Source organism: Agrobacterium sp. 33MFTa1.1 (assembly GCF_004328495.1).
In the GTDB taxonomy this organism is placed as follows: domain Bacteria; phylum Pseudomonadota; class Alphaproteobacteria; order Rhizobiales; family Rhizobiaceae; genus Agrobacterium; species Agrobacterium pusense.
The window spans coordinates 1787884-1845554 of sequence record NZ_CP036359.1 but is presented as its reverse complement, the minus strand read 5'-3'; the positions used below and the strand labels follow the sequence as shown (position 1 = coordinate 1845554).

Annotated in this window: 46 protein-coding genes and 12 pseudogenes; 22 read left to right on the top strand and 36 right to left on the bottom strand. The window is 55.2% G+C overall.

All coding sequences use genetic code 11. The features are described 5' to 3' along the window. Positions 1 to 176: 176 nt before the first annotated feature. Positions 177 to 1349 carry an acyltransferase family protein gene (locus EYD00_RS22215; protein WP_193604423.1) on the bottom strand — a complete coding sequence of 391 codons (1173 nt, stop codon included), beginning with the start codon at positions 1347 to 1349 and terminating at the stop codon, positions 177 to 179. Between the two features lie 207 nt (positions 1350 to 1556). Here EYD00_RS22215 and istA (EYD00_RS22210) point away from each other — a divergent pair. Beyond that, positions 1557 to 2489, top strand: a pseudogene (gene istA / locus EYD00_RS22210) (IS21 family transposase); the annotation flags it as partial. Between the two features lie 127 nt (positions 2490 to 2616). Here the strand turns inward: istA (EYD00_RS22210) and EYD00_RS26385 are convergent. Both EYD00_RS26385 and EYD00_RS22205 read right to left on the bottom strand, forming a co-directional pair. After that, positions 2617 to 2760, bottom strand: a complete 144-nt coding sequence (locus EYD00_RS26385; RefSeq protein WP_353619145.1) for a hypothetical protein — start codon at positions 2758 to 2760, stop codon at positions 2617 to 2619. Between the two features lie 32 nt (positions 2761 to 2792). After that, positions 2793 to 3362: pseudogene (locus EYD00_RS22205) on the bottom strand (IS3 family transposase); the annotation flags it as partial. A 181-nt stretch (positions 3363 to 3543) separates the two neighbouring features. On the opposite strand from EYD00_RS22205, the gene istA (EYD00_RS22200) reads away from it, so the two are divergent. Together istA (EYD00_RS22200) and istB are read left to right on the top strand one after the other, a co-directional pair. Continuing rightward, on the top strand, positions 3544 to 5049 hold the full coding sequence (gene istA, locus EYD00_RS22200) for an IS21 family transposase (RefSeq protein WP_034498027.1): 1506 nt from the start codon (positions 3544 to 3546) through the stop codon (positions 5047 to 5049). Further along, the gene (gene istB, locus EYD00_RS22195; RefSeq protein WP_034498029.1) at positions 5046 to 5939 is read left to right on the top strand and encodes an IS21-like element ISRel5 family helper ATPase IstB; all 894 of its coding nucleotides are present in this window, start codon (positions 5046 to 5048) and stop codon (positions 5937 to 5939) included. Before istA (EYD00_RS22200) ends, istB begins: the two co-directional genes overlap by 4 nt. Positions 5940 to 6112: 173 nt before the next feature. On the opposite strand, the gene EYD00_RS22190 is transcribed toward istB, so the two are convergent. After that, entirely contained in the window at positions 6113 to 6535 is a 423-nt protein-coding gene (locus tag EYD00_RS22190) for a helix-turn-helix domain-containing protein (RefSeq protein WP_034498031.1), read from the bottom strand. Between the two features lie 106 nt (positions 6536 to 6641). On the opposite strand from EYD00_RS22190, the pseudogene EYD00_RS22185 reads away from it, so the two are divergent. The 8 genes and pseudogenes from EYD00_RS22185 to tnpC (EYD00_RS22150) all read left to right on the top strand — a co-directional run. Continuing rightward, positions 6642 to 7262 (top strand): annotated as a pseudogene (locus tag EYD00_RS22185) (Mu transposase domain-containing protein); the annotation flags it as partial. Beyond that, positions 7252 to 7806: pseudogene (locus EYD00_RS22180) on the top strand (ATP-binding protein); the annotation flags it as partial. The pseudogenes EYD00_RS22185 and EYD00_RS22180, both read left to right, overlap by 11 nt. 76 nt (positions 7807 to 7882) lie before the next feature. Continuing rightward, positions 7883 to 8266, top strand: coding sequence for a transposase (locus EYD00_RS22175; protein ID WP_034498033.1), 384 nt, complete (start codon positions 7883 to 7885; stop codon positions 8264 to 8266). Beyond that, complete coding sequence (gene tnpB / locus EYD00_RS22170; RefSeq protein WP_034498035.1) at positions 8263 to 8607, top strand: IS66 family insertion sequence element accessory protein TnpB; 345 nt, start codon at positions 8263 to 8265, stop codon at positions 8605 to 8607. The genes EYD00_RS22175 and tnpB (EYD00_RS22170) overlap by 4 nt, the downstream gene beginning before the upstream one ends. A 75-nt stretch (positions 8608 to 8682) precedes the next feature. Further along, positions 8683 to 10301, top strand: a pseudogene (gene tnpC / locus EYD00_RS22165) (IS66 family transposase). Between the two features lie 222 nt (positions 10302 to 10523). Then, entirely contained in the window at positions 10524 to 10913 is a 390-nt protein-coding gene (tnpA, locus tag EYD00_RS22160) for an IS66-like element accessory protein TnpA (RefSeq protein WP_034498037.1), read from the top strand. Then, a complete protein-coding gene (tnpB, locus tag EYD00_RS22155; protein WP_034498040.1) occupies positions 10910 to 11263 on the top strand; it encodes an IS66 family insertion sequence element accessory protein TnpB in 354 nt (117 codons plus the stop codon). Before tnpA (EYD00_RS22160) ends, tnpB (EYD00_RS22155) begins: the two co-directional genes overlap by 4 nt. Before the next feature lie 69 nt (positions 11264 to 11332). After that, a pseudogene (tnpC, locus tag EYD00_RS22150) lies at positions 11333 to 12697 on the top strand (IS66 family transposase); the annotation flags it as partial. A gap of 9 nt (positions 12698 to 12706) precedes the next feature. Here the strand turns inward: tnpC (EYD00_RS22150) and EYD00_RS22145 are convergent. After that, positions 12707 to 13887 (bottom strand): annotated as a pseudogene (locus tag EYD00_RS22145) (IS110 family RNA-guided transposase); the annotation flags it as partial. A 256-nt stretch (positions 13888 to 14143) separates the two neighbouring features. Between EYD00_RS22145 and EYD00_RS22140 the strand changes: the two are divergent. From EYD00_RS22140 to EYD00_RS22130, 3 genes and pseudogenes are all read left to right on the top strand, one after another. Next, positions 14144 to 14398 (top strand): annotated as a pseudogene (locus EYD00_RS22140) (transposase domain-containing protein); the annotation flags it as partial. Positions 14399 to 14454: 56 nt separating this feature from the next. Further along, complete coding sequence (locus tag EYD00_RS22135; protein WP_034498049.1) at positions 14455 to 14727, top strand: hypothetical protein; 273 nt, start codon at positions 14455 to 14457, stop codon at positions 14725 to 14727. Between the two features lie 104 nt (positions 14728 to 14831). Then, positions 14832 to 15851 carry an IS110 family RNA-guided transposase gene (locus EYD00_RS22130; RefSeq protein ID WP_034498051.1) on the top strand — a complete coding sequence of 340 codons (1020 nt, stop codon included), beginning with the start codon at positions 14832 to 14834 and terminating at the stop codon, positions 15849 to 15851. On the opposite strand, the gene tnpC (EYD00_RS22125) is transcribed toward EYD00_RS22130, so the two are convergent. From tnpC (EYD00_RS22125) to EYD00_RS22085, 10 genes and pseudogenes are all read right to left on the bottom strand, one after another. Next, on the bottom strand, positions 15839 to 17494 hold the full coding sequence (gene tnpC / locus EYD00_RS22125; RefSeq protein ID WP_034498053.1) for an IS66 family transposase: 1656 nt from the start codon (positions 17492 to 17494) through the stop codon (positions 15839 to 15841). The two genes, EYD00_RS22130 and tnpC (EYD00_RS22125), sit on opposite strands and share 13 nt — an antisense overlap. 45 nt (positions 17495 to 17539) lie before the next feature. After that, complete coding sequence (tnpB, locus tag EYD00_RS22120) at positions 17540 to 17887, bottom strand: IS66 family insertion sequence element accessory protein TnpB (protein WP_034495582.1); 348 nt, start codon at positions 17885 to 17887, stop codon at positions 17540 to 17542. Beyond that, positions 17884 to 18291, bottom strand: coding sequence for an IS66-like element accessory protein TnpA (gene tnpA, locus EYD00_RS22115; RefSeq protein ID WP_081859328.1), 408 nt, complete (start codon positions 18289 to 18291; stop codon positions 17884 to 17886). The genes tnpB (EYD00_RS22120) and tnpA (EYD00_RS22115) overlap by 4 nt, the downstream gene beginning before the upstream one ends. 332 nt (positions 18292 to 18623) lie before the next feature. Continuing rightward, positions 18624 to 18740 (bottom strand): annotated as a pseudogene (locus EYD00_RS26010) (transposase); the annotation flags it as partial. A gap of 299 nt (positions 18741 to 19039) precedes the next feature. Then, positions 19040 to 20152 carry a glycosyltransferase family 9 protein gene (locus EYD00_RS22110; protein ID WP_131258919.1) on the bottom strand — a complete coding sequence of 371 codons (1113 nt, stop codon included), beginning with the start codon at positions 20150 to 20152 and terminating at the stop codon, positions 19040 to 19042. A 54-nt stretch (positions 20153 to 20206) separates the two neighbouring features. Next, entirely contained in the window at positions 20207 to 22288 is a 2082-nt protein-coding gene (locus EYD00_RS22105) for a glycosyltransferase family 9 protein (protein WP_034495590.1), read from the bottom strand. Between the two features lie 40 nt (positions 22289 to 22328). Next, positions 22329 to 24008 (bottom strand): HAD-IIIA family hydrolase, encoded by a 1680-nt coding sequence (locus EYD00_RS22100; RefSeq protein WP_034495593.1) that lies wholly within the window; start codon positions 24006 to 24008, stop codon positions 22329 to 22331. Between the two features lie 143 nt (positions 24009 to 24151). Next, complete coding sequence (gene rfaD / locus EYD00_RS22095) at positions 24152 to 25138, bottom strand: ADP-glyceromanno-heptose 6-epimerase (RefSeq protein ID WP_034495596.1); 987 nt, start codon at positions 25136 to 25138, stop codon at positions 24152 to 24154. Further along, complete coding sequence (rfaE1, locus tag EYD00_RS22090; RefSeq protein ID WP_051674122.1) at positions 25138 to 26598, bottom strand: D-glycero-beta-D-manno-heptose-7-phosphate kinase; 1461 nt, start codon at positions 26596 to 26598, stop codon at positions 25138 to 25140. The genes rfaD and rfaE1 overlap by 1 nt, the downstream gene beginning before the upstream one ends. Before the next feature lie 356 nt (positions 26599 to 26954). Further along, a complete protein-coding gene (locus EYD00_RS22085; protein WP_034495601.1) occupies positions 26955 to 28232 on the bottom strand; it encodes a glycosyltransferase family 4 protein in 1278 nt (425 codons plus the stop codon). 508 nt (positions 28233 to 28740) lie between these two features. Here EYD00_RS22085 and EYD00_RS22080 point away from each other — a divergent pair. The 3 genes from EYD00_RS22080 (at position 28741) to EYD00_RS22070 (ending at position 33299) form a co-directional block, all read left to right on the top strand. Then, a complete protein-coding gene (locus EYD00_RS22080; protein ID WP_051674124.1) occupies positions 28741 to 30048 on the top strand; it encodes a polysaccharide pyruvyl transferase family protein in 1308 nt (435 codons plus the stop codon). A 373-nt stretch (positions 30049 to 30421) separates the two neighbouring features. Beyond that, positions 30422 to 32185, top strand: a complete 1764-nt coding sequence (locus EYD00_RS22075; protein ID WP_034495639.1) for an ABC transporter ATP-binding protein — start codon at positions 30422 to 30424, stop codon at positions 32183 to 32185. A gap of 328 nt (positions 32186 to 32513) precedes the next feature. Then, the gene (locus EYD00_RS22070; protein ID WP_034495642.1) at positions 32514 to 33299 is read left to right on the top strand and encodes a 2-keto-4-pentenoate hydratase; all 786 of its coding nucleotides are present in this window, start codon (positions 32514 to 32516) and stop codon (positions 33297 to 33299) included. 80 nt (positions 33300 to 33379) lie between these two features. Here EYD00_RS22070 and EYD00_RS22065 read toward each other — a convergent pair whose 3' ends face one another. Further along, complete coding sequence (locus EYD00_RS22065) at positions 33380 to 34285, bottom strand: LysR family transcriptional regulator (protein WP_034495604.1); 906 nt, start codon at positions 34283 to 34285, stop codon at positions 33380 to 33382. Positions 34286 to 34469: 184 nt separating this feature from the next. On the opposite strand from EYD00_RS22065, the gene EYD00_RS22060 reads away from it, so the two are divergent. Continuing rightward, a complete protein-coding gene (locus EYD00_RS22060; RefSeq protein WP_034495607.1) occupies positions 34470 to 35525 on the top strand; it encodes an aldo/keto reductase in 1056 nt (351 codons plus the stop codon). Positions 35526 to 35574: 49 nt separating this feature from the next. Here EYD00_RS22060 and EYD00_RS22055 read toward each other — a convergent pair whose 3' ends face one another. The 3 genes and pseudogenes from EYD00_RS22055 to EYD00_RS22045 all read right to left on the bottom strand — a co-directional run bounded on the left by EYD00_RS22055 (position 35575) and on the right by EYD00_RS22045 (position 37118). After that, on the bottom strand, positions 35575 to 36525 hold the full coding sequence (locus EYD00_RS22055) for a bile acid:sodium symporter family protein (RefSeq protein WP_034495611.1): 951 nt from the start codon (positions 36523 to 36525) through the stop codon (positions 35575 to 35577). 69 nt (positions 36526 to 36594) lie between these two features. Next, positions 36595 to 36888 (bottom strand): annotated as a pseudogene (locus EYD00_RS26115) (type II toxin-antitoxin system VapC family toxin); the annotation flags it as partial. Beyond that, entirely contained in the window at positions 36885 to 37118 is a 234-nt protein-coding gene (locus tag EYD00_RS22045; RefSeq protein WP_131258930.1) for an AbrB/MazE/SpoVT family DNA-binding domain-containing protein, read from the bottom strand. The gene EYD00_RS22045 and the pseudogene EYD00_RS26115, both read right to left, overlap by 4 nt. Positions 37119 to 37304: 186 nt before the next feature. On the opposite strand from EYD00_RS22045, the gene EYD00_RS26225 reads away from it, so the two are divergent. Further along, entirely contained in the window at positions 37305 to 37433 is a 129-nt protein-coding gene (locus tag EYD00_RS26225) for a hypothetical protein (RefSeq protein ID WP_286084895.1), read from the top strand. 102 nt (positions 37434 to 37535) lie between these two features. Here the strand turns inward: EYD00_RS26225 and EYD00_RS22040 are convergent, their stop codons facing one another. Further along, positions 37536 to 38303 carry a hypothetical protein gene (locus EYD00_RS22040; RefSeq protein WP_131258917.1) on the bottom strand — a complete coding sequence of 256 codons (768 nt, stop codon included), beginning with the start codon at positions 38301 to 38303 and terminating at the stop codon, positions 37536 to 37538. A gap of 145 nt (positions 38304 to 38448) precedes the next feature. Here EYD00_RS22040 and EYD00_RS22035 point away from each other — a divergent pair, with 145 nt between their 5' ends. Both EYD00_RS22035 and EYD00_RS22030 read left to right on the top strand, forming a co-directional pair. Then, positions 38449 to 38688: a helix-turn-helix domain-containing protein gene (locus tag EYD00_RS22035; protein WP_034495621.1), complete on the top strand. Its 240-nt coding sequence runs from the start codon at positions 38449 to 38451 to the stop codon at positions 38686 to 38688. Between the two features lie 181 nt (positions 38689 to 38869). Continuing rightward, complete coding sequence (locus EYD00_RS22030; RefSeq protein ID WP_131258915.1) at positions 38870 to 39367, top strand: P-loop nucleotide/nucleoside kinase family protein; 498 nt, start codon at positions 38870 to 38872, stop codon at positions 39365 to 39367. On the opposite strand, the pseudogene EYD00_RS22025 reads toward EYD00_RS22030, so the two are convergent. Both EYD00_RS22025 and EYD00_RS22020 read right to left on the bottom strand, forming a co-directional pair. Beyond that, positions 39281 to 40026 (bottom strand): annotated as a pseudogene (locus EYD00_RS22025) (transposase); the annotation flags it as partial. The gene EYD00_RS22030 and the pseudogene EYD00_RS22025 sit on opposite strands and share 87 nt — an antisense overlap. A gap of 216 nt (positions 40027 to 40242) precedes the next feature. Further along, positions 40243 to 41544, bottom strand: a complete 1302-nt coding sequence (locus EYD00_RS22020; RefSeq protein WP_034495574.1) for a UDP-glucose dehydrogenase family protein — start codon at positions 41542 to 41544, stop codon at positions 40243 to 40245. A gap of 193 nt (positions 41545 to 41737) precedes the next feature. On the opposite strand from EYD00_RS22020, the pseudogene EYD00_RS22015 reads away from it, so the two are divergent. After that, positions 41738 to 42727: pseudogene (locus tag EYD00_RS22015) on the top strand (IS3 family transposase); the annotation flags it as partial. A 41-nt stretch (positions 42728 to 42768) separates the two neighbouring features. Here EYD00_RS22015 and EYD00_RS22010 read toward each other — a convergent pair. From EYD00_RS22010 to EYD00_RS21940, 14 genes are all read right to left on the bottom strand, one after another. Continuing rightward, positions 42769 to 43383: a plasmid pRiA4b ORF-3 family protein gene (locus EYD00_RS22010; RefSeq protein ID WP_034495633.1), complete on the bottom strand. Its 615-nt coding sequence runs from the start codon at positions 43381 to 43383 to the stop codon at positions 42769 to 42771. Then, positions 43380 to 45038, bottom strand: a complete 1659-nt coding sequence (gene tnpC / locus EYD00_RS22005) for an IS66 family transposase (protein ID WP_034495577.1) — start codon at positions 45036 to 45038, stop codon at positions 43380 to 43382. The genes EYD00_RS22010 and tnpC (EYD00_RS22005) overlap by 4 nt, the downstream gene beginning before the upstream one ends. A gap of 45 nt (positions 45039 to 45083) precedes the next feature. Then, positions 45084 to 45431, bottom strand: a complete 348-nt coding sequence (gene tnpB, locus EYD00_RS22000; RefSeq protein WP_034498055.1) for an IS66 family insertion sequence element accessory protein TnpB — start codon at positions 45429 to 45431, stop codon at positions 45084 to 45086. Further along, positions 45428 to 45832: an IS66-like element accessory protein TnpA gene (gene tnpA, locus EYD00_RS21995; RefSeq protein WP_034498057.1), complete on the bottom strand. Its 405-nt coding sequence runs from the start codon at positions 45830 to 45832 to the stop codon at positions 45428 to 45430. The genes tnpB (EYD00_RS22000) and tnpA (EYD00_RS21995) overlap by 4 nt, the downstream gene beginning before the upstream one ends. A gap of 135 nt (positions 45833 to 45967) precedes the next feature. After that, positions 45968 to 48031 carry a recombinase family protein gene (locus tag EYD00_RS21990; RefSeq protein ID WP_034498058.1) on the bottom strand — a complete coding sequence of 688 codons (2064 nt, stop codon included), beginning with the start codon at positions 48029 to 48031 and terminating at the stop codon, positions 45968 to 45970. Beyond that, complete coding sequence (locus EYD00_RS21985; protein WP_034498060.1) at positions 48021 to 48218, bottom strand: hypothetical protein; 198 nt, start codon at positions 48216 to 48218, stop codon at positions 48021 to 48023. Before EYD00_RS21985 ends, EYD00_RS21990 begins: the two co-directional genes overlap by 11 nt. A gap of 581 nt (positions 48219 to 48799) precedes the next feature. Beyond that, entirely contained in the window at positions 48800 to 49531 is a 732-nt protein-coding gene (locus EYD00_RS21975; protein ID WP_131258912.1) for an acyltransferase, read from the bottom strand. After that, the gene (locus EYD00_RS21970; protein ID WP_081859467.1) at positions 49515 to 51077 is read right to left on the bottom strand and encodes a glycosyltransferase family 4 protein; all 1563 of its coding nucleotides are present in this window, start codon (positions 51075 to 51077) and stop codon (positions 49515 to 49517) included. The genes EYD00_RS21975 and EYD00_RS21970 overlap by 17 nt, the downstream gene beginning before the upstream one ends. Then, positions 51074 to 52276 (bottom strand): glycosyltransferase family 4 protein, encoded by a 1203-nt coding sequence (locus tag EYD00_RS21965; protein WP_081859468.1) that lies wholly within the window; start codon positions 52274 to 52276, stop codon positions 51074 to 51076. The genes EYD00_RS21970 and EYD00_RS21965 overlap by 4 nt, the downstream gene beginning before the upstream one ends. Then, positions 52273 to 53517 carry a glycosyltransferase gene (locus EYD00_RS21960; RefSeq protein WP_081859469.1) on the bottom strand — a complete coding sequence of 415 codons (1245 nt, stop codon included), beginning with the start codon at positions 53515 to 53517 and terminating at the stop codon, positions 52273 to 52275. Before EYD00_RS21960 ends, EYD00_RS21965 begins: the two co-directional genes overlap by 4 nt. Before the next feature lie 9 nt (positions 53518 to 53526). Continuing rightward, positions 53527 to 54834, bottom strand: a complete 1308-nt coding sequence (locus EYD00_RS21955; RefSeq protein WP_286084894.1) for a capsular polysaccharide export protein, LipB/KpsS family — start codon at positions 54832 to 54834, stop codon at positions 53527 to 53529. Between the two features lie 3 nt (positions 54835 to 54837). After that, positions 54838 to 56121, bottom strand: coding sequence for a KpsE/RkpR family capsule polysaccharide export protein (locus tag EYD00_RS21950; RefSeq protein ID WP_034498069.1), 1284 nt, complete (start codon positions 56119 to 56121; stop codon positions 54838 to 54840). Next, entirely contained in the window at positions 56118 to 56783 is a 666-nt protein-coding gene (locus EYD00_RS21945) for an ABC transporter ATP-binding protein (RefSeq protein WP_034498071.1), read from the bottom strand. The genes EYD00_RS21950 and EYD00_RS21945 overlap by 4 nt, the downstream gene beginning before the upstream one ends. Further along, on the bottom strand, positions 56780 to 57550 hold the full coding sequence (locus tag EYD00_RS21940) for an ABC transporter permease (RefSeq protein ID WP_034498073.1): 771 nt from the start codon (positions 57548 to 57550) through the stop codon (positions 56780 to 56782). Before EYD00_RS21940 ends, EYD00_RS21945 begins: the two co-directional genes overlap by 4 nt. Between the last annotated feature and the right edge of the window lie 121 nt (positions 57551 to 57671).

The following is a 57671-nucleotide window of genomic DNA, read 5'->3' as shown; positions in this document are numbered from 1 at the left end:
GAAGGAGACGGCGCTTACAAAGAGTGCAATAACTGTACCCTACGGCGCGATTTAGGATTTTTTTTATACGAAATCGAAATCTTAGCCGGTTCCAAAACTTCGGCAAAAATTATAATACGCTGGTCCATTGGCTAACAAACGAGTGCTGGGGACGCATTCGCGCGCCCTCAAGCGCCTCAAAAAGAAGGCACGCTCGGACACTGCGCCGGCGCTGTCGGTTGGGTAGCCGTAAGGGACTTGATCGCTGACCGCGTCCACTTCGTCCACCACTCGTCGATTTTCGTTAGCACATAAGATGCTGCGGCCAGAGACAATACGAACACGATCGTAATGATAATAAGAGCTGGGAGCTTGCCTAGTGGTGCAACGTGGATCAGCACTACGCTCACCAAAGAACTCATAATCAACATGTGGACGGCATACATGGCAAACGAGTACCGTCCCAAGGCGACCAACCAATCCGCATTCATCACTCTCCTGACGCGATCGTTGCCCGCCACGCCGAGGATAAAACTCACGCCTGCAAGGGTGTGAACCAACCACCCTTTTTGATCGTCCGTGCCCCAAGGAATGAATGTCGTGGGCCAGTAACCACTGTTAGCCGGAACGAACCCGTAAAAGAGGAAGCCAAAAACAATTAGGCCAAGGGACAAGGGGAGTTTAAGCGAAAACTGTGGGCGCTGATAGAAGAACGCTGAAAGTGCGGTTCCGACAACAAAAGGGGTCAAGCGCCAAGCGGTAAACTGAAGAACAACAAAAGCCAGCGCGGTCATGATACAGATAATTTTCATCGGTGCTTTAAACAACACCATAGCCAAACCAAAAGTGACGAAGCTGCCGTACAGCTCGTGATGCATTGTCCAAAGAGACACGTTGAACTCGCTCCTGTTTTCCAAGAGCGTTCCGAAGAGCCCTTGCCAGAGAGCGGTACCGAAACTCGGTTCAAAGTGTTCTGTTGGATGCGGGAAGCCGTAGGTAGCGAGCCAGGTTGAGCCGGATATTTGTGCCGCAGCCTTGGAATAGTTCACTCCGAAAACAGTGATTAGGTAGGAACCCATCACGGTCAAAAACACTAAGAGCATCAGCCGAGGGAAGCGGTTTAACGCAGCCACCGTGATCGTGCTTGTCTTGCCTCCGGATCGAAAGAAGGAGAGAGGGAGTACAACGCCGGAAAGGACGAAAAACACTACAACAGCCGCCGAGCCGTTTGTAAGTGCGGAATAAAGACTGCGGCTGATGTCGGGCAACTTATCCGGCTGAGCGAAGCAACCAAAAAAATGACCGCCCACTACAGAGCAGGCTGCGAGACCCCGGATGGCCTCCAATTCGCCACGCTTCTCGCGTTTCAATTCACTTCCCATAATGCTCCCGGACAGTGTCTTGCGTTAGCGTCTTCGACTGAGCCATATATCCCGCTGTGTCAACAGCAATGTAAGCGATAACTGTTGGTTTCCGCGCAGAAGTGAGCCGGTTAGGCGGATAGTTTCCATTGAGAATTGAGCCATGTGAACCTTCCCCCCAACGCGGAGAGCGACGGGGGCAACGGAGTGATCCACATGGGACTTTTAAACATCATCCGTCGGATGGCGCTGCGAGAGAAGCAGTCGATCCGCGAGATCAGCCGGCGCACCGGGCTGTCGCGGAACACGATCGCGAAGTATTTGAACGCAGGTACGATCGAACCAACGTTCACTGTACCAGAACGACCGAGCAAGCTTGATCCTTTTGCCGACAAGCTGGCGGCCTGGCTGAAGACAGAGGACGGGAAGTCGCGGAAGCAGCGGCGAACACTGAAGCAGGTTCATGCCGATCTGGTGGCGCTTGGCTTTACCGGTTCCTATGGCCGGGTTGCCGCCTTCGCCCGTGATTGGCGGGCGGATCGACAACGTGAGCAGCAGACGACGGGCCGAGGCATATTCGTTCCGCTGTCTTTCCGCCCAGGCGAAGCATTCCAGTTCGATTGGAGTGAAGACTATGCCGTCATCGGCGGCGAGCGGACGAAGCTGCAGGTAGCGCATATCAAGCTATCGCACAGTCGCGCGTTTCTGGTCAGGGCCTACCTGCTGCAGACGCACGAGATGCTTTTTGACGCCCATTGGCACGGCTTCCGTGTGTTCGGCGGCGTCCCTGCTCGCGGCATCTACGATAACATGAAGACAGCGGTCGATCGCGTTGGCCGCGGCAGGGAGCGACAGGTCAACATCCGGTTCCTTGCGATGACGAACCACTACGTCTTTGCACCTGAGTTCTGCAATCCCGCCGCGGGCTGGGAGAAGGGCCAAGTGGAGAAGAATGTCCAGGATTCTCGTCCGCGGCTGTGGCAACAGATGCCGGACTTTCCTGATTTGCCGTCTTTGAACGTCTGGCTGGAGCAGCGTTGCCAGGACCTGTGGCGGGACACCGCGCATGGTACCTTATCAGGCACGATCGCGGATGTTTGGGGTGGTGAGCAACCTGCCTTAATGGCATTACCCACCATGTTTGACGGCTGCGGATTTCGGATTAACGGGACATCGATTCCGGTAAATCCCGGACAGTCGTTTCACTAAATCGCGGACAGTCTTGGAGTGCACCCTCAGGGTGAGACAAGGAAAATCGCGGACAGTCCACCCTCTTCTATGCCGCATTTCCAATGTTGGTGCGACAAGAATGCTTCAGTTCGTATTCCTCGGGAGTAAGATAGCCGAGCGCCGAATGTAGGCGCTGTGTGTTGTAAACTGTGTCGATGAAGACGCCGATCCGCTTGCGTGCATCATCCACGTCCCTATAGGCGAGACCTTGCACCTCCTCTGCTTAAGGGTCTTCATGAAGCTCTCCGCTTTTGCGTTATCATAGGGGTTTCCGACGCGGCTCATGCTCGGCTGGATGCCGTGACGACGCAAAAGCTCCGAGTATGCCCCACAAGCGTATTGGACTCCCCGGTCGGAATGGTGAACCAGGCTGCCCAGCTCGGGTTGACGATCAGTAATTGCCATCTCGAGCGCCTCGATGGCCAGGCTTGCCCTCAGATGCGTGTCCAGTGACCACCCGACCACTTTCCGGCTGAATGCGTCTAGCACAACAGCAAGGAAAGCAAATTCCTCAGCCAGATGCAGGAACGTGATGTCGGCAACCCAGAGCTGGTCGACGCCATTCAGGATCATTCCCTTGGCAAGGTTCGGCACAACCCTCCATCCATGTTTCGAATCGGTGGTTCTCGGAACGAATGGACGAGAGCGCAAACACAGCAGATTATCCTCGCGCATAATGCGCAAAACGCATTTGTGATTGACTTGCCATCCGTCCCGCCGCAGCAACGCAGCGATCCTTCGATATCCATAATGAGCATTGCCCAGAACCAGCTTTTGAATGAGATCGCGCAATCTGCATAGCGGCAATCAAGGTGAGATTCAGCGTCAATCAGGATGAGACTTGCGCCGGGGTGTGACGAAGTGAGGGCGTAGCCCGATCGTAGTCATACCCCGGCGTGGCGCAGATTTTCGGCGTCTCAAGATCGCGGTCGGTCCGGTACATTTGCGGTTTTCTGGATTGGAGAACCAGTTTGTGCCGGGTCGCCATTTAACCGATCATCAGATGAGACTCTTTATGAAGTACCGACAAACGCATTCCGTAGAGATCGCCGCGGCAAAGGCGTCGATCAGCCGAGCCACGGCATACCGCCTCGACAAGAAGGTACACCTACCATCTCAGAGCAAAGCGCCGCGTGGACGTCGCCGCCCTGATCCCCTCGAGCCGATTTTCGAGACTGAAGTCGTCCCGCTGCTGAAGGCCGCCCCTGGCATCCGTGCCGTCGCCGTCTACAACGAGATGCTGCGCCGACATCCAGAACTCTCTGAAGGTATCCGCCGTACGCTTGAACGACGCATCCGGTCGTGGCGTGCTGTCAATGGCGAAGCGCAGGAGGTCATCTTCCGCCAGACGCACGAGCCAGGCCGACTGGGCCTTTCGGCTTTTACCGACGCCAGCGGCCTTGGTGTAACGATCGCCGGCCAGCCGCTTGATCACCTGTTCTATCACTTCCGGCTCGTCTGGTCGGGCTTCGAACACGCCCATGTCATTCTCGGCGGGGAAAGCTTCGTCGCGCTGGCCGAAGGACTTCAAAATGCCCTGTGGTCCGTGGGTGGTACGCCGCTTTATCATCGCAGCGACAGCCTGTCGGCGGCATTCCGCAACCTCGATGCCGACGCCAGGGTCGATCTCACACACCGTTACGATCAGCTTTGCTCCCATTATCGGATGACGCCGACGCGCAACAACAAAGGTGTCGCGCATGAGAGCGGCTCGATCGAAAGCTCGCATGGTCATCTCAAAAACGCTGTTCACGATGCCCTGCTGATGCGGGGTACCAAGGAATTCGACGATCTCGGTTCTTACCGCGCTTTTGTCGACGAGATCGTCAGCCGTCGCAACGCTGCCCATGGCAGGCGTATCGATGCAGAGCGGTCCCATCTGCAGTCGCTGCCTGAGCGCCGGACCACGGACTTCGAGGAGATTGTTGTCACTGTGTCCCGGACGGGCGGCTTCACCCTGCGCAAGGTCTTCTACACCGTGCCGTCCCGCCTGATCGGCCACAGGTTACGAGTTCGCCTGTTCGACGATCGGCTGGATGTCTTCGTTGGCGGTACGCATCTGATGACGTTGCGCCGGGGACGTGGCCACGCTGACGGGCGACACGACCAGGTCGTCAACTACCACCACGTCATCCATTCCCTGCGTAAAAAGCCGATGGCGCTCCGTGGCCTCGTTTATCGCGACAAGCTCTTCCCGCGAGAAGAATATCGCAAGGCCTTCGAGGCCCTGACCGAACATCTTCCCGATAAGCAGGCTTGCAAGATCACCATTGAGCTTCTGGCACTGGCGCATGACCGCGGCTGCGAACGCGAACTTGCCGAAGAATTGGCCAGGACACTCGATGCTGGTGAGTTACCCAACCTGGCTGCCATGCGAGCGCTCTTCGGTCCGGACCCGGCCAAGCTGCCGACCGTTCATGTGCAACTCGCATCGCTTAACGGTTATGAGGCCCTGATCGGGACGGGAGAAGCCGCATGAAGAACGCACACGCCATCGATGAAGCACGGCTCGGTATCATGCTCAACGAACTTCGGTTGCCGACAATTAAAACGCTTTGGCCGCAATTTGCCGAGCAGGCGGACCGGGAAGGATGGCTAGCAGCTCGATTCCTGTCGGCTATTGCCGAGCACGAGCTGGCAGAACGTGCAAATCGCAGGATTGAACGGCATCTCGCCGAAGCGCACCTGCCGCCTGGAAAGACCTTGGACAGCTTCGCCTTTGACGCTGTACCTATGATCTCGAAGGCCCAGGTCATGGCAATTACCGCCGGCGACAGTTGGCTCGCCAAGGGAGCGAACATCCTCATGTTCGGTCCGCCCGGCGGAGGAAAGAGCCATCTTGCTGCTGCCATCGGTCTCGCGCTGATTGAGAACGGATGGCGGGTCCTGTTCACCCGAACCACCGATCTTGTGCAGAAGCTTCAGGTTGCCCGTCGAGAACTCCAGCTTGAATCAGCCATCGACAAACTCAACAAATACGACCTGCTCATCCTCGATGACCTCGCCTACGTCACCAAGGACCACGCGGAAACAAGTGTGCTCTTCGAACTGATCTCGGCCCGATACGAGCACAGGTCGATCCTGATCACCGCCAATCAGCCGTTCGGAGAGTGGAACAGGGTCTTTCCCGATCCTGCCATGACACTCGCCGCAGTCGACCGGCTCGTGCACCATGCCACGATCTTCGAGATGAATGTCGAAAGCTATCGCCGCAGAGCAGCACTTGAGGAAAAGCGCCAGCGAGGCCGACCCGCTTCGTTTGCGACAATCAGGACCTCAACGCTGTCTGTCGCGGAGCGGCAATTAGAAAATGACGAAGAACTTGTCAGCGACAATCAGCATGATAATCTGACGCCGACCGCGACCTAAGAATCTCATCAAGATTGTCGCCCGCGTCTCATCCTGATCGCCGCGCTATAGCAATCCGGTCTCGGCCCTACGAGGGGCGGAATCGAGCCAATGGCGATAATAACTCGCGCGGCTGACGCCGGCGAGCCAGCACATTCTATCGATGTTAAGTTTGCCCTGCGGCATATCAGCCATCATTTTTTCGATGACTTGGAAGACGCCGTTCCGCCAGGAGCGCTGCTCCGACGACGAGCTTCCTCGAAGTGCCGCAAGGCTTCGCGAAAAAAATCGATGTCCAATTGCTGCTGGCCGATTTTCTGCTCCAATTCCCTAACCCTGCGTCTAGCCTTGGTCAGCGATTGTTCTTGAGGGGAAGGCGCGATCATAGCGGTCTGCAATGGCGAAGCACCGTCAACAATTGACACCACTCTCGGGGGTCGACCTCGCCGTCGTGAACTCAGATCGCCGTAGAGCCTGAGATGATCTCGCCACTCATAGAGCCGTTGGCGGCCAACGCCGGCCTCGTTCGCCAGCTTGCTGACATTCTCGCCGGCTTGCATGCGCTTAAGAAGCGCGAGCTTTTGGTCTTCATCAATGTTGCTTTGTCGTAGGGCCATGCACGGTTTCCTCTCGGTGTGGGGAAACTGTCCGCGATTTTCCCTGTCTCACCCTGAGGGTGCACTCCATCGCTGTCCGGGATTTACTGGAATCCCTGTCCGCGAATTGCCGAAACCCGCAGACGGCTTCGTCGAGCAAAGCAAGCGCGTTTCACCGACATGCCTGATCACCTTCGAGCGTAATCGTTACAGTGTGCCTGCATCATTTGCGAACCGGCCCGTCAGCCTGCGGATTTATCCTGAGCGGCTGGTCGTTGCAGCCGAGGGCAATATTCTCTGCGAACACCCGCGGGTGATCGAGCGCAGCCACGACAAGCCACCACGGACGATTTATGACTGGCGGCATTACCTTGCCGTCATCCAGCACAAGCCCGGTGCTTTGCGCAACGGCGCACCCTTCCTGGAATTGCCGCTGGGCTTTCGACAATTGCAAGACCAGATGCTTCGCCGCCCCGGTGGTGATCGGGAGATGGCCGACATTCTCGCTCTGGTGCTTCATCACGACGAACAGGTTGTCATCAGGGCTGTGGAGCTGGCTCTGGATCAAGGCGTCGCGACCAAGACGCATGTGCTGAACCTGCTGCATCGTCTGATCGATGGTAAGACGACTGACGGTCCTGACATCGACACGCCACAGGCGCTGACCTTGCTGCGTGAACCCAAGGCAAACGTAGAGCGCTATGTTGGCCTGCGAGTCCGGATTGTGGGAGGTCGTCATGCGTCATGATCCTGCCAGCGCCGCCGTCGTCATCATGCTGCGTAGCCTGAAGATGTACGGCATGGCCCAAGCCGTCACGGACCTGACCGAGCAAGGGGCTCCAGCCTTCGATGCGGCCGTGCCGATCCTGTCCCAGTTGCTAAAAGCCGAGGTGGCCGAGCGCGAGGTCCGCTCCATCGCCTATCATATGAAAGCAGCGCGCTTTCCTGCCTACAAGGACATCTCCGGCTACGACTTCGCCGCCAGCGAGATCAACGAGGCGACGGTGCGCCAACTGCATCGATGCGAGTTCATGGACGGAGCGCAGAACATTGTCCTCGTCGGCGGGCCGGGCACAGGCAAAACACACGTCGCGACCGCTCTCGGCGTCCAGGCTATCGAACATCACCGCCGAAAGGTCCGCTTCTTCTCGACCATCGAATTGGTCAATGCGCTCGAGCAGGAGAAGGCCAAAGGAAAGGCAGGCCAGATCGCTGAGACGCTGGTTCGCCTTGATCTGCTGATCCTTGACGAGTTGGGATACCTTCCATTCAGTGCCTCAGGTGGTGCACTGTAAGCGCGTAGGCCACCCCACGTATCTTTCGGACTGCTGATCGGCGATTTTCTGCGTGAATCATGCGGAGAATCCTATGAGCGACAGTGTGAATCACCCTCGAACCTTTGAGGTTTTGACTGCGGAGCCGGTGCGAAGACGACGCAAGCCGCGTGAGTGGTCGGACGACGAAAAGGCGCGAATCCTGGCAATGGCGCTGCAGCCTGGGGCGAACGTCTCGGCGGTCGCCCGGTCGGAAGGCTTAGATCCGTCACAGCTTTATGGATGGCGACGCACCGCACTGTCATCGGGCGTTGTTGCACCCCTGACTGAGGGAACGGGCAAGCAGAAGTTCGCGCGCGTTGAAACGATAAGCAGCGGCTCGATCGATATTGCCATTGCCGATATGGTGGTGCGCGTCGGCGGTAATTTTGATCCTGATCACCTGGTGAAGGTTCTGCAGGCGGTACGCAAGGCATGATCGCCTCGGGTGTGGTGGTCTATGTGTCGTGCCAGCCGGTCGACTTCCGCAAGGGGGCTGCGTCCTTGATGGCGCTGGTGCGGGATGGGGGACTCGACCCATTCAATGGCGCGCTTTACGCCTTCCGGTCGAAACGGGCCGATCGTATTCGCATTGTCTGGTGGGATGGCAGTGGCGTCTGCCTCTATTCGAAAACCCTGGAAGATCAGGGCTTCTGCTGGCCGAGTATCTCGGCGGCACGGATACGTCTGGACCATTCTCAGCTGATGGCGTTGCTGGCCGGAATGGATTGGAAAAAGATCCGCCCGACGAAGGTCAGGCGACCCTTGTTGACGGGCTAACAGCGCCTGCGACAAGATGAATCATGCCGCTGTAATGGTTGGGAAAACGGCTGTTTTTGTGCTCTACTCATTGCCATGGATTTGCCCCCTCAAGACCTGCCGGACGACGTTGACGCGCTGAAAGCGATGGTCCTCGCGATGGCGCGCGAGCAGGCTGCAAAAGAAGCCCGACTGAAGGCCGCTGAAGCTGAGATCGCCCGGCTGGAGGCGGTGGAGAAGAGCGCCAACGAGCGGATTGCCAACCTCACATCGATCCTGAAGGTTCTGCAGCGCACCCAACATGGCACCCGTTCCGAGCGACTGCGGCTTGGCGTCAACGACGAACAGGTGTCCTTTGCCTTCGAAGAAGTCGAGACTGGCCTTTCGGCAATCCAGAGCGAGCTTGATCATGCGGCCAAGGACAAGCCGAAACGGGCAGCACGTCCACGCAAGGGTTTTGCCGCTCATCTCGAACGCATCGAGGAAGTGATCGAGCCAGAGATCCCTGCTGAATACGTGGGCTTGGAAAAGGTCCTGATCGGTGAGGATCGCTCCGAACGGCTGGATGTCGTGCCGCCGAAGTTCCGGGTCGTCGTGACGCGCCGCCCCAAATACACCTTCCGCGGCCACGATGGCGTGCTCCAGGCTTTGGCACCGGCGCACATCATCGAAAGCGGCCTGCCGACGGAGCGGCTGCTCGCCTATATCGCCGTCTCCAAATACGCCGACGGCCTTCCGCTTTACCGGCAGGAGGCAATCTATCTACGCGACGGTGTCGAGATCAGCCGATCGTTGATGGCCCAGTGGGTGGGACATCTGGGCTTCGAACTGCAGATCTGCGCCGATTACATCCTTGAGCGCGTCAAGGAGGGCGAAAGGATCTTCGCTGACGAAACCACCTTACCCACTCTTGCCCCTGGGTCCGGGAAAACGACGAAGGCCTGGCTTTGGGCTTACGCTCGCGATGATAGACCCTATGGCGGAACCAGTCCGCCGATGGTGGCCTATCGTTTTGAGGACAGCAGGGGCGCTAATTGCGTGGCGCGTCATCTCGCCGGATTCAGCGGCATCCTGCAAGTCGACGGCTACTCGGCCTATACCAGTCTCGCCAAGACGCGTGCCAAAGACGGCAGCAATGAAACGGTCCAGCTCGCAGGCTGCTGGGCGCATCTACGCCGCAAGTTTTACGACCTTCACATTAGCGGCGTCTCGAAGGCTGCAACGGACACGATCATCGCGATGACCGAGCTCTGGCGCATCGAGGATGAGGTCCGCGGTCGCAATGCCGACAGCCGTTCCGTGCTGCGTCAGGAAAAATCAGCAACCATCGTCACCCGCCTCTTTCATCTTTGGGAAAAAGAGCTGGGCAAGGTCTCTGGCAAGTCCAAGACCGCCGAAGCGATCCGTTACGCGCTCACCCGGCGCGAAGCACTGGAGCGCTTCCTGACGGACGGACGCATCGAAATTGACTCCAATATCGTCGAGCGCGCTATCAGGCCCCAAACAATTACGGGAAAGAACAGTCTATTCGCCGGCAGCGAAGGCGGTGGACGCACGTGGGCGACTCTGGCCACCCTCTTGCAGACAGTCAAGATGAACAACGTCGATCCGCTCGACTGGCTCTCACAGACATTGACCCGCATTGCTCCAGGCTGGCCTGCTCTGAAATCGAGGCGCTTATGCCCTGGAACTTCAAGCCCCACGCCCTCGGCTAACCGCTTACCTCCAATGTAGTCTCCATGGAGAAACTCCCGTCCTTCATCCATGGAAACCTCGATCACAGATCAAGCGGCGGCTGCCAATGTGGGGGCAGAACATCGGCTACAGAAGAGAGGAGAAAAGGACAATCCATTGTAACCGCTGTCCCACCCCCACGTTGCCCGCTGTCGCCTGATCTGTGATCGAGTTTTCATGGACGAGCGATAAGGAGTTTCTCCATGGAGACTACGTTGGAGGTTCTCACGACGCGGCGGAGCCGACGTGATGCTCACCGCCAATGGCCGAATGAGGTCAAGGCACGGATCGTGTCGGAAAGTTTGCGGCCGGGTGTGACGGTGAATGAGGTCGCGGCCCGCCATGGGCTGAAGGCCAATCACCTGTCGGCCTGGCGAACGCTGGCACGAGATGGCAAGCTGGTTTTGCCTGAGCCGGAAGACGCCGTCGAATTCGCGGCTATGGTCGTTGAGACACCCCCGCCGGAGCCGCTGAGTGTCAAGACCGCCACGCGCGCCGAGATTATCGTCGGTCCAGTGGCGATCCGTCTTGAGGAAGGCGCGTCTGCTGCCAGGATCGCTGCCATCGCTCGGGCCCTGGCGGCAGCGACATGATCTTCCCCTCGAACCGCGTGCGGATCATGGTGGCGACCAAACCCGTAGACTTCCGCAAGGGGCATGACGGATTGGCGGCACTGGTGAAGAACGAACTGCACAAGGACCCGTTCACAGGAGCGGTCTTCGTGTTCCGGTCCCGCAAGGCGGATCGGCTGAAGCTGATCTACTGGGATGGCTCCGGTATCGTCATGGCCTACAAACGGCTGGAAGAGCACAGCTTTACCTGGCCGGGCATCAAGGATGGGCTGATGACGCTGACCCACGCCCAGTTCGAAGCCCTGTTTGCGGGCCTTGATTGGCGGCGGGTTCATGCCGTCAGGACGAGAACGCCGGAGACCATCGAATAGCTGCGACACGATGACTCAGCACAATAGATTCCGAGGGCAAATCGGTACAGAATTTGGTAAGTTCCAGTCATGCTGGACACCGCTGATCTTCCCGATGATGTTGCTGCGCTGAAGGCGATGCTGATCGCAGCCCAGGCACGCAAGACGGCCAAGGACGTCGTGATAGCAAGTAAGGACGAGCATATCGCCCGCAAGGATGAGCGGATCGAACGGCTTGAGAAGCTCGTCGCGGCCTTCAAGCAGGCAGCCTTCGGACCCAAATCCGAGAAGACCGATCCCGAGCAATTCGACCTAGCGCTGAAGGATCTGGAGACGGCGATGGCCGCGATCCATGCCCAGGACGAGGCGGACGCTCCTGCTGGCAACAGAGCCACCAAGCCACGGGCGATCAATCGCGGCTCCCTTCCAAAACATCTTCCCCGTGTTGAAGAGGTGATCGAGCCAAAAAGCCTGATCTGCGCCTGCGGCGGTTGCCTGCATCGCATCGGCGAGGATGTCTCCGAGCGTCTGGATGTGGTCCCTGCGCAGTTCCGCGTCATCGTCACACGTCGTCCCAAATATGCATGCCGTTCCTGCACTGATGGTGTCGTTCAGGCCCCGGCTCCGGCACGGTTGATCCAGGCAGGGCTGCCGACGGAGGCGACCGTCGCCCATGTTCTGGTCTCTAAATATGCCGATCATCTTCCGCTGTATCGGCAGGCTCAGATCATGAGCCGACAGGGCGTCGATCTCGACCGGTCCACACTTGCCGACTGGGTCGGGCGAGCAGCCTATGAGCTGCGTCCAGTCTTCAATGCACTGATTGCCGACCTGATGCGCTCGACCAAGCTGTTCATGGACGAGACCCGTGCCCCGGTTCTCGATCCTGGCTCGCGTAAGACCAAGACCGGATACTTCTGGGCGTTGGCACGGGATGATCGCCCATGGGGCGGCGGTGATCCGCCAGGTGTTGCCTTCACCTACGCGACCGGTCGCGGAGGCATTCATGCCGAACGGATATTGCAGGGCTTCTCCGGCATCCTGCAGGTCGACGGCTATGCCGGATACAACAGGCTGATCGCACCAGAGCGCGTTGGCCCGGACATTCGGCTTGCCTATTGTTGGGCACATGCTCGTCGCAAGCTGGTGGAGATCACCCGTAACGGAACAGCACCCATTGCCGAGGACGGCGTCAGACGGATTGGCGATCTGTACCGGATCGAAGCCGAATTACGCGGCCTTGATCCGGAGGCTCGTCTTGCTGGGCGGCAGGAACGGTCTACACCGCTTGTCGCCGACATGCAGGTTTGGCTCACGCATAACCGCGTCCGTATCGCGGCAAAGTCCCCGCTCGGCGAAGCCTTGGCCTACATCACCAAGTACTGGGATGGTCTCCAACTCTTCCTGACCGACGGTCGCATCGAGATCGACACGGATGTTGTTGAACAGCCCCTTTCTCAATTTTTTTTGTGGTTTAGCTGGCCGATCTCTCCAGGCTTCGACCATTGCCGCGTAGGCTGCCTCCGCCTGTGCAACGAGCTCCATCTCTCGATGTCGGATTTCCTTGATCCAGTAATCGCGGGCGGGACCAGCGGGCCCATGTGCTCTGGGAGCGCCAGCACGAAGTTCAAGCTTGCGCATCTTCATGGCGACAAAGGCGGGCCGAGCCCATCTGTAGGGAGCCTCCTTGGTCAGCAACTGCCAGATCAGATTTGCGATCTTGCGCGCCGTGGCGACCGCAGCGACGTTGAGGCCTTTGCGGTCCTTGATCCGGAGAAAGAAGGCACGCAGCGGCCCCGGAACCGACGCGGCCGACCAGGCAGCTTCAATCAGCATCGTTCTGGCAATCGCGTTTCCCTGTTTCGAGATGCGGCATGGATTGCGCCGCGATCCCCGGACTGGCGCACCCGCGGGGTCAAGCCGAAGTAGCTCGCAAGCCGATCGGGCGTCGGGAACCGAGAGATGTCGCCAATGGCAGCTATCACCGCCGTGGCGACCACAGAATTTATTCCGGCGATCGTCATCAGCTTGCGCGTGCGACTATCGTCAAGCGCAATTCGAGCCATGGAACCATCCAGCTTTTCAAGCTTGCCCTTCAGCCAGTCCAGTTCATCGAGATGGCGGGCAAGGAGGTCACGCTCTGCCTTGGGCAACGGGGCCGTCGAGAGCCAGTCTCTGCCGTCTTTTCCGAACAGATGTCCCGAGTATTTCGGCACGAGATTGGCGTGGAGAACGGCCTGCACCCGGCTCTTCACTCGTCGCACTGATCGCACGAGCGCCGCGCGCTCCGACACGAGACGACGCAGGTTCAGGGTATCATCATCCGCCGCCCAGACCTCTGGCAAGAAGCCGGCGGCATGAAGTTGCGCCAGAATCCGCGCGTCGACTTTGTCGGTCTTCACGCGCGCGTGGGCGATGGCCTTCACCTGAAGCGGGTTCGCGATCACAACCTTGGCCACGAACGGCGTCAGCAATCTTACGATGGCCGAGGTGTTCCCGGTCGCTTCCAGTATGACTTCGTCATCCTTTCGAAGCTTCTGTCCAAAGGCCACCACAGCGTCGTAATCCAGTTCCACCCGGAATTCTTCGGTGACCTTGCCCCGGTCAAGAACCGCGACCTGCGCAAAACTTCGATGCACATCCATTCCGATCGACCGCATTCCAAATCCTCCATGTTGTTGATGGGGGAGTGCGCGGGCTGTACGACATCTACGGATACGCGCTCGCAGCGCAGACGGGATAGTCGCAGGGGCGGCCAGATAACAACGCGAGCTCGCAGCTCAAAGTCAATTCGGCCTGCCCGCTTCTTCGCACTCCGACGCCCCTGTCCCGACACGACAATTCTAACATGACAGGATAGAATCCGCCGAGCGTTCGTGGGACGCCGATGGCAACATGCCCGATAACAACACCGTCGAGCGAACCATCCGGCCGATAGCCTTAAATCGCAAGAACGCACTCTTCGCAGGCCATGACGCAGGAGCCGAGAACTGGGCGGCCATCGCATCGCTCATCGAGACCTGTAAGCTCAATTCGGTCGATCCGTTAGCCTACTTGACCAGCACACTCGCCGCCATCGTGAATGGTCACAGGCAGAGCCGGATCGATGAATTGTTGCCGTGGGTGTTCAAAAGGACCATCAAGCCAGCCACTTGACGGGCTCAGCTCCACCGGCATACTCGTCGTCGTGATACAGAAGCTGGACTTGCGAAATGATCGAAGACGACGAACCCAATCTGGTGACTTCTGGCAAAAGTAAGAGGATCGTCGTTGATGGCTATCCGTTCTCCATCGACATCTTCCGACTGGAAACCGATACGACATGGACGCTTGAGGTGGTCGACCACAACAACACAAGTCACGTCTGGGACGAGCAATTCCGATCCGACGCAGAGGCACGGGACGTAGCGGTGAAAGCCATTGAGACAGAGGGTGCCCTTGCGTTCATGCGCGGAAACAACGTCATTCCATTCCGCCAAGCGTAAACCGACGTGCTCTCAAAACGGCGCTTACAATCCATTGACCAAAGCCTGATTACAAAACCATACTTAGAGGTGGCTCACTTCTCGGTGGAAAAACCGGCTCACTTCTGCGCGGAAACCAACAGCTGTTCCAGCTTCATGGCGTGGGCGCCGATGGTCAGGTTGCCCTGAGACGGCGCGTGATGCGCGATCAACTGCTGCAGGTGACCGAGGCTATGCCACCTTGCCTGATCGGCATCGAAGCTTGCACGGGTGCCTTTCACTGGCAGCGGCATTTTGAGGCTCAGGGGCACACTGTGAAGATTATCGCGCCACAGTATGTGAAGCCGTTCTTGAAGGGCCAGAAAAATGACGGCAACGATGCCCAGGCGATATGCATTGCCGTTCAACAGCCACACATGCGCTTCGTGCCGAAGAAATCGATCATCCAGCAGGACATCCAGGGCCTCCACCGTGCTCGACAGAGATTGGTCAATCATCGTGTCGCCCTAATCTCGCAGATGCGAGGCTTGCTTCTCGAGCGTGGTGTAGCGATCGCAAAGTCGGCTTCGATCGCCCAGCGCACGATACCAGAGATCATCAACAATCCAAGGATCGACATCACCGAGCTGACGCGCGATATCATCGGCACACTCCATGCCTTCCTTTTGCAGCTCAACGAAAAGATCAGATACTTCGACAAGCAGATCGAAGCCGTCTTCCGCGAGAGCGATGTTTGCCAGCGTATCGCCAAGATACGTGGCGTCGGCCCGAAGACTGCGACGGCAGTTGTCGCGGCTGTCGGTGATGGAGCAGACTTTAAGAATGGCCGACATCTGGCCGCCTGGATGGGCTTGGTGCCGCGGCAGCATTCCAGCGGCGATCGACGCGTACTGCTTGGCATCAGCAAGCGAGGTAGTCAGCATCTGCGAACACTTCTGGTCCACGGCGGAAGGTCAGTGGTGCGAACGGCGCAACGAAAATCTGACCCTGCCAGCGAATGGGTCAACGAGCTTAGGGAAAGGCGTGGTTACAACCGCGCAGCGGTTGCAGTCGCCAATAAGAATGCAAGGGTGATCTGGGCCTTGCTTCAGCACGGTGGCGAATACCGTAAGCCTCCGGTGAAGGCCGCAGGTCAGGCCGCTTGAGCGTTGACGGTCGGCGGCGTCCAATTCCACGGAAGCAACTGCTCCAGCCTGGTAATCGGCGTGTCAGCGATGCGGGCAAGAACGTCGGCCAGCCACACCTGCGGATCGATGTCGTTGAGCTTTGCCGTCATAATCAGTGTGGCCATGAAGGCCGCACGATCTGCACCGCGGTCTGATCCGGCGAAGAGCCAGGATTTTCTGCCGAGCGCAAAGCCTCTGAGCGCTCGCTCTGCCGCATTATTCGTCAGGCAAATCCGGCCGTCCTGCAGGAATGACGTGAAGCCATCCCAGCGCTTGAGCATGTAGTCGATCGCCTCCGCCACCGGAGAACTGCGTGAGAGCTTTGCCCGCTCGGTTTGAAGCCAGACCTGTAGATCAGCGACGAGTGGCAGACTGTCTTTCCGGCGACGCTCCAGGCGTTGATCGGCGTCAAGCCCGTTGATCTCGCGCTCAATATCGAACAGGCCGTCGATCCGTTTGACGGCTTCCAGCGCCATGGGCGAGATCGGCACGGCGTTCCTTCCACGCTTGGCGTTTGCGGCAATGTCGGCGAGCACGAAGAACTTGCGCCGCGAGTGTGCCCAACAGAGTGCTTGGCGCAGCGGTTCGGGATCGCGATCGACCTTGAACAGTGGATTGTAGCCGCCATAAGCGTCGGCCTGCAGAATGCCGGTGAAGGTCTTCAGGTGGCGCTCCGGATGCTCCTGCCGTCGATCTCGCGAGGCATAATAAAGGGCGGCCGGTGGTGAGAGCCCTCCAAGCGGCCGATCGTCCCGGACATAGGTCCAGATGCGGCCCGTATCGGTCTTCCCCTTCGCCAGGATTGGCACGGTCGTGTCGTCGCCGTGCAGTCGCTCGGCGGTAAGGACATGCGCTTCAATAAGGGAGTGAATGGGCTTCAACGCCGCGGCGCATGCTCCGACCTGGTCGGCCAGCGTCGATAAGCTGAGGTCGACACCTTCGCGGGCATAGCGCTCGCTCTGGCGGTTGAGCGGCTGGTGCTGGGCAAACTTCTCAAACAGGATGATCGCTAGCAGGTTCGGTCCTGCAAAACCGCGGGGCGTCACATGGAAGGGTGCCGGTGGCTGCGTGATCTTCTCACACGCGCGGCAGGTAAACTTCTCCCGCACCGTCTGGATAACCTTCCACTGACGCGGGATGACCTCCAGGGTCTCGGTGATGTCCTCGCCAAGCTTCGACAACTTGGCCGATCCGCAGCAGGCGCAATTGGCGGGAGCCGCGATAACGACGCGCACGCGCGGCAGGTGTTCAGGAAAGGGCTTACGCGACGGACGCCTGCGCTCGAAGGCTTTGACGGTTGAAGCTTTGGCAGCGATTTCCGCGACCAATTCATCTTCACCCGCGTCTGCTTCCAACTCCTCGAGCTGCAGTTCCATCTGCTCCAGGAGCCGCGCCTTGCGCTCGGACCGGCTGCCGTAGAGTTCGCGACGAACCTTGTCGATCTCCAGCTTCAGCCGTGCGATCAGCGCTTCGGAATGCGATACGAGTGCCTTTGCGCTGGCGGCTTCCGCCTTAGCGGTCGCTGCTTCTGCCTCGGCTGCAACACGCCGGGCGCGTTCCTGGGCCAGCAGTGCAAGGGCACTGGCAAGGTCGTCCGGAAGCTCTTCAGTCGTATTGCTCATGGCAGGATGGAATCATATTCGAGCCTGTCATTCCAGTGTTTTTGCTTATCCGGCCGACGTCGGCCGCCAGGTCTTTTGCGGCATCCGCCAGTCGATACCTTCCAGCAGATAACCGAGCTGCGCAGGTGTGATCACCACCGTGCCATCGGCCGCTGATGGCCAGATGAAGCGGCCACGCTCCAGCTTCTTCGTGAACAGGCAAGCGCCCTGGCCGTCATGCCAGATCACCTTGATCAGGCCACCGCCGCGGCCGCGGAATACGAACAGGTGTCCACACATCGGGTCACGCTTCAGCGCCTCCTGCACCATCAACGACAGACCGGGGAAGCCCTTGCGCATGTCCGTATAGCCCGTGGCCAGCCAGACCTTCACGCCAACAGGAACCGGGATCATCGCAGACCCAATACGCAATCGAGAATCCGGCCAAGGGCATCCGTATCGATGTCGCTATCCACGCGCACGCGCCGACCCCGTCCAAGCTCGATTGTCACATCGCTACGCTTCCGACGAGGATGGGATGTGGTGGGCGATTCCGGTTGAACGGGAGAGACTGTCGAAGCGGCCTCGGACACGATCACCGGCACCAAAGTCGCCGTATCAGCCCTTGGCTCTTCGATCCGGCAAAGCTCTTTGCGCCAACGGAACAACTGGCTGACATGGATGCCGGCCGCGCGGGCAATCTCGGAGATGACCGCGTCTGGCTCAAAGCACGCAGCGACGAGCCGCTCTTTATCTTCGCGTGACCAACGCCGACGGCGCTCCACAGACGTGATCACCTCAATTGGATGCTTCGTCATATGACTACTCCTGGTGTTACCACTAGGACTGGCAGTCAGAAGCCCTCTGTCGCAAGACGGCCTTCACCGTGGGCTTACCGAATACCGAGCCAATCCTTAGGAGCAGGCATGCGAATTGCAGGCTGAAGGTTGAAATGGAATGAACGGTCGGACCGGCACATACGGAACCTGTCTTTTATAATGGCCGACAAGGTCTCCCATTTGTTGAGGCGTATGTGCGCGGATACCCCATTTGGGCGCTTCGAAAATGATGACGCCGTATAGATGTTTGCAATCGACCCGTGTCAAACCGCTTCAACATCAAGCTTGCAACGGGGGAACAGTCCATAGATGTAAAACGTCGCGTCCGAAACCCCTGCCTTGCGGCAGACCCCGCCTATCGGCGTTGCATGATCCGCCTGCTTCAATACGAATGCGATCTGCGCTTCCGAAAACTTCGAGGCCTTCATCGAATTCTCCTCTTCTTCCCACCAGGGATCATAAGTGGAAAATTCCAGTTCTAAATGGCCTAAATTAACGGGGGCACGTCAGGAGCACGTCAGTTCAGATCACCGGGGCTGGTGGTGAAAAAGACGAAATTTTTCGTCTTATGACAAAAGCAGGATACTACGTCCATTTCGCTACGTCCGGTAACCTTATTTTTGTCGATGAAATCAGGAAATCAAAATTATGCCCGTGGCTTAGCTGAGCGGCCTGGGATTCAGCCTGGCAGTAGGGTAGACCCCGCGCCTACTACCAAGATTGTTATCTACATGGCCGTCCACCAGCGATAAATCTCCTCAGCTAGGACCCGAGGATCATAGGCCGACATGCAAGCCGGCAAAGTGTCACCTCTTGGACACGCCATCATCCAAGTCTTTTCGCTCCACCAACAATCACCGCATTGGAGAGGAGAGAAATTCAAGTTTGATCGATAACCAAAATAATCTACCGATGTCGGCCCGAAGACGACGCAGCTTTTCTTCCCAAACGCAGCCGCAGCATGTACAAATCCTCCTTCATTATCCAGATGAAATGCGGTATTCGCGAGAAGTCCCAGCGCCTGCTTTAACGAAGTCTTTCCAATCAAGTTGACATCTACACCGGCAATAGGCGCACTGGTCTTCTCTGTACCTAATTGAACAACCTTCAAGTCCTCGCCAAACTTTTCCGGCAAATAGGAAACCACATCGCCCCATCCCGGATAGGCCTTGGTGGCCCGCTGGCCGGGCAAGCCTTGCATCGCCTCATCATATCCATTGTGAATCGTTATGTATCTACCGGGGACGAGATCATGTCGGGCTAGAATCGTGTCATCGCCACTGAGAGATAATGTATCGCCCCCATATGGAATATCGGCTGCGTAATGGAGAAAGTCGTTCCGCGAGCGGCCTTTGATCGCCGCATATCTGCCTAAAGTGCCATCAAGAAACGGATGATGCATACGCACAACATGAAGCGGCTCCATCTTCTTCTCATAAGCCTCAAGTATTCTCACAAGCTCATATATTTTTGTATCAGCAAGTGTCATCGCACGATGACCCGGCCATTTCTCGACATATATAAATTGATTAATCTTCAGCCCGTAAAGATAGACATCTTTCGCATATTTGAAAAAGTGCGACGGATACGCACCGGAAAATCCCGGCACACTTTTGAAAACCATATCCGCCACCATTGGCGAACTGTAAAAAATCGAAAAGGATCCACCGCCCAAATGCCCCAGGAGATCGCGCATGAACCGCGCGATCACAATGAGGTCGCCTAAGCCACCTGTTACCAGTATGGCTCCGCCGTCATTTTCAACGATACCGGACGATGCGAGTTTGCGTCGTTTATACGCATGTCTCAGCTTTTTTTCGATTGCTTTGAAAACTGCCACCACACACTCTCTACTTTTTCAAGATATTTACGGCTGAATCAACCTGAGGTGGCTTCACTCAGTTGTAGAGATCAAGCTCTCTACCGACTTGTAGACGTGATCCACCTGAATGTCGTTCATACACGCATGACCTTGCACGCAATTCTCTAATTTCGCGATATAACACGGGGAACAAGGAATTGGTCGCCTCACGACTTCCACTCTCATGCCGACTGGTTGCCACAGGTTCACATCTGCGACGCCGCTAAACACTGCAACGGTAGGGGTGCCTAAAAGAGCCGCTAGCTGCGTCGCACCCGTATCGCTCCCAACAAATATCGTTGCACCCGCTGAGACTTTCGCCATGTCGACAAGAGGAAGACTTCCTGTCAGGTCAAATACCTGTCCTGCGGGAAGCGCTCTCGATACCGCTTCACCATATTCTTTTTCCTGGGCGCCGCCCAAGACGACAATTTTTAGATCATGATGCTGGGCTATTCGAACAGCCAGTTCGGCGAATCTTTCAGCTGGCCACTTCTTGGCCAGCGTGCCACCACCAGGTGCTAAAATTGCATATTTTTCTCCGTTCGGCAGAGGCGCCTCACGCCCAGCCAACACCAAAGCACTTCCCGCATCGAACATCAACGGCTTCACTGAGTTTACAACGTGGCTGCAAAGCAACATTAGCCTGCGGATATTATGAGGGCTTTTGTGAAGGCCGGAACGTTCGGGAATAGGAGGAAGCGAGACATCGAGTGGAACAAAGTGCTTCCCGTGCGTCTGATACCCCGCCTTAATCTTTGCATCAACAAAAGCCAATGTTGGTCGCGTATCTTGGTCATGCCTAAGATCGATCGCGATGTCGTAAACCTCACCAACAACATCCCTGATCCTAGAGAATTTAGACATGTCAGCTTTTTTCACGTCCTGCGAAAGCTGCGCAAAAAAATTATACTCTCTCACTTCATCGAAGTAACCACACGCTTTGGCCAAACCAGAGTTGGTCGGTGAACAGACAATCGTAAAATGCCCGTGCGGCCACGCGTCCTTTAGGACCCTAATGGCAGGCAAAGACAAAATGAAATCGCCTATATGATCCAGTTTCACGATAAGTATTTTAGGTTCCGAATTGCCGGCAAAATACCCAGCAAGCGGCGACGATGTTACTATCTGCCGGTCATAGATTTCTCGTTGGTCAGATGGGAGTTTTTTTTTTGGTTCAAAGCGACCTTTGCGTCTTTTATCCTTGATCCGCGCCACCAATCCGGCGGCTCCCGATATCACCAAAGATAGCGGGTAAGTCAGAGGCAGGAATATCGCGGTCTGCCAAGTCAATCGTCGTATACGGCGCTCTGCTTTTGAGAGGCGATGGGAAACACTTCCTGCTTCTAATGCAGCGCTCGATAGTTCCGCAATTACATCCGCGCTCATCTTCGACTGACTGCGCCAGTCGCGTATTGCAGACAGTAATTCTTCGCGGTGAAGCACTTCGGTCTCTTGAGAGTGGGTTGCAGCTCTTAAATCAGTATATCCGTTCATTGAATTGATTGCCCGCCCGACAACCGAGATGGGATTGTTTCCGTCAGCATATGACTTCTGCAAAATAACCGCAGCTACAAAGCTCATGTCGGACTCTCCAACTAGGCCGGTTGAAAAGTAACGTGTCTCGATTGAAGAAAAACCTAAATACCGTCCGGCTTCAGCCACGATGAATTCGGGGACAATTTCGGAAAAGGGAAAATTCCGCACGTGCGACGCAGCAACATCACCGTTCGACCGCTTTATTTCCAAAATAAGGACGCCCCCGGCAGAAAGGCGACCACGTGCTTTAGAAACAATCTGAAACGCAATCTTTGAATCAAGTGGCGCATCCATCAGTCGGCAAATCACCAGATTGGCGGTCGAACTTTTGCCGTCATCTGGGCGTTCTGCCAAAATATCAGGATTCTCGCCGGCGTCCGCTGTCCAGCCTTGAGCCGTTATCCAATCAATTTCGCTTTCTGACCACGAACCAAACAGCGCGGCGACACGCGACTCTTTCAACTCATCGGTGAGCGCACAGAAAAGCACCTTATATGTCGCTGGGCCGCTATAATCGGGACAACGCTGCTGCGACAGATAGGCCTCGAAAGCTTCATAGGAAACGCCTTCTTTCATGCCTTGGTTTTCCCGTGCGAAGACTTCAAAACATTTCCCATCATAAAATGTTTTCTTCTTCGGCGAAATGCATCAAGTTGTTGCCGCTAAAAAGACGACCGTCTATTTTAGCTGCGTTTGCCGCCTCAATATCAGATGGTTTGTCGCCAATAAGCACGCTTCGCTTTCGGTCTATGTTCCAACGGACGACAATATCCTCAATCATCCCTGGAGACGGCTTTCTCCAATAGTGATTTCCCCGATACTTTTCGACGGTGGCGCTTTCGTGAAAAGGACAAAGGCGCTCGTCATCGATATAAGCTCCCTCCTTCCGGAGCAACTTCCCAATATGCGCCTTCAAAATGATATAGTCGAGATCATCGTAATAACCGCGTCCTATGCCAGACTGATTTGTTACGACAAATACGCGGTATCCTCGCTCTCTAAAAGAGCTTATAAATTCCGCGGCTCCGGGAATCAGCCGGACACCCTCCACTTTACTCGGATATCCGGTATCTTCGATGATAACGCCGTCACGGTCCAGAAAAAGCCCGGGCACGCTCTGCGTATGAGGCTCCAGCAGTCTATGCATTTCCTCAATGGCGCAGACTATATGATATAGAGAAGACGCTGGTGCGTGTTCATCTACAACATTTCCGTTTTCGTCAAAACGGTCAATCCAGAGGCCAGGCAGAACGTCGCTGAAAAAACGTTTCAGACCAGAGGCTGCGTCCGCTACCTTCGCATAAGCATTCTCTCTGTCTTCGGGCGTGATCGCCGTTTCGGCCATCATAAGCCAAGCCTTGATCCGCTCCGTTTGCGGCCATAAACGAAAAGCTCCATCTAACGAATTTAAGCTGAAATCAAGGCCATTTCGAGCCAATGAAAGCGATTCGTCGACACCTTTCTCGCCAATCGCCACCAGTCTGCGAGCCGCGATCAGGGCGTCCTTCCGCCCAGCCATTTTACCCCACCTTGTGAGCAGCCAAGCCCACTCGAATTGGTGCCCGGGCTCGACAGGCGCCAGAGAGTTGTCACGCATCACTGACCAGTCGTGATTAAAATACTCACTAAGCGATCCATTTTCATTGGATATAAATGCAGACAGACACAAGTCTCCGATCTCATTGAGACAAGAGAGCCAGCGATCGGGATTCTTAACGAGCGGATTTTCCAACCAGGTAAGAAAAGCCTCAAAAAGATGCATATGCGGATTTGACCGAAGTGGCACGATGGGGGGAATCGCCTCTTCGAAACCCGCGATCGGATGTTTCCACCCGGAGATCATCGCCTCGAGACAATCAAGAGCGTCATCTGCGGCATTCTCTGCGCTTCTGAGAGTCTCAGCTACATAACTCAAGCCAAATAATGCAAAAGCATGGTCATAAAGATCAAACGAAGTATTCTTTGAACCGGTAGCCGCGTCCACAGTCGCAATCAGCGTTCCGTTTGCATTAAAACAGTGGCGTCGAAGAAAACTCCACCCGTGCTGAACCAGCCCTTCAGCGTCGCCTGACCAGCCCATGTTCTTCGCAGCAGAAAAACTGTAGATTTGGCGGCAGACGACTCTCGTCCTGCGAGCAGCTTCCACAGCAACTCCGTTTTTGTCGATTTTCTCAAAAAAGCCGCCATTAACATCGTCTCGCCCGACGGAAGACCATAAAGGAAGTGCCGCTTCGAAAAGCCATTTCTTAAGGTCCAGATACTCACTCTGGGCGGAATCAAAACCCGGCTGCACCATTGACGGTTTCCCTACTTACTGTCCGGCTAAATTAATTGGAAGATGGATAATCGTGCCACCGAAATTTTTGAGGTCGAACGGGCTTCCACCAAAGATAAATATCCACTTCGACTTAAAGGTTCCTCGCACACTACGTATTGAGTTTACCGATACCTGTCATCATGCCGTAGATAACTATTAATGTAGTCATTTAGCCCTTCTTCCAGCGACGACTGCGGGCCGTTATAGCCTATCGATGCCACTTTCGACATATTTGCCTCCGTGAAATACTGATATTTTCCACGAATGGCCTCGGGCATTTCAATGAAGTTTATATTCAGTTTCTTGCCTAAAATATCCCCCATGACGTGGACGATATCTGCGAACGACCTCGCCTTGCCGGATCCGCAGTTGAATATTCCACTCCGGTTTCTATTGTGCAAAAGCCAAAGAATGAAAGACGTGCAGTCTTTAACATAGACAAAGTCGCGACGTTGTTCGCCATGGGCGATGTCGGGTCGATAGGATTTGAATAGGGAGACCTCATTCGTAGTCTGCACAACGTCAAAGAGCTTGCAGGCTACGCTGCGCATGTCATCCTTGTGGTACTCGTTGGGGCCATACACATTAAAGAATTTCAGACCAACCCATTGGGGGGGAGCATTCTCACCTCGGGCGACACGTTCGACAAAAATATCATCTGTCGTTTTTTTGCTCCAGCCATACGCATTTAGCGGTGCCAGGCCCGCTCGAGCGGCGGATGACTCATTATCATCAAATCCATCCTCGATTCCGCCGTAGGTCGCAGCGGAAGATGCGTAAATGAATGGGACACCATGCTCAGCGCACCAATCCCACAACATAACTGAATAGTTAATGTTTAGATCGATCAGTCTGTCTACGTCAGCTTCAGTGGTGGCCGAGATCGCGCCCATGTGGATCACAGCCTTAACTTCCATCTTTAGGCCGCGAAGATACTCCGGCAATCCCTCAGGAGAAACATAAGCCGCGATGTTCCTCTTCGCTAGGTTGCGCCACTTGTCACCGCGCCCGAACCAGTCAACCACGGCGATTGGTCCCAGACCCGCCGCTTCCAAATCAGCGACAATGTTTGACCCAATAAATCCAGCCGCCCCAGTTACAATATACATCAAACTGCCCTTTCCTGGCTTCGCGCTATTGTCGCCGTCGTGCTTTTCCCCGGTACTATCTCGAACGTCACAACCTTGCCGCCAGCCGCCATGACGACGTCGGCACCGACAATTTTATCAACCGTGTAGTCCGCACCTTTCACCAACACGTCAGGACGTATCATTTGGATGAGTTCAAGCGGCGTGTCTTCTTCAAACACCACCACTGCGTCGACAAAAGCAAGGGCGCCCAACAATTCCGCCCTATCAAATTCGGTATTTATCGGCCGCGCCGGTCCCTTGAGGCGCTTTACCGAGCTATCTGAATTCACACCTACGACCAGCCGGTCGCAATTATCCCGTGCATATTGCAAAAGCCTGATATGTCCAACATGCAGGATATCGAAGCAGCCATTGGTGAAGCCCACTTTCAGATTATCGCTTCGCCAATCTTCTGTTAGCGCCTGAATATCGTTCCAGGCAACAAGTTTATCCGACGGACTTATCTCACCGGATGAGGTATCATGAGACAATGCATCTCGAAGCTCCGCAACAGAGACGGTCGCCGTTCCTTTTTTCCCCACTACAATACCAGCGGCAGCATTCGCGACGCGCGCCGCTTCAGCGCGCGAAATATGTGAACCAAGGCCGACTGCGAGTGCTGCAATCACCGTATCCCCCGCGCCGACAACATCGAAAACCTCTTTCGCGTCTGCGCGGATGTGGAAAGGCTGATGATCCCGCTCAATAAGCGTCATTCCTTTCTCAGCACGCGTAATGAGGACCGCCTCGACGTCAAAGCGAGACAGAATCAGTTCGCCGGCCAATTCCGCTTCCTGGTCGGTATCTGGCCACAGACCCGTCACAGCCTGCGTTTCCTTTTGATTGGGCGTTACAATCGCGGCCCCAGCATACCGAGAGAAATCGGAAGTCTTGGGGTCGATAATAATTGGCTTTCCCTCAGACCGGCAGGCCGCAATAACAGCTTTGACAACCCTCTCGCTTAAGAGCCCTTTGGCATAGTCTGAGAGAATGACAACGCTGTGCGAGCTGATCAGTGATGTTGCGGTTGAGATAACTCGATCTTCTTCTTCTGACGAAATTGGAGAGGCGTCTTCAAAATCGACGCGCAACATTTGCTGGCCATGGCCTAAAAAGCGTGTCTTGATGGTTGTCGGACGTTTATCCAGCGTGACAAACTCCGCTGACACATCATGAACGGCATTCAAGAGCTCAAGCAGCTTGCTTCCGTTGCTGTCTCTGCCAATCGCCCCCAGCAGGGTACAACTTGCGCCGAGAGATGATATATTGCGAGCAACATTCGCGGCGCCGCCTGCGAAATACTCTTCTGACCGCGCACACATGACGGGGACTGGACCTTCTGGCGAAATGCGACCCACATCACCAGAAATAAAGCAATCCAGCATGACGTCACCGATGCAGAGAACTTTAACCTCAGAAAACCTCAAATAGTCCAACATCACCAGTTACTCTTCCTGTCCATTCATTCATATGATCCAGAGAACACATAAACGACAATGCCAAAAAATCGCTCTAAATCGACAGAGCCCCACACCCCACACAACGATTCAGGCGAATCGATCTATCTCCTATTCACCAACATTGCGCCCAACATCCGACCCCACATTCAGGTTTCGAGAATATTTCGCCAACTTATCTCCAGCGAATACATCTCTGCCCACTCAATATCCCGAGAATAAATCCCAAATATACTCTCCGGAAATGAGCGATAGCCGACCCGAAAACCAGATGCAACATCCCGAAACGACTCCAACCAAAAATAATACGGAAGAAGACGATTAAATTAGTCCAATTTCTACTTAATTAGCATGCTTTTTTTTGTTGCCTCAAGCAGGTCAGCTGCAACGTCCTTCCACGTGCGCATTTGTGGTTTGGATAGTTCGATATTTTTTTTCAATGCTGCATATTCCGCTGGATTTTCAATCAGATTCTCTAGTTGGGTCGCCAGCTCCTCCGGACTCTCGGGGTCGAAGTAGCGAGCCCAATCGCCCCCCGCTTCTCTTAAAGCAGGGACATCTGCGGCTAAGGCAGGAGTTCCGCACCATAATGCCTCACTGACGGGAAGCCCCCAACCTTCCATCCGGCTGGGCAGAAGAAGAGCATAGGCTTTTTCGTAAAGCGACCGCAACTCCGCCTGATTCGGGTTGAGGACAAAGTGAAATTTCGTGAACAAAGGGGCAAATTTCTCTTTCTTTAGAAATTTCTCCACCCTCTTCCGGCGCGCACCTGCCAACACGAGCTCAGGAACAGAAACGCCTCGCCGATGCAGCAAGAGCATAGCCTCGACGACGCACTCCAGATTCTTCCGTCCGTTGTATATGCCGACGCATAGGAGATACGGCTTTTCCGGACCACGTTTCTCGACGGGCTCATTGGTAGGCCGCAATTCATGGCAGAGAGGAACAGCGATAACATTCGGTACGGGGGGCAGCGTCCCAACCTTGGAGAAATGCTTCACTTCAGCGGCCGTGAACTCGGAGTTAGTCAAGATCATCGATGCCGCACTGATCGCTACCTGATTGTCGTGGATAAAGTTTCTAGGGAATGAAAACTGGTTTCGGTGACTGAAATCATGCAGAGGTATCATGTCGTGAAGCAGTGGAATAAAAATAGGCTTAGTGCCGCTTTCTGCGAGAGCCATCAGATAGTCAGACATAATCTTCGGACGCCCTAGCGCAACCAGAATTTGCTCATGTAGATCGACATCTTTGGCGGCCCCCGCAGGAACCGTGGCCCAGCGCTTACGATTACGATATTGAACGATCTTATGCAGCAGCTTGTAAAACGTCTTTTTTACGGCGTTTGCATCATAGATATTCTGGCGAAGACGCAGCGGCGTAGCCGAAGTTGGAATATTAGGATCAAGTACGCCAGTCGGCGACGCATCACCCGCGCGAGGAAAAACTTCGAAAAACCGTCGGTGCAATGGCGAATAAATGACGTATCGAACTGATGCGTCAAGCTTCGTCAGCTCATATGCCACTTCCATCACCGTGCGAGCGATACCATAATATTTGAACTTCACGCCGGAATTCAAATATAGTTCGGATAGATCAAAAAAAACATCGGGCATTCACTGACCTGCCTGCCTTGAAGTGGCCCGACGACCGTCATCGGGGCTGCGAACAAAATTGTCCTGAATCAGCGAATGGAATAGTGCAACCTCGCCAATGCCAAAACGTGCCAGGCGATAGCCCACGCGACATTTGGCCGATATAGATTTCGGCCGGTAGGCTTGTCAATCGCGCAGCTACCAAACTGTCGAAGTGGCACGTTCCAATTGATTATCGCCCTCAGCAGGCTAAGTCCCAGAATATAGTCAATCAGTAAAGGAGCCAGCGACGCAACTGCTCCGCGACAAAAGTTATGGGTTATTTCTCGTAGTTGCCCTCCCTGGCTTGAAAATCGAAGAACGCTGAATGTGAGAGATAATTGGGAAATCCGTACTGAAGCAGCGCTTTGCGGTAGCACCGACGCAGCCCGTTGAACCGATCCGACGCCGGCGCGCAACGTTTGCTTGACGCTTAAAACGGCGATCTTGCCGTTTTGCTCCATTGGATTTGATGAGGGAGTTTATTCCAATGAAAAAGCTAAACATCATTTTTTCGACAACCCGGCAGTGGAACCCTGGCGATGAATTCATCTTGCAAGGCGTCAGAAATGTGCTGAAAGAATTAGAGGTTGACCACTGTCCTGTCATTTACAATAGAAATCCAGACATCCGCCCCTCGCATCAGGACCGCCAGCTCTTTAGAACATCGAAGCTGCCCAGCGATTTCAACTCTCAGGTGGACTTTGTTGACTTGGAAGCAAACCTCAAACTCGGATTTTTTGACAACTCTGTGAAACCGGACACGAACTGTGAGTTTGTCGACTGGGTCATTATGTCAGGCACGCCGGAATGGTGTAGCGCGAGAATGACCGATCTCTATTCCTTGATATTACGCTACAACTTGCCAGTTATGATAATCGGTGTCGGCGGCAACTGCGATATTTACCACGAAAGCTATCGTGAGGTAATCTCGAAATCAAAGCTACTGACGGTGAGAGACCACAATACCTTCAAGGCCGTGTTGAAACAAGGTTTTTCCGCCGAGGAAATCCCTTGTCCGGCCTTGCTCAGCGCCAAGGTCAACCAAGAGCTCAACATCCAGAATGTAAAGAAAATTGCGTTGATTTACCATGCCACGGCGGACGATTCAGTTATCTGGAACGGATTCTCTTCCGACGCCTTTAATTACACGAACTCACTGTACCGGCGCTTGTTATCAGACTACGCAGGTCAATATCAGTTTTCGATTGTATGTCACTATATCGACGAAATTCCGCTGGCTAGGCGCGATTTTCCTGATCTGGAAATCGAATATTCGTTCGAGTCGAAAGATTATTACCACATATATTCTCAGTTCGATCTCGTGGTTGGCCCGCGTGTGCACGGCGTCGGTGTCGCTGCATCTCTGGGTGTACCAGGAATAGCGATCTCGCATGACTCTCGCGGATCCACGACGAAGGGCTTCCTAGCAGAGGTATTGTCAGTCGGAACGCCAGAGTCTGAAGCTTTGGCCAAAATCGCGGATATGATCGCCAATATCGCATCTCGCAGTGCGATTCTAAAGAAGCATAAAAGACTGACAATGGATCGATACAAGACTTTGGTTCGCGACGCCTTGAATGATAGGGCGGTCAGCTACCAGTCGTCTTGGGATATTAGTAGCGGCCACACGTTCACTATGGAGGAGCTTCGGCCTCTCGCTTCTGCATTGGAGGCAATTAAGCTGGGCGCCGCAACGGAGAAAGATGGCGATCGAATGGGGGCTCTGGCGCCGGAAATACGTACGCGCCTCATTAATATTGAAAACAAAATAAACCACTTAATGAGCCGTCAGTAATCGTTACAGAAAAGTAGCTCCTCATAACATCAATCGGTGTACAAGGAACACCCACTTAATTCAGGCACAGCCCGAAAGCTTCTATTCACGACGCTACCCTTGGCGGGCCGGTAGTGCGTGTTTCGAGGATACCAAAGCGCAATGTTGACACGTTAGGCCCCTAGGCTTATTGGCGTGGTCTGGATGAAGCCATGTAGGTTTCCTAATTCCGCTGAGCTTTTCTGCGCATTCCACTCGAAGAGCGTGACAAAAAAACTATCGGGCGTCTCATGGCATTTATTGAAAACTGGAGAGCCATTCCTCACAAACAACAAGCGCCTGAATGTGCGATGGAAAATCTGCGCGAGCGTCGACGTCAAATAAGGATGTTTCTGTGATCGGATCGTTTTTGTCGCCAAACGACAAGAAGTTGCTGACGCGACTTTTTAAAGAAAATTTCAAAAAACACGTTGGTTGGTACTCCGCGGCAATCGTGGCTATGCTGATAGTTGCCGGCATGACATCTCTTAGTGCATGGATTATGCGCGATATCGTCAACAGTGTTTATTTGAAGCAGGGTTTCGACGTTGTTCTCGAAATTGCATTTGCCGTCGCGGTTATATTTATAGTCAAGGGACTCGCGACCTTTGTGCAGAGCTACTACCTGAGCAAAGCTGGCAACAGCATTGTGGCCGAGCAGCAGCGCAGAATTTACGACCGACTTTTGAAACAAGGGGTCTCCTTTTTTCAGAATTTGCCGTCTTCTGAATTGCTGGTCCGTGTTACCTATAATGCTCAATCAGCTCGTAGCGTCATAGACACAATTGTAACGTCGTTCGTACGCGACCTCTTTTCGCTTCTCGGGTTAATCATTGTAATGTTCGCTCAAAATTTTCTGTTGAGCGCTATTTCGATGATTATTGGACCACTCGCCATTTTTAGCGTGCGCCTGGTTCTGCGCCGCGTGCGCAAGATCATGGAAGCAGAACTTGCTTCCCTCGGTGAAATCGTCAACGTGGTTCAGGAAACGAGCATCGGCGTGCGCGTCATCAAGGCGTTCTCCTTGGAGAAGCTTATGCGCCAACGCATGAATAAGGCGGTCTCAGATGTCGAGCAGCGCGCCAACGGCATTGCGAAGCTTGAAGCAGCGACAAGTCCCATCATGGAAACTTTGTCAGGCCTTGCGATCGCGGTGGTTATCGCCGTCTCTGGATACACAGTCCTTGAGAAAGGCGGCTCGCCAGGTGATCTAATGGCATTCATCACCGCACTACTTCTCGCTTACGAACCGGCAAAACGTCTGGCTCGCATGCGCGTGCAGATCGAGGGCGGGATGATCGGAGTGCGCATGATGTTCGAAGTGCTGGACGCGCCGCTGACACTCGCAGAAAAAAAGGATGCCATGCCGCTCCCCAAGGCAAGTGGCGATGTCGAGCTCAAGAATGTCAGCTTCGAGTACGTTTCAGGTCAGCCGGTTCTCAGGGATGTCAGCGTCCTCTTCGAAGGAGGTAAAATGACTGCGCTGGTAGGCCCTTCTGGCAGCGGCAAATCTACCATCATCAACCTCATGATGCGCCTCTACGACCCGCAGAACGGCTCCGTTGAAATCAATGGTATGGATCTGCGCGACGTATCCTTTTCCAGCCTGCGCGAACATGTTTCTTACGTGGGCCAGGAAACCTTCCTGTTCTCTGGAACCATCAGGCACAACATCTCGGTCGGTCGTGACAATGCGACGGAGGAAGAGATCATCGCTGCCGCCAAGGCCGCAAATGCGCATGATTTCATCATCAAGATGCGGGATGGGTACGACACCAAGCTCGGAGAGAACGGCTCCGGCCTGTCCGGTGGCCAGAGACAGCGTGTGGCTATTGCTCGTGCAATGCTGCGGGACGCGGATATTCTGATTCTCGATGAAGCGACGAGCGCCCTGGATTCAGAGTCGGAGGCTCTTGTCCGCGACGCCTTGGAGCGTTTGACGTTTAACAAAACCTCTATCGTCATCGCTCACCGTCTTTCTACTATCAATCGCGCCGACAAGATTGTCGTGATGGACAACGGTGAAGTAGTCGAACAGGGCAGCCGGCGTGAATTGCTGGCCAATGACGGTCTCTACAAGCGCCTCCACAGCATCCAGTTCGAAGCGGACGTCGCGTAATCGAGGAAGGAAATCGAGCGGCAATACCGCTCGACTTTACTTCTCTTAAAAAAAAATGATCGGGACGCATTTGCTACGGCGCGATTTGTGGTTAGCGTGCTTCCCGCGTTAAAGCGGCGCGATCCATCGTTGTTCTGCCCCCTTAGCCCTACGAAACGATGATAGGCCGGCTGCCTCATGTCGTTGAAAAAGTCGTGACGATTCCGCAGCGATGCTGAAGAATCGTCCTCCGCAAAGTCGGAACTGTACTCAGCCTTGATGGCCTTGGCAGACCGCGCCAAATCGTGGCAGCATTTCGTGCATGAGATCATCAGGAGACATGAGCGGAGTGACGGCAATCGGAAAACTGGCGGAGAATTTTGCAGAGGCAAGCCGAGAGGGCGCGAGAATTCCTCTGGCAGAGCTTGAGGCGGAGAGCCTTGTTCCCGCCACCTTTTCAGAGGCCATGGAGATTCAGCGGGCTTTTGCTGCAAACTGGGCAACGCCGGTCGTCGGCTGGAAATTGGCTATCCGGCCGGATGGCGAAGCCGTTGGGGCACCGATTTTCGATTATGTTAGGGTCAACGACGCCAATCTCGCTTCTTTTCCTGAAGATGGCACCGAAGGTGTCGAAGTCGAGATTTGCTTCACGCTTTCCGCCGACATCCCTGCTTCAACCGCTGGGCGGATGACAAGGGCCGATCTGACGGGATTTATCGACATGGTCCATCTTGGCGCCGAACTTCTCCGCTACAGGCTGGTAGAGAAAAACCAAGTGCCGTTTCCGCTCTTTCTGGCGGATCGCCTCGCCAACCACGGCTTCGTCATCGGTCCGGAACTGGACGAAGGCATCGTGGAGGTCTTTACCGGGAACGGCGAGAACCTGCTGCAGCTCACCGTTACAGAGGGAACGGTGTCGCTGTTCGATGCCAAGGTCAAGCATCCGAATGGTGATCCGCTTGCGCCGCTTGTCGCCTTCGCCAATTCGGCATTCAACACCGGCGACATGCTGAAGGCTGGCAATGTCGTGACGACGGGTAGCCTTTGCGGTGCGATACCAAGCGCACTTGCTGGCCACACGCGCGTAAGGCTGGAATCGGCTGGTGCTTTCACACTCTCAGGTCCGAAACGATAGCCTTCGCTCCTCAGGCTGCTACCGTTTTCCGGCAGCCTGAGGCCTTAATCCCACTCACGCCTTTTGTGGCGCGCGGAACGTCACTTCACCCGCCCATACTCGCCGAGAAAATCGAGAAGGGCCCGAATACGTGCCGGAAGCGGTCCCCGTTGGCCGACATAAACGGCATGAAACATCTCGGTCTCACCCGTATCGAGATGATCGAGGACCGGGATCAGACGGCCGGCGGCGATATCCTCCCGCACGGTAAAAGCCGCAAGGCGAACCAGACCGACACCGGCAAGGGCAAGACGGCGAAGGCCTTCGCCATCGCTCACCTGCACGCGTCCCGTCGCCGGAATAACGACGGTCTTTCCGGCGTCTCGCAACGGCCAGCCGTCGATTGATCGGGCGTAGCCGAATCCAAGGCGGTTGTGATCTTCGAGATCGGCTATTGTCTGTGGAATGCCATGACGCTCCAGATAATCCCTGGAGGCCGCGATGATCATTCTCGTCTCACCGAGCTTGCGGGCAACAAGCGTTGAGCTTTTCAGTGGTCCCGCGCGCACGGCCACATCCGTGCGTTCCGCAAGCAGGTCAACCACCAGATCCGTCTGGACGATATCAAGCGTGATGCCTGGATGGAGCGCCAGAAACCGTGGCAGGATGGGTGCAAGAATATGCGCTGCATAGGATGCGCTGGTGTTGATCCGCACGCGGCCGAGAGGCCGTTCACCTTCCCCGGCAGCGCGTTCGGCCTCTTCAAGATCGGCGAGGATACGGGTGGCCCGCTCATAAAAGGCGCAGCCCTCGGGGGTGATCTGAAGCTGACGGGTGGAACGGTTGAGGAGGCGCGCACCAAGGCGGCTTTCCAGCCGTGCGATCAGCTTGCTCACGGCGGAAGGCGTCATGCTAGCCGCAGCCGCCGCGCGGGAAAAACCACCAAGCTCTATGACCCGTACGAATATCTCCATCTCCCCTGCCCGGTTGATCTCCAATCGCGCCATGATGACTTCATCTCACAAGTGATAATAGTTTCGGCATTCTATTTCATTGAAGAGCAGGCGTCTATCTTACGACAGCGATTGTAACACACCGCAGTCTTCATCAGTCAGATCACGAACGGACGGGCAGAAGGCCACGCCGCGACGCGCCGCCCACGACCATTTCGAAACAACAAAGGAAAGTTTCATGGAATATCGCCAGCTTGGCAAATCCGGTCTGAAAGTGCCGGTCTTGAGTTTCGGCACCGGAACCTTCGGCGGCTCCGGCCCGCTCTTCAGCAACTGGGGCAACTCAGATGCCGCAGAAGCCCGAAGCCTGATCGATGTTTGCATGGAGGCAGGCGTCAACCTGTTCGATACCGCCGATGTCTATTCCAATGGAGCATCGGAGGAAGTGCTCGGCGAAGCCGTCAAGGGAAGGCGCGACAGAGTTCTGATCTCTACGAAGACCAGCCTGCCGATGGGTGACGGGCCGAACGAGGCCGGGTCGTCGCGCTTCCGGCTGCTGCGCGCGGTGGATGACGCCCTGCGCCGCCTAAAGACCGACTATATCGACATACTCCAGCTCCATGCCTACGATGCCTTCACGCCGGTTGAGGAAGTGCTGTCGACGCTCGATACGCTCGTCCGGTCGGGCAAGGTGCGATATACCGGCGTCTCGAATTTTTCCGGCTGGCAGATCATGAAGTCGCTCGCGGTCGCCGATCGATATGGCTGGCCGCGTTATGTCGTCAACCAGGTCTATTACTCGCTTGTTGGCCGCGACTACGAGTGGGATCTGATGCCGCTCGGGGCGGATCAGGGCCTTGGCGCCATGGTCTGGAGCCCGCTTGGCTGGGGGCGGCTTACCGGAAAAATCCGCCGCGGCACGCCGCTGCCTGAAGGCAGCCGCCTGCACGAAACCGCCGGTTTCGGCCCGCCGGTCAATGATGAAGAGCTCTACCGCGTGATCGATGCAATCGACGCCGTTGCGACGGAGACAGGCCGGACCGTCCCTCAGGTCGCCCTCAACTGGCTACTCAGACGCCCGACTGTTTCGACTGTCATCATCGGCGCGCGCAATGAGGAACAGCTTCGCCAGAACCTTGATGCCTTGGGATGGGAACTGACGTCCGCACAGGTAGCGACGCTAGACGAGGCCAGCGAGACGACTGCTCCCTATCCACATTTCCCGTATCAGCGCCAAGAGGGCTTTGCCCGGCTTAATCCACCGGCCGTAACACGCCAGACTATGCCGTTCTAAGCCAAGTTCAGGCCGCGTGAACTACAGGCGGCCTGACAAATGCGGAGCTTCAGGCGGTTTTGTTGGCGGAGCCTGCGTCCACCCGGCCCGAAAACCAGTTCGCCAGGATTGCGCCGGAAATATTGTGCCAGACGCTGAAAATGGCGCTTGGAACCGCGGCGAGAGGCGAAAAATAGGCCGTTGCAAGTGCCGCGCCAAGGCCCGAATTCTGCATGCCGACCTCTATCGCAATGGCCTTGCGCTTGGCAAGCGACAGGCCCGTTGCCTTTGCCGCGAGGTAACCGAGCAGATAGCCAAGGCCATTGTGCAGAACCACGACGGCAAAAATCATCAGGCCGGACTGCGCGATGGACGCCTTCGATCCTCCCACCACCGCCGCGACGATGAGGACGATGCCAATGACGCTGACGAGCGGCAACGCCGGTACGGCGGTTTTGACAAGGCCGGGCAGCAGCTTTTGCAGGGCGGCACCCAGAGCCAGCGGAACCAGAACGACCTTGACGATGCTGAGGAACATCGCCCAACCGTCGACGGGCAGGAACTGGCTTGCGAACAGCCAGACGAGGAATGGCGTCACCAGCGGCGCGGCAAGCGTGGTGACCGAGGTGCAGGCGACCGACAGCGCGACATCGCCCTTAGAGAGATAAGTCATGACATTGGAAGACGTGCCGCCCGGGCAGCAACCGACCAGAATGACGCCCGCCGCGACTTCCGGCGGCATGGGAATGATGCGGGTGAGCAGCACCGCCAGAAGCGGCATGATGAGAAACTGACCGAGCACGCCGATCGTCACATCGAACGGCCTTTTCACGACCTCCCTGAAGTCATCGACCGAAATTGTGAGACCCATGCCGAACATGATGATTGACAGTAGCGTGACGATCCACGGCGCGATCTGCTTAAACGTATCCGGAAAGAAAAAACCGAGGACGGCAAACAGGATGACCCAGACGGCAAAAGTCTTGCCCACGAAAGCCGAAACGGCTGCCAGCGTTTTCATGTCTAACTCCCATAAATAACAGCACAGCCCGTCTATCCTCCAAGGAGCTCGTGTCAAGGTCAAACCGGGCGGCGTCGTACCCGCTCCCGAAACTCCGCGACCGCGGCGATATCTGGTAAAGGCCTTTCCCGCCAGAAATAACGCCGCGCGAGGGAAAGGGCTAAACTTCAGCCCCGCCTGATCAATAAAAACATCAAGTTCTTCTATCCGCTCATACCGAACAGATAGTTCCGCGTAGACAACGTCATTGATGAACAGCGGACCCGAAACGCTCGCCAGTTCGAGCTGCTCAATCGACCAGTCGGCCCAAACCGGGTCGTCCGTCACAAGATCAAGCAGGACATTTGTATCGACAAGCGTCACTCGTCACCACGGGTCAGCGCCATGATGGCGTCGGTACCCAGACCTTCACCAGCATGTCCGCGCAGCTTGGCGAAACGCGTGAGTGGCTGTTTCTTGTCTGCCCTGACGAGAACTATCCTTCCATTGGGGGCCCGAACAAAATCGACCGAGCTTCCTGGGGAAATCCCTAAAAGCTCGCGTACGCCTTTTGGAATCGTGACCCGCCCTTTGGCCGTTACCGTTGTTGCCACCTCAAACTCCCGTAATACCGGCGTAAGACGGTTTTTCTGTGCCTCTGTTTCAATCAGTCTCGCGATGAAATCAGTCACCAAGGCCCAGCCACCAAATCATACCCGACAACATTCAGTCTACCGCCGTTAGGATTGGATTAACCATACCGGGCCACCCTTCTCTCGCAGCAACGATGGAGGTCGGCTTTGGCTTACGACTGGGACCGCAATGAAAGCGACGGCCGGTTCGATGAACTGGTGACAGGACTGATATTCTTCACAATAATCACCCTGCTTCTGCTGTCGGCTTATCTGGTAACGGGCCTTGCCGCATAGGCAGGACGTGCTTCTGTCTCGCCGTCGCAGGGCGCCGAAGGCACGGCAACGATCCTGTTCACCAAAGACCGTTGCCGCGCCCTACCGAGCCCTTCACGCCGCTTACACGGCGATCCTGCCCCTTTCCTCCTGAAACGGTGTTTCGCGCGTCTTCGGCCGCAGCAGGCGGATACGCGACTGCGGCTCAATCACAGACCAGTAAGGCTGGATCAGTTCACGCAGCATGCGGCGCAGTTCCGGCCAGGGGGTCTCTTCCTTGCGAAGCTCCGGATCGTACATCACCAGCATGCAATGAAGCTTGGCGGCGATATCGTGGATGTAATAGGGCTGCAGCGAAATCAGGACGCGCCCGGCAATGCCCTCGAACCGGGCAAGATCCTGCGCCTTCGCAAGGCTTGCGCTGTAGCCGATACGACGGTCGGCCGCATTCCATCTCCGTCTCAGCCTCAGCAACTCCAGACGTGCGCTCTCTGCCGCATCGGCGCCAATCCGCGGCGCCAGTTCCCTGATCTCCTCGAAAGAGGATACGGTACCGACCGACGTCCCGCCATCGTCGACGGTAATCACGACGAAAGGACGACCACCGGTCTCTTCCAGCAGTCGCGCCTCGAGTTCCTGGCATTCGCGTTCGGCGGCAAGGCGCTGCCGATACATGTCGTACCAGTCCGGCCACAGCTCCTTGGCATGCACCGGTCCGGCAATGGTACGCGAGGGAAGATCGTTGAGCAGCATCGGCAGGATCCGTGCCGCCAGCGGCAAAAGATTGCGCCGGTTGATCACGCTTGGCAGGTTGTCGACAAACGTCTCGTTGGGGAATGCATTTGCGCACGAAATTTTAGGTAAAGTTCTGCTATTCTCAGAATCAGCCATGATCCAAGCTCCTGCTAGCTAGATTGTGGTCAGGTCGAGTTAGGCGGTAGGACGCCTCACTCGGCCGCCTGCTTAACGCAGACATCTGATAGTAACTGGAATTGATAGCGAAGCAATATTTTTCGCTAAATTATGGCGATTTTTCATGTTTTCTGTTCAAGTGAGGATGGCGCGTGCCGCTTTAGGATGGGGAATTGTCGAACTTGCGGAACATGCCGGAATATCGACAAACACCCTAGTCCGCCTAGAAAAAGGTGAGGACCTCAAGGAATCAACGATCGAGAATATACGCTTTGTTTTAGAACAAGCCGGCGTGAAGTTCGTCGACAACGACGTCACGTTTGGTGTTCTCGTCAACAAAGACGATTACATTCCGTTGTCGTAAATCGCCTACACCTATAACAGCGAGTTACGGTACCGAGCGAGCATCGTCGCTAAAGATCGAAATCGCACCTGATCCTTTCCCAAAATTGCGCAATATCAGACTTTCGAGCTCTTTATCACGCGAACAGCGAGATCGGCAGCAGGCGGTTGACGATCGATCCGGCAGCATGAACGATTGTGCCATGACCATTCATAACAACCTATCGGGCCACATACTCCTTCTCTCCGGCCATCCCGGCTCTGGCAAATCCGCAATCGCCGACGCGCTCGCGCACTTGCCTGGTGTGCCAAAGGTGCATTTCCACAGCGATGACCTATGGGGATATATCAAGCATGGCCGCATCGATCCCTGGCTGCCGCAATCCCATCAGCAGAACCAGATGATCATGCAGATTGCCGCCGACGTTGCCGGTCGCTACGCGAAGGCGGGCTACTTCGTGATCCTCGATGGCGTCGTGCGACCGGACTGGCTTCCGGCCTTTACGGCACTTGCCCGGCCGCTGCATTACATCGTCCTGCGCACGACAGCGGCAGAGGCGGTAGAACGCTGTCTAGCCCGCGGTGGTGACAGCCTCAGCGATCCTGATGTCGTCGCCGATCTTCACTCGCAGTTCGCCGATCTCGGCGGCTTCGCGGGCGCCCCGACGCTCGGAGATCGTTGTGTCGGGGATTGCCGCTAGGCATTCGCGCGTCACGTCATCGACGATGTTGAGCACGCGAAACCTCCTTCCGCAGGCGAACTGGTCGTGGACGAAATCCTGCGACCAGCGGGCATTGGCCTTCGCTTCCACCACGATCGGCGCACGGGTGCCGACGGCACGCAGTCTGGCTTTCCGGTTGCGGACCGACAGCCCTTCCTCGCGGTAGAGCCGGTAGATGCGATTGACGCCTGGCGGCTCTCCGTCCCACTTGAGCAGGACGAACAGCCGGCGATAGCCGAAACGCCGTCGCTCGTTGGCGAGCTCGCGCAGCCTCGTCCGCAGTTCAACCTCCGGCGGGCGACTGGACCGATAACGGATCATCTTGCGGCCGGCGGAAATGACCTGGCAGGCCCGCTGTTCCGAAAGACCCATCTTCAGATGCGCGAAGGCTTCGCGCTTGCCGGCATGCCCAACCATTTTTTGCCAGACGCTCGCGGAGCGCTGCTTAGCACTCTCCTCCTCGAGCAACTTCAGACGCTTCGCCTCGGAGACCTCCATACCGCCGTATTTGGCTTTCCAGTTATAAAAGCTCGCTTCCGAAATACCGTGCTTGCGGCAGAGCTCAGCCACCTTCGCGCCAGCCTCATGCTCCTTCAGCACCGCAATAATCTGCTCTTCCGTAATCTCTGCTTCTTCATACGTCCGTCCTTAATCAGGTCGGACTCTAATCCGATCTGGAGGAATTTACCCGTGGCAGGTCAGGCGAGACAAAAATCTATGTCGCAATCATCGAAAACGGACATGGGAATCAGGCAGCGGCTGATTTGCAAAGCCTCAAAGATTTATTCAGGCCCGGAAACGCTCTAGACAATCACACCCCTCTGTTCAGGCTGTCAAGTCAAATAGTGTCCAGGTTACGCTAAGCCGATTCCAGTATAAGTGAATCCATAAGCTTCGACTTCTCGCGCACGATAAACATTCCGGAGGTCAACGAAAATCGGACACTTCATCACTGCCCTCAAGCGAGTAAGATCGAGGGCGCGAAACTGGTTCCACTCGGTAATAAGGACCACAATATCCGCATCTTGCGCGGCTTCATAGGGGCCGCTAGACAACTCGATATCCATAATCTGCCTAGCGTTTTCCATGCCCTCTGGATCATAAGCAAAAATGATCGCGCCTGCATCCTGTAGGGTCTGTATAACCGCAATCGCCGGGCTTTCACGCATGTCATCGGTGTTCGGCTTGAAGGTGAGACCCAGCACGGCTATCTTTTTACCGCGAACATCACCACCAGCGGCCGCAATAACCTTACGGCCCATGGCACGCTTGCGATTGTCATTAACGGCAATCGTCGTCTCGATCAATCGGAGCGGGGCGTCATAATCCTGCGCCGTCTTGGCGAGAGCCAAGGTATCCTTCGGAAAGCAAGAGCCACCATAGCCGGGACCAGCGTGCAAGAATTTCGCGCCGATACGCCCATCAAGCCCGATGCCGCGAGAAACGTCTCGGACGTCGGCACCTACGCGCTCACAAAGGTCAGCTATCTCATTGATAAAACTGATCTTCATCGCAAGGAAGCCGTTCCCGGCGTATTTTATCAGCTCCGAGGTGCGTCGCGAGGTGAAGAGCAAAGGTAGTTGATTAAGATAAAGCGGACGATAAACCTCAGTCATGACAGGACGTGCACGTTCATCCGAGAGCCCCACAACAATGCGGTCAGGCCTCTTAAAGTCGTCGATTGCAGCGCCCTCACGCAGAAACTCAGGATTAGACACAACTGCGAAATCGGCGTTCGGATTAGTTTCCCGAATGATACGCTCAACTTCGTCGCCAGTACCCACGGGCACCGTAGACTTGGTGACAATGACGGTGAACCCCGTTATGGCGGCGCCGATCTCTCGAGAAGCTTCATAAACGTAACCAAGATCCGCATGACCGTCACCACGGCGTGATGGTGTCCCGACAGCGATGAATACTACATCGGCTTCGGCAACGACTGCCGCTAGATCTGTCGTGAAGAACAGTCGACCAGCTTTCACGCAAGTGTCTACCAACACGTCCAAGCCGGGTTCAAAGATTGGTATGGCGCCTCTTTTTAGAGCTCGGATTTTTTCTTCGTCTTTATCGACGCAAATCACATTATGGCCAAAATCCGCTAAACATGCGCCTGAAACCAAGCCTACGTAACCTGATCCAACCATTACAATACGCATAATCAATCCTCTTCATGGCCGAGCAAACATCTCGCTAGTCGGTGCTACATGTCGGACTTGACCTATACCGAAATGCAAAAGCGGGACAAGATACGAAGTCATTTCGTTTGCTTGACGTGCCCCCAATAAATTAGGCCATTTAGAACTGGAATTTTCCACTTATGATTCCTTGTGGGAAGAAGAGGAGAATTCGATGAAGGCCTCGAAGTTTTCGGAAGCGCAGATCGCGTTTGTTTTGAAGCAGGCAGAGGATGGAACGCCCATCGGCGAGGTCTGCCGCAAGGCGGGAATTTCGGACGCGACGTTTTACGATTGGCGCAAAATACGCGGGCTTGATGCCCTCGGAGATGAAGCGGCTACGACAGCTTGAGGAGGAGAATGCCAAGCTGAAGCGGATTGTTGCCGACCTGTCGCTGGACAAGGCCATGCTGCAGGATGTGCTTTCAAAAAAGCTTTGAGGCCTGCCCGCAAGCGCAAGCTTGTCGACACGATCAAGGCGGACTGGAAGGTTTCGATCCGGCGTGCATGCTCGGTGTTGAAAGTCGACCGGTCGCTCTATGTCTACAAGTCCAGGCGTGGCGAGCAGGCCGAGTTAAAGCTGAAGATCAAGGACATCTGCCAGACGCGGATACGCTACGGCTACAGGCGTGTGCATATCCTTATCAAGCGTGAAGGCTGGTCTGTGAACCCGAAGCGAATCTATCGTCTTTACAAGGAGATGGACCTCCAGCTCCGCAACAAGGTTCCCAAGCGCCGGGTCAAGGCGAAGCTGCGGGCTGACCGCACGGAGCCTAGCCATTCCAACCATGTCTGGGCGATGGATTTCGTTCATGACCAACTGGCCACTGGTCGCAAGATCAGGGTTCCGACGGTTGTTGATACCTTCTCTCGCTTCTCTCCAGTGGTGGATGCTCGCTTTAGCTACAAAGGCGAGGATGTCGTTCAGACATTGGAGCGGGTCTGCCGACAGATCGGATATCCGGCGACCATACGTGTGGATAATGGCAGCGAATTCATCTCCCGAGACCTTGACCTCTGGGCCTATCACAAAGGTGTCGTGCTTGACTTCTCGCGGCCAGGCAAACCGACCGACAACAGCTACATCGAGAGTTTTAATGGCAAGTTCCGCGCCGAGTGCCTGAACGCTCACTGGTTCATGAGCCTTGACGACGCGCGGGCAAAGAGTAAGCATCCGGCGAAGGCCGCGGCTGGATCGGTTTGCGGTCAGTGATGCTTGTTCTGGCTTTTGGCGAAACCGGCTTTTCCGAGCGTTCGGCGGCGTGCGAGTTTTGCCAACCTTTCATTGATCGTAGCAACGCTGATATCTTCCGGCTCAAAGCGTCCGCCATACCAGTCCACGACTTGACGGTATTGTTTGTGGCGAGGCTTCGTCATTGCATCGAGGAATTCCTCGAAGCCGGACAAGCCGCCGACATCTTCCGGAGGGGCGCGCCGGTCACCTTCGACGAAGCGCGGATATTCGACTGCCGGATCGGCGTCCGTGACAGCCTCGACAGTGATTGAATGTCGCCAGTCGTCACCAAAGTCATAGGTGTAGTCCAAGGTCTCGATGCCACGCTCGACAAGAGCGCCGATCCGAACATTGCGTGCGGCATAGGTCTCGCGGCCAAGGTCCCATTCGGGATCGGGAACCGCATATCGCCTGCCACCCGCATTGAACTCGAAGAGATGATAATCTTCGAAGAGCATGACGGCCTGGATGACGTCGTGAAGCCCCTTCAGGCTTGTGGTGATCGGGACCTCGACCCTGCGCCAGATGACTGGCTTGATATGATCGAGCTTGATGTGAAGCCGTGCGATGCGTTCATTCGAGATCATGATGCCAATGCCATGGGTTTCTGGGTCGGTGTCCAATTCCACGGAAGCAGTTGCTCCAGTCTGGTCATCGGCGTGTCTGCGATGCGGGCAAGAACGTCGGCCAGCCACGCCTGCGGATCGATGTCGCTGAGCTTTGCCGTCATGATCAATGTGGCCATGAAGGCGGCACGATCCGCACCGCGGTCTGATCCGGCGAAGAGCCACGATTTTCTGCCGAGAGCAAAGCCTCTAAGCGCTCGCTCGGCGGCGTTGTTCGTCAGGCAAATCCGGCCGTCGGCGAGGAATGACGTGAAGCCATCCCAGCGCTTGAGCATGTAGTCGATTGCCTCTGCGACCGGAGAGCTGCGTGACAGCTTTGCCCGCTCGGTTTGAAGCCAGGCCTGCAGATCATCGACGAGCGGCAGGCTTTCCTTGCGGCGACGTGCCAGGCGTTGATCGGCGTCAAGCCCGTTGATCTCCCGCTCGATATCGAACAGGCCGTCGATCCGTTTGACGGCTTCCAGCGCCATGGGCGAGATCGGCACGGCGTTCCTTCCACGCTTGGCGTTTGCGGCAATGTCGGCGAGCACGAAGAACTTGCGCCGCGAGTGTGCCCAACAGAGTGCTTGGCGCAGCGGTTCGGGATCGCGATCGACCTTGAACAGTGGATTGTAGCCGCCATAAGCGTCGGCCTGCAGAATGCCGGTGAAGGTCTTCAGGTGGCGCTCCGGATGCTCCTGCCGTCGATCTCGCGAGGCATAATAAAGGGCGGCCGGTGGTGAGAGCCCTCCAAGCGGCCGATCGTCCCGGACATAGGTCCAGATGCGGCCCGTATCGGTCTTCCCCTTCGCCAGGATTGGCACGGTCGTGTCGTCGCCGTGCAGTCGCTCGGCGGTAAGGACATGCGCTTCAATAAGGGAGTGAATGGGCTTCAACGCCGCGGCGCATGCTCCGACCTGGTCGGCCAGCGTCGATAAGCTGAGGTCGACACCTTCGCGGGCATAGCGCTCGCTCTGGCGGTTGAGCGGCTGGTGCTGGGCAAACTTCTCAAACAGGATGATCGCTAGCAGGTTCGGTCCTGCAAAACCGCGGGGCGTCACATGGAAGGGTGCCGGTGGCTGCGTGATCTTCTCACACGCGCGGCAGGTAAACTTCTCCCGCACCGTCTGGATAACCTTCCACTGACGCGGGATGACCTCCAGGGTCTCGGTGATGTCCTCGCCAAGCTTCGACAACTTGGCCGATCCGCAGCAGGCGCAATTGGCGGGAGCCGCGATAACGACGCGCACGCGCGGCAGGTGTTCAGGAAAGGGCTTACGCGACGGACGCCTGCGCTCGAAGGCTTTGACGGTTGAAGCTTTGGCAGCGATTTCCGCGACCAATTCATCTTCACCCGCGTCTGCTTCCAACTCCTCGAGCTGCAGTTCCATCTGCTCCAGGAGCCGCGCCTTGCGCTCGGACCGGCTGCCGTAGAGTTCGCGACGAACCTTGTCGATCTCCAGCTTCAGCCGTGCGATCAGCGCTTCGGAATGCGATACGAGTGCCTTTGCGCTGGCGGCTTCCGCCTTAGCGGTCGCTGCTTCTGCCTCGGCTGCAACACGCCGGGCGCGTTCCTGGGCCAGCAGTGCAAGGGCACTGGCAAGGTCGTCCGGAAGCTCTTCAGTCGTATTGCTCATGGCAGGATGGAATCATATTCGAGCCTGTCATTCCAGTGTTTTTGCTTATCCGGCCGACGTCGGCCGCCAGGTCTTTTGCGGCATCCGCCAGTCGATACCTTCCAGCAGATAACCGAGCTGCGCAGGTGTGATCACCACCGTGCCATCGGCCGCTGATGGCCAGATGAAGCGGCCACGCTCCAGCTTCTTCGTGAACAGGCAAGCGCCCTGGCCGTCATGCCAGATCACCTTGATCAGGCCACCGCCGCGGCCGCGGAATACGAACAGGTGTCCACACATCGGGTCACGCTTCAGCGCCTCCTGCACCATCAACGACAGACCGGGGAAGCCTTTGCGCATATCGGTATGGCCGGTCGCCAACCAGACCTTCACGCCAGCAGGAACCGGGATCATCGCAGGCCCAGCACACAATCGAGAATGCGGCCAAGCGCCTCCGTGTCGATATCGCTATCCACGCGGACGCGACGGCCCCGGCCGAGCTCGATCGTTACATCGCTGCGCTTCCGGCGTGATGTCATCGGCGGTTCCGTGGCTGCTGAATGGGCTGCAGGTGCGGCATCCGACACGATAATCGGCACCAACGTAGTGGTCGCGTGTTTTGCGGGCCCCTCAATCTGGCAAAGCTCCTTGCGCCAGCGAAAGAGTTGGCTGACATGGATTCCAGCAGCGCGGGCAACCTCCGAGATAACCGCACCCGGCTCAAAGCAGGCCGCGACAAGCCGTTCCTTATCCTCGCGTGACCAATGGCGGCGGCGCTCGACGGACGTGATCACCTCGATTGGATGCTTCGTCATGTGACTACTCCTAGTGTTACCACTAGGACTGGCAGTCAGCAGCACATCATCGCAAGACGGCCTTCACCGTGGGCTTACGGCAAAGATGGAGGATTGGCGTAGAGACTACAATCCTGTTTCATAACGCCCATCTTTCTATGTTGTTGAAGGGAATAAGCTTTCCTGATCTGGATGCGATCCTGTGGGGTGTCGGGGGTTCTGCCGGACCCGATCGAGGATCTGACGTGTTTGTGAGGTCGCGAGTTTTGAACGGCTGAAGATCCATGGGCCATCGGGTAGCGGATGAGTTCCCTCAATCTCGCCAGCCTCAGCCGCCAGACGCAGTGTCTTTGGCGTTATCCCGAGCAACTTCGCCGCACCGCCCAGATTAAGCCACGGCTCGACCCCGTCGATCTGGGGGCGGAAGACTGGAATCTTGCGATATGACCTCAGCGCAGTGACCCGCTCCCGTGTCCAGCGATTGCCATTGCCGGTCGTCAGTCCGTTGCGATTGAGGACACCGGCAATCACATCGTCATTGGCAATAAGGACGAGCTGTCGCACAGCGTCGACAATGTCGTCAGGCGTGGCGTTTCTTTGTCCTCGGCGCCGCTTCGGCAGGCGCAGTTCGGTGTGGACGCCACCAACCCAATGAATGACGAGTACGATCTCAGAGGCTCCATCATCGAGATCGGCGACCACTTCATTGATGAGCGTGCGCACGATGCGCTTCTTTAGCCTTGTATCTGTTGTCGGGGCTGTCCAGACGGTGCGAAGGTTCCCCGCAAGGTCAGTTACCTGTGAGGCGGACATGGGGAATGGCTGCGGCGTAACCGTCCGATGTTTGGCAATCCTGGCCTCGATCTCCCCGACGCGAGCGAGCGCCTTGTTCCAGCGTGCTTCGAGCTCCGAGGTCACCAGCCTGTTCTCCGGATCGGCCGCGTCATATTGCCGGAATGCCCTATCGGCGGCGTAGCGCGCCGCCTCGAGGTCACGCAGAAAGGCATCCTGAACCTGATCGCGTTGGCTGGCCATAGTACGTTCCGCCTCGACGGCGGCGGCAATAGCTCCTGGTTCCACCACGCCGAGCAGTGCCTCTTCGATCGCATCATCGACCCGCAGACCGCCGAAAGCAATGCAGCGAGGCTCACCATTATCGAGCAGACCACGCCAGCAGGAATAGCGCGGAATGTTATGCTTGTTTCCGGTGTACCGGACGGTCAGCTTTCGACCACACCTCTTGCAACGGAAAAGGCCGGCAAGCAGAGCGTCGCCGTGCTTCGGCGCCCCGTGGTGGCGGCTGGCTGGCACATTGTCGCTCAACATCTTGCGGATCTCCTCCGCCCGTTCCCAACTGACGTAACCTTCATGTGCATCCGGGATCAGCGCCAACCATTCATCACGCGCCTTGTGACGAATTCCAGATCGGCCATCGTATCGGGGCACGGAGCGACTCTTACCATAAGCGTACGCTCCGCCGTAGATCGGGTTCGCAATCATCCGGTGGATGGTGGCATAATTTGGCCTGCGCCAGATGACCTCACCATTGGTGTACCTGACCGGCAGGTCCAGCCCCTGCTCGAGGAACCATAGCAGAGCCTGCCGCGCACTGCCGAGTTCGGCAACCTTGTCGAAGACAAGTGCGATGGCTTCCTGGATGCGTCGGTCGGGATCCTTCTCGATCCTGTCACCCGCCTTCACGAAGCCGGCCGGGACGCTGACGATGAGTTCACCGCGGCGAGCCTTCTCATAGCGGGCGGAAAGGGAACGCTGACGCAAGAGATCGAGCTCATACTCGTTGAGGCTGCCCTTCAAACCCAAAAGCAGACGGTCGTTGCTCTGGCGGGGCGCATAAACCGCTTCCTGGTCGATCAGGATGGTATCGACAACGCGGCACATCTCGATAAGTTGCTGCCAGTCCCGGCTGTTGCGGGCGAAGCGCGATACCTCACGCGCGGCCACGGCGCCAACCTTGCCAAGGCAGACTTCCGCCACCATCCGGTCAAATCCAGCGCGGATCACGCCGCCGGCGGCCGAGCGACCAAGGTCGTCATCCACCGTGTCTATTTGTGACCATCCAAGCGCTGCCAGCCGGTCGCGCATGGCGTACTGGAGGGCGCTGCTTTCTCGATTGTGCAGAACCTGATGAGCTGATGACTGCCGAACATACAGGATGGCCTTCCGCTCCAGATGATGCGGCCCGATCTTCTCATGCATCATGGCCGGTCTCCTTCTGTTGGGAGACCGGCTCGCACCTTGCATGATCGACGAACAGTCGCACGATGAGAACCGTCAGTGCCTGGCGGGTTTCCTCCGGCAACTCCGGCCATTGCGGCATCCCTGCCGTCTTTCCCCGCTGCGGGGCCGAGAACAGATCGAACTGGTATGTCATGGGCTGGTGGGGCATGGACATCTCTCCGACTCGTTTCGTGAGAGACCAATGCTGCGCCCATTACCGAAGATTGCGATGAGGCATCAGCGTCCTTCAACAATCTTGCCAAAATATGCAGGCTTGCGAGATCGACGTGCGGAATCGACAGGCTGCGCCAGGTTCCACTCACAGATCGGTCGAACATCCAAGACGGGACTTCAAGAAGTCGATCAGAGGAAGCACCAGAAAGACTGCAGCGGAAAATATGCGTCCCTTTGGATAGCGCCTCATGGACGTGAACGAGCCGCCCGGACCAGGGATGCCACGGATACAAAAGCTCGCGAACCTCGGTCCCGTGGGTGTTCTGTCGTCGTGTTGTATAATGAGTTCCGGCTACACAGCGCGATCGGCAACAAAGTGCCGATTTCGCTCATGAGCGGCTCATCGGCACCACCGCCGACATGAGCCATAACCCCGGAAAATTCCAGCTCCCGTTGGCCCAAAATCGGGGAGCACTTCAACTATTCACTGGAGCGAACTCAAAACTGGATAAAACCTGGGGGCAAGGTCAAAAGCCCCTTCTAAGATCAAACTGAACCACTAGGCGTCCCCAATCACTAATTATTTGAGAGAAATCGCGGAGCATTCTTTCGTAAAAAGGATGCAGTTCGCTGGTCAATATCGAGCAAAGATCGAGACCACGAGACATTCGACCGGACCATTACAGCAGGAGCTCCAGCAACGAGCGAAAACGGCGCGACATTCTTGGTGACAACCGACATTCCTGCCACTATTGACCCTTTTTGTACAACCGTGCCCGGGCACAAAAAGCTACCGCGCCCCAACCAAACATGATCCTCTACACTGATATTCCTCTTCGTGTTCACGATTTCCATAGAACATAAATCAATAATTCCATGCTGATCACAAGATTGAAGCACAATATCGTGGGAAAACATACAGTCATTACCGATCGAAATTCGCGAAGATGAAAGAATTAAATTCGCTGAGTTACAGGTTGTTCTATCACCAACAACCAAAGAGGATTCCTCATACAGCGTCATTTCTAAGTTAAGATGGCCACAATCCCCTATTTCTACGTCACTCCTTCCCGCCATTAGGCTAACTGATATTTCGCCCGTAAATGCCCCAATAGAAACCCTACCACGTTCCAACTCTGGCCTCATCCCAATCGCAAGCTTAGAGGTCCCGTCCTGTAGCGCCTTGCGTGCCTTATCCCCAAGATAAAGCTCCAAACGCGCAGGGTCCCCCCGCTTTATTTTAATACCTTTGAACGAACCTAAGGACGACGTGTCTATAGGGATCACATTTCTAATGGGGATCGACATGCGCCATTCCTACTTGTTCAGTTTTCCCAGTGGCGATGGTGGAAATGCACGAACGACCTAGCCGATATTTCTCATCATACAGATCCCGCAGGTCTGACGGATGCACACCCAAAAAAACGTCAATGAGACGACGGCTCGTGTGGTCATCAAGATAATTCGCGACAACGTGGTTAAATGCTTCATCACCAAGCTTAAAGCGCAATCCTCCGTCGTCGAGAAGACGATCACAAGCTTGAAATAACGCATCGTAGTTACCCGGTTGAACTAAAAGTCCCGTTCGACCGTCAATGATAGTTTCACATATGCCACCAACGGCGAAACTTACGACAGCCTTTCGAGCCAAGCCAGCCTCAAGCGGAACTCGTCCGAAAGGCTCTTTCCAACGGGTTGGCAGAAGTATAACCTTCGATGACTTAATTAATTTGAATAACTCTTCACGACCAACATAATCTTTAAAGACAAAATTCTGCTTTAAGCCATTCTTATCTGCCATCGCCTGAATAGATTTTTTCGTTCTATCGCCACGCCCCGCAAATATGAACTGAACATCCTTTCTCTTACTCAACCACTTAATAGATTTATTCACCAACTCGAGCTGGCCTTTTGCTTCATTTAGCATGCCTATGACGAGAATAGTGTTTTTCTTATCCTCAGCTACACCCCTGCAAAAAGACATAACCTCCGTGTATGATCCGGCTGGATTAGGCACTCTGGTGACTTTCGAATCAGAACCAAGTAGCCGACCAATATTCCTAGCGAGATAATGGCTCGTTACAACAACCTCAGAAAAAGATCCCAATGATTTTTTCCGAATATTGTAAACCTTGGTAAGGTGCATTTTGTGGAAGAGCCTTGAAAAGAAAGAGTTTTTACTATCCTCCTTGGAACATGAAAAATCGCACACGGAACAGTGATTATTGCCAACCATCATAATTTGATTGTGCCGGGCGCAATTAAAGCGGTGATCACGCACAATCGCTACTGTTCTCACCCCCTTTTTTTTCACTCTACTCACCGCCATAATACTTCGCGTGTTATCAGCTATAAGCTGCTGACAGTCTGTATTTCGAATAATCTCATTCAGAATTTTAACTCTGTAGTCATTACTCCCGATCAGGAACTCAGTTTGAACCCCACCACGAGGTTTCGGTCCAATTTCCAAGTAATAAGCTCCTAGGCGGCTAAAAAAGCTCTCATACCTAAATGCATCTCTGATTGGTAAGGCATATTTCGCAATACGACGATAAAATCCACTCTTCAAAAGCTGACTATGTCGACCGCGCGACAATGAGTTAAAAGGCCAAGCCGCGGAGTCTGGTACAGCCAAAACAGATATTCTAGCAATACTGTAAAGGTGAGGCTCAATTATATCTGGATCAAAAAAAACAACGAGTGCATTTGAACGAAAAGCTTCATCTGCCGCACACAATGCATTGTGTAAACTAACCTCCGCCCCGCCATACGACTTCGGTAAATACCGATCGGAAACAATTATTGTTTTTTTTCCGTTTATAGCAGTCCTTATACGATCGCTGATGGTACTCATAGAAAACTACCCACTATTTTGTCCGCAACCCGCTCCCAAGTGTAGTCTTCACGTATAGAAATACGTGCGTTCTCCACTATTGAGCCCATAAGCCGCTCATCCTGTCCCACCTCCTGGATGCGGCAGTAGTCTATTTCTTTCGTTTCATTAAAAGGATTGAAAGTTGTAATCTCACTTTGGGCGAAGTCGGACATTCCGTGCGTACCCTCGGTCAAACAGACCGCACCTGCAGCACAATACTCAAGCATGGATATACCAAATCCCTCGAATCCGCCCGTTTTGGCGTCATATCCAGACATTAGATAACCAAAATCCGCTGCTTCTAGGATTTGCCATTTTCGTTCATCATCTGCGTCAGTTTCAAAAGTAACCGTTGCCCCAGTAAACCTCGCATACTCTTCTAAATCCTCCTTAAGAGGTCCATTCCCCATGATAAGGACTTGAAACCCGGTGTTGGCCCCAATGTCTATCAGTTTAAAGAGATTCTTATGCGCGACTAATCTTCCCACATACGCGATTAAAGTGCCACGGTCTAACCCAAGGCGCTCTCTTCGTCGAACTTTCAATTTCGCTTGATAGACTGGTGTCCTATTTTCCAAATGGCTAAGCATTCGCTCAGATATGCCGCAACCTATAACCTTTGAATTTATGTTGGGACGAATATGTTCAGCTATTTTTGCCGTAAAACTACTATTGGATAAAACTACATCCGAAGACCTCAAAGTATTTGATAGCCTGTCCGCCAAAGAATTACCATATCCGAGTGCACTTTGATGCACATCACCATCGATCGCACCGGGAAATTGACTGGTCAATTCAGTCCCATGTACCATCACGGCTGACGGTAAATCTAAAAATCGAGCGGACTGAACAGCAGCTGGACCGTAGTAGAACGGATGTAGAGCAACCGCGGCATGAAGGGAATAAGCATCCAAGATTTTCCTAAAAAGATCAAAAATCCGCTCGTCCTCTAAAGTGGCCCCTTCACCAGCCCGAAGTTTCGGATCTGATTCCCAATCTTCATAAACACGAAAGCGCGTAGGTCTATTGCCAAAGTGTGTGCCTCGCGGCCCGACATACACACATTCGCATCCCTTCGAACTAAGTGCCTGCGTTACCTCGTACGCCAGAGTTGAGACGCCACCCATCCGCGGAAATGAGTCAACTGATGTAATTAGGAGATTCATTTTTTTTGTCATTTTGAGTGGCCTTTTCCACAAAGCGCATTTTGTAAATCGTCGAAATGCTTGTTCCAGCTCCAAGCAAGGAATCGTCTTGTTTTCACCGTCATCTTTTCATATTCGCATGCATCAAAACACGCGGACACTACAGCAAAAAAATGCTCCAAATCCAAATCAAAGTACTCAGCAAGCCCTTGACTAGCCTCTCTGTGCGCGGCGATGTTAGTCGCGAGAACAGGAGTTCCGATGGCCAAACTCTCGGCCAAAGGCATTCCCCATCCCTCGACCTTTGATGCGGAAATGTATGCACGCGCGCTAGATAGTCTATCGGCGATGTCTAAATCGGTCGCACCAGTAACTATTTCTAAATGCCTACTCGTTTGGGTCATTTGGGAAAGCAGTTCCATGTCGTGGCGAGATAGCCACCCGACCTTCCCGAAAATCGTTAGTTTTTCATCATTAACAACTGATGCATTTCGCTCACAGAAATCCAACCAAGATCTAGCCAACCATAAATAGTTTTTACGCGGCTCTATTGTCCCTATGCTGACGAAGCCACTACGATTGGGATCAGATAGAATATTTGATCTTTGCTCCGAAAAATGAGTTCCGATTTCAAGTATAGATGCTTGTACACCGCTTATAATTCGAGACAATTCTGATAAAGTATAATCTGAGTTTACAAATAAATAATCGCAATAACGTTCAATATTTTTTATCCTTGCAAAATGCCGGTCAAACTCGCCTTCCTTAAAAAGTTCAGGATGCGTTATAGGAAGCACGTCGTGTATATAGAAAGCAATTTTCATTTCTTTTTGCTTTAATACTTCGAATAAGCGAGGGTTTTCAGCACCTAAATGTCCAACATTTAGGTACCAGTCGGCAGGAAAGACTACGTCAGCTTGATCCAACCAGATAAGATCAGTGGAGACTAAATTGAATTTCAGAAAGCTCGATAGGAAAACTGATTTCTGGGCTTTCGCTTGGCGTACAGCGTTCTTACGCCAATTACGGACAGCACTGTATACTGTCATCGCATTCGGATTACCTGCATCCCACACCTTTGACAAAGCGTCTATAATTTCAACCACCAAGGTTTGCGGAACGATTGCCAAACGATTGGCGACCTGCATCACAAACGAGCCGCCAAGAGAAGATATAAACGTAGCATACTCAAGCTCTACACGATCTATTCCACTGGGTGTATCTGTTCCCAACCGGCTCATAATGCGACTAATATCAAGAAAAATCCGCGACATCAGAATAACTTACTTACAACCCCAAGGATATATGATCCGACCGAGCCAACGCACTCGGCTATCAGATAACTCTGCAAAGAATCCAGCTGGATTACTCCGGTATTGCACTACATCCCGTTCATTTCCTAGCTTCGCCACCGCACGGGCGACAATGGGTGTCAACAAATGGCGCCAGCCAAGCAGCCCATAGGTGCCGTAAGGCTGCCACTCGACCCTTCCGGCCAATGATACGCTCGGCTGTGCCAGGGGATCTGCGAGGCAATCTATTGTTTCCTCAAACGTGGAGGTGTGCCCGGTGCCAGGATTAAAGTACATCGGGTACAAGATATAGGCTGCGGCAAACAACGCCTCCACCGAGAGCGTTCTGCCACGACGGGTCAGAGGCTGCCTGTCATCCGTCAAACCCCAGCCAGTGTAGAAAGGCGCGCCGACAGTCGTGACTTTCTTTCCCCTTATCAGAGCCTCGAAACCCGCAAGAGACGTGATGGTATAGATGTGGTCCGCGTACTCCAGCGCATCCGGCAAAGAAACCTGCCCCTTCATGATGGTGCACAGGTGCGCCACCTCATCCGGGTTCGAGACCTCCCGGCGCATCCGGCTCAACACATCTGGGTGCGGCTTGTAAACGACATCCGCATGGGGGTTTTCCTGCGCAGCCAGACGCACGAGGTCGTTATTCGTAAACGGACGATCGCATCCATAAAGAATGGAAGCATCCTCCTCCACTTGGCCGACAACCAAGACTTGAGGGCGACGGCTCTGGCCGCTATTCTTTTGAGCGACGGGCGGCGCCAGGCGGCCGTTATACTTCGTCAGCCTCTGCTGCAATATTCGCCGGATGCCCTCGCGTGCACGCTGAATCAGCGCCGGGTCACCATCAAAGTCATAATGCAGCAGAAGCTGCTCCAGATCACTGGGGCCTCGGCTATCGAAATACGGCCGCAGGCTATCCAGTGACAAAGAGAATGGGACCGAATAGCCCGCATGCGCTTCCAGCGAGCGTATGAAGCCGTCCTCCATGAAATAAACCTGAAGGCCAAGGAGTTCGATCTCATGCAGCGCGAAGGGGGGAAGATTATTGCTCCACACAAGGATTACCGGCTTCTGTGGCGCAGCCATAAGCGGCAATATCCTGCGGCGAAAATCGCGCTCCGTGATCCGGAACGGTACGAAATGAAACTGCTTGTGCGGAAAGAACTGTCGCAGGAAGGGGTGTTTCCACGCCTTCATGTGAAAGGCGATGACTGGACCCGGCTGCGTGAGCGCCTCCGCGCGCACCGCAAGCGGACTGCGCCAGTTGTTCAGTGAAGCATCCATCGGTCAGCTGCGATCGCGAATATTATAATAAGCCATGGTGATGACGCCCCACAGGAACAGGCCGCCCAAGAACACCAGTGCGACATTCATGAGGCGTGAGGGATATTGCGCCAGCTGCGACAACGTCGGCTCAATGAAAGTCGCGAGATATCGCTGTTGGTTGTTGGCATCCATCCGGGCCTTTTCCAGCCCGCCAAGCGCGGCGGTATAAGCCTTTTCCGCAAATTCGCGTTCCGTTTCCAGAGATTCGTATTGCAGAATCCGAGTAGCGACATCGCCGGACTGACTACTTCCCATGTCGCCGCCGCCGAAACGGCGTTTTTCCTGCTCCAGCTGCTTTTCAAGACTTTCGATCTGCGTTGTGATGACACGGATGCGCGGCGAGTTCGGTGCCATTCGCGTCAGCGCGGCCGTAAGTTCCGCCTTCAGTTGCGTCAACTGCTGCTCTAGGGAGCCGACGAGCTGCGCGGCAAGCTTTGCGGCTTCGACGGGGTCAGCCTCCTGCGACACATCCCGGAAATTGCGCAATGCCATGCGGGCCGCGGAAAGACGACCTTCTGCAAGCGCAACCTCATCCTGCGACGCCTTCAGAACGCCGTTTCGCGCATTGAGTGACAGATCGTTGATCAGTCTCTCGCTCTCCATAATCACGGCCGCAGCAATGGTTTTCGCCGTCTCGGGATCGAATGCCTTAACGGTAATATTGAGGATCGATGACGTATGGTCATAATCGACCTTCACCATATCCTTCCAGTAAACAAGCTTTTCTTCGATGGGAAGGTTCGGCTCGAGCGCATAGAAGAAATCCATGCCACGACGCGCAAAAGCCTTCTCGAGATCGATCCTCTGCGATACGGCCTCGATCATGCGCTCGCTGCGGACGTAATCGAGCAGCATATATGAATCCGCACCGGTCGTGCTGCCGCCCGCGCTTTGCGTGAACATGCCAAGAATATCGCTGCTCACCTTTCCATCGATGCTGCGCACGGCGAAGGCCGCGGAACTGTGATATTGATCCGCCGCGACGAATGCCATGTATAATCCAGAAATCGTGGTGGGAAGCGCAACAGCGAGCAGGAAACCGGCGCCAATCACCGCATGGCGGAGCTTAAGTCCTTTCAGCCTCTTCCGCTTGTTCGGCGACGCTTTCGCCTGACGTGATGTGTTGTCACGCTCAGCTTTCAGATCAACCTTCAGCAGATTATCAATCACCGAGGTGTTGGTGCGTTTTGCTGGAAGCTGAGCGGTCTCCACCTTGTTGCTGGAACGCTGTTGATCGTCGCTCATTTACCACTTCCTTTCATATTGCGATCATGAACGCGGATCGCATCCTCGACATCATCGAAATACGTCAGTTTTCCATTTTCGAGAACGACACCGCTCTGGCAATAATCGCGGATCGTTCCCGTGCTGTGAGATACCATTATCACATCCGAGTCCTGCAAGCGATGCTGGAATACCTCGTGACACTTCTGCTTGAAGTTGGCATCGCCAACCGCCGTTATTTCATCGACCAGATAATAGTCAAACTTGACGCCCATACTGACGCCGAATGCGAGCCTGGCCTTCATTCCCGAAGAATAGGTGCCTACCGGCGCTTTGTAAAAGGCTCCCAATTCCGCAAATTCTTCGACATATGCGACCAGTTCTTCGGTATCGACCCCGTAGATACGTGCCACGAACCGAACATTTTGTTCACCCGACATGCTCGGCTGGAAACTACCCTGGAAACCGAGCGGCCAAGAGATGCGGCCCCTGCGGACAATCCGCCCCCCGTCCAGTTGCAGGGAGCCGGCGATCAGCTGCAGCAAAGTCGATTTGCCTGCGCCGTTGCGGCCAAGCAAACCGATGCTGCGGCCACGATTTATGACAAGCGACGCATTTTCAATGATCGGCTTCTTGAAACCTTTAACCCGCGCATATTTCGTTGCCTGTTCCAGTCTGATCATCGGCTCCTCAACACGGACGCTGAGCGGGTGAACAGAAGAAGACCCATGAACAGGATCGTTAGAGCGAAGGAATAGAGATAGGTCATATTCATCATTTCCGCTCGGTATTCCGGATAAAACCCTTTTCGGAACAACATGACGACATGAACCAGCGGATTGAGCAAAACAATATCGCGGACCGGTGCGGGAAGCGCGTCAGGCAGGAAAAAAACGCCGGAGATCAGGAACATCGGCCTGTTGATGATGTTGAAGACCTGTTCGTAAAGCGGAAACCGCAACGTGGCGACATTGTTGAATATGCCGATCCCCAGACCGAGCACGGTCGCCGCGAAAGCCGCCTCGATAATCGCGGGCCAATTGAGGTATACGGGCTGATCGACCGTCAACAGGATCACGCCGAGGACGCAGAAGGACACGACCGAGGTTGTTCCCGCCTGCAGAATATAACGGGCGACGATCGTGTCGATCGGCGCGACGTTGGGGTAGCTGAGCAATGTGCGGTTGGCTTTGACCGCCCCGTTCAGGAAACCTGCCATTGCCGCGTAGAACTGAAAGGCGAGATAACCCGTCGCAAAAAAGAGCGCGAAACTTTTCCCGAGAGCGGGCGTATGCGTTATCGCCATGAAAATCAGCGACATGAATGCTATGTGGCCGGCCGGGTCAATGATTGCCCAGACATATCCGCCAGGCTTGCTGCCAAATCGCGTCGACATCTCGCGGATCAGAAGCGCACCAACCACGCGGATATGAGCCTTCAGGTAATACACTCCCGGCACCTCCGCATCTCACTTAAACCGCAGAAAAAAGTGCCCACGAAAGGCAAAAGTCGCGCACCTCTCGCATTCCTAGCACGATTTGCGGTATTTATGACACTCAACGGCAACGGAA

Coding starts and splice junctions, on each gene's coding strand:
- istB (WP_034498029.1), top strand. CDS start 5,046: ATGAAGAACGCACACGCCATCGATGAAGCACGGCTCGGTATCATGCTC.
- EYD00_RS22190 (WP_034498031.1), bottom strand. CDS start 6,535: ATGGCCCTACGACAAAGCAACATTGATGAAGACCAAAAGCTCGCGCTT.
- EYD00_RS22175 (WP_034498033.1), top strand. CDS start 7,883: ATGAGCGACAGTGTGAATCACCCTCGAACCTTTGAGGTTTTGACTGCG.
- tnpB (WP_034498035.1), top strand. CDS start 8,263: ATGATCGCCTCGGGTGTGGTGGTCTATGTGTCGTGCCAGCCGGTCGAC.
- tnpA (WP_034498037.1), top strand. CDS start 10,524: ATGGAGACTACGTTGGAGGTTCTCACGACGCGGCGGAGCCGACGTGAT.
- tnpB (WP_034498040.1), top strand. CDS start 10,910: ATGATCTTCCCCTCGAACCGCGTGCGGATCATGGTGGCGACCAAACCC.
- EYD00_RS22135 (WP_034498049.1), top strand. CDS start 14,455: ATGATCGAAGACGACGAACCCAATCTGGTGACTTCTGGCAAAAGTAAG.
- tnpC (WP_034498053.1), bottom strand. CDS start 17,494: ATGAGCAATACGACTGAAGAGCTTCCGGACGACCTTGCCAGTGCCCTT.
- tnpB (WP_034495582.1), bottom strand. CDS start 17,887: ATGATCCCGGTTCCTGTTGGCGTGAAGGTCTGGCTGGCCACGGGCTAT.
- tnpA (WP_081859328.1), bottom strand. CDS start 18,291: ATGACGAAGCATCCAATTGAGGTGATCACGTCTGTGGAGCGCCGTCGG.
- EYD00_RS22105 (WP_034495590.1), bottom strand. CDS start 22,288: ATGAAAGAAGGCGTTTCCTATGAAGCTTTCGAGGCCTATCTGTCGCAG.
- EYD00_RS22100 (WP_034495593.1), bottom strand. CDS start 24,008: ATGGTGCAGCCGGGTTTTGATTCCGCCCAGAGTGAGTATCTGGACCTT.
- rfaD (WP_034495596.1), bottom strand. CDS start 25,138: ATGTATATTGTAACTGGGGCGGCTGGATTTATTGGGTCAAACATTGTC.
- rfaE1 (WP_051674122.1), bottom strand. CDS start 26,598: ATGTTGGACTATTTGAGGTTTTCTGAGGTTAAAGTTCTCTGCATCGGT.
- EYD00_RS22085 (WP_034495601.1), bottom strand. CDS start 28,232: ATGCCCGATGTTTTTTTTGATCTATCCGAACTATATTTGAATTCCGGC.
- EYD00_RS22080 (WP_051674124.1), top strand. CDS start 28,741: ATGAAAAAGCTAAACATCATTTTTTCGACAACCCGGCAGTGGAACCCT.
- EYD00_RS22065 (WP_034495604.1), bottom strand. CDS start 34,285: ATGGCGCGATTGGAGATCAACCGGGCAGGGGAGATGGAGATATTCGTA.
- EYD00_RS22060 (WP_034495607.1), top strand. CDS start 34,470: ATGGAATATCGCCAGCTTGGCAAATCCGGTCTGAAAGTGCCGGTCTTG.
- EYD00_RS22055 (WP_034495611.1), bottom strand. CDS start 36,525: ATGAAAACGCTGGCAGCCGTTTCGGCTTTCGTGGGCAAGACTTTTGCC.
- EYD00_RS22040 (WP_131258917.1), bottom strand. CDS start 38,303: ATGGCTGATTCTGAGAATAGCAGAACTTTACCTAAAATTTCGTGCGCA.
- EYD00_RS22035 (WP_034495621.1), top strand. CDS start 38,449: ATGTTTTCTGTTCAAGTGAGGATGGCGCGTGCCGCTTTAGGATGGGGA.
- EYD00_RS22030 (WP_131258915.1), top strand. CDS start 38,870: ATGACCATTCATAACAACCTATCGGGCCACATACTCCTTCTCTCCGGC.
- EYD00_RS22020 (WP_034495574.1), bottom strand. CDS start 41,544: ATGCGTATTGTAATGGTTGGATCAGGTTACGTAGGCTTGGTTTCAGGC.
- EYD00_RS22010 (WP_034495633.1), bottom strand. CDS start 43,383: ATGATCTCGAATGAACGCATCGCACGGCTTCACATCAAGCTCGATCAT.
- tnpC (WP_034495577.1), bottom strand. CDS start 45,038: ATGAGCAATACGACTGAAGAGCTTCCGGACGACCTTGCCAGTGCCCTT.
- tnpB (WP_034498055.1), bottom strand. CDS start 45,431: ATGATCCCGGTTCCTGCTGGCGTGAAGGTCTGGTTGGCGACCGGCCAT.
- tnpA (WP_034498057.1), bottom strand. CDS start 45,832: ATGACGAAGCATCCAATCGAGGTGATCACGTCCGTCGAGCGCCGCCGC.
- EYD00_RS21990 (WP_034498058.1), bottom strand. CDS start 48,031: ATGATGCATGAGAAGATCGGGCCGCATCATCTGGAGCGGAAGGCCATC.
- EYD00_RS21985 (WP_034498060.1), bottom strand. CDS start 48,218: ATGCCCCACCAGCCCATGACATACCAGTTCGATCTGTTCTCGGCCCCG.
- EYD00_RS21975 (WP_131258912.1), bottom strand. CDS start 49,531: ATGTCGATCCCCATTAGAAATGTGATCCCTATAGACACGTCGTCCTTA.
- EYD00_RS21970 (WP_081859467.1), bottom strand. CDS start 51,077: ATGAGTACCATCAGCGATCGTATAAGGACTGCTATAAACGGAAAAAAA.
- EYD00_RS21965 (WP_081859468.1), bottom strand. CDS start 52,276: ATGACAAAAAAAATGAATCTCCTAATTACATCAGTTGACTCATTTCCG.
- EYD00_RS21960 (WP_081859469.1), bottom strand. CDS start 53,517: ATGTCGCGGATTTTTCTTGATATTAGTCGCATTATGAGCCGGTTGGGA.
- EYD00_RS21955 (WP_286084894.1), bottom strand. CDS start 54,834: ATGGATGCTTCACTGAACAACTGGCGCAGTCCGCTTGCGGTGCGCGCG.
- EYD00_RS21950 (WP_034498069.1), bottom strand. CDS start 56,121: ATGAGCGACGATCAACAGCGTTCCAGCAACAAGGTGGAGACCGCTCAG.
- EYD00_RS21945 (WP_034498071.1), bottom strand. CDS start 56,783: ATGATCAGACTGGAACAGGCAACGAAATATGCGCGGGTTAAAGGTTTC.